This window comes from Bradyrhizobium hereditatis, assembly GCF_020329435.1.
Lineage (GTDB): Bacteria > Pseudomonadota > Alphaproteobacteria > Rhizobiales > Xanthobacteraceae > Bradyrhizobium > Bradyrhizobium hereditatis.
Genome location: NZ_JAGKJK010000019.1, coordinates 1 through 57671 on the forward strand (window position 1 = coordinate 1; position 57671 = coordinate 57671).

Below are 57671 nucleotides of genomic sequence, written 5' to 3' on the forward strand. Positions count from 1 at the left end.
AAGAGCCCAACAAGATGACCTTACGCCGTCAAACGGCGGAGCATCCGTTCGGGACCATAAAGGCCTGGATGGGGGCGACGCACTTCCTGATGCGAAGACAGCACAAGGTTGCGACCGAGATGGCGCTCAATGTGCTCGCCTACAATCTAAAACGTGTAATAGCCATTCTGGGCTGCCGAACACTGCTGGAAGCGATGCAGACGTAAAGGATTTTGCACTGGAGCCAACTCCAGATCCGGTCCCAGACCTCTCGACCTGCCACTCGACAAAAGGGTTATCACACAGCCTGGGCCAATAGCCGCCTTATGCCGACTTATCAGCATACCTCGTGGCAGATGCAAAGTGCAACCTCAGCGCTGCAGAAGCCACAATCAGAGATATCAGTGCCACTGAGGGGATATTGCGCCGAAAAATTTAATACCCCAGGGTAGTAGTTGCTTAATTTTCACAATCCAGCGCCGACTATACAATGAGGCTGGTATGAAGCTTTTGTCCGTCGTGTTTCTTGTTGGCCTGAGCGGGACGGCCCTGGCTCAACAAGAGGCTGTCGAAGTCGGTAAAGCGATGGCCGAGCAGCTCAAGCCTTACAGGGAATGCCTCAAGGCCGAAGTCGCCAAAGCAGCGTCCAAGGAGCAAGCTCAACTTATCGTTCAGGAAGCGTGCGCAGATTTACGCCTCGGCATCAAACCCAAGCTCATAGCAACCATCCACCAGATACTGAATCCTGTCCCCCCGTCTTTCAACCCTGACGCAGCTGCTGATGGTGCATTGAAGATGACGCAAGTAGGGGCCTATTACGACTACACCGGCGAAGTTCGCGCTTTTCACCAGAGGCTTAAAAATCAAGCCGACAAACGCAAGCAAACGCGTCCTTGAGAAATCAGTAGCAATACCAAAGTCGGCTTTGGGTCACAAGCGGCGGTCGAGGATCGTTGATGCGAAGTCCGGACAGCCCCCTCAATACCAGACCAGCTGCAGGCGACGAAGTTGGTCGGCTTGGGGCCAGTTACGGACTTCAACCAATCTGCAAACGCGACTGTATCGTATTCTCTCGTACTAACTCTGCGCCCTTCGGAGGCTGCTGGCCATCTGCTCCGTCCATACCGGGTTGTGAATTCTAAGCGGCGTCAGTACGTCAGCAGGCTGCCTTGCTACACTGGCCATCTGTTGCGCACACCGCCGCGCTTGGTCCCATTTCCCCAACGCACCATAGCAGCACACGAGCACTTCCAGACTGGTCCACCAATTGGGTCGTATTTGCAGCGCGCGCTCCGCGGCTTCGAGGCCCGCTTCCGCGCGTCCGGAGAACAGCCGCGCCAACGCAAGAAGGTTAAACCAAACGAAATTTTGCGGGTCGTAGGGGCTCAGTCGCAGTCCATTTTCAATCGGTGTACTCGCTTCCGATGCGCGTCCGCTGAACAAGAGCGCCATTCCAAGGACCAAATGACCCAACGCAAAGCTGGGGCTGATCGCAATTGCCTTCCGGGCAGCACTGATCGACTGATCGAACAGGCCAGTATACGTGGTGACAATCGCAAGCGAGTAGTGTCCATAAGGGTTTCGCTCGTCCAGCTGAACGGCCTTCAAAGCCGCATCCACGCCCTCACGCAAATCCGCCGGATTATCGTCTGACCAGCCATAGGCGACCAGACCGGCGCTGACTCGAGCAAGCCAAAGGTGCCCCTCGGGAAGCTCAGGGTCCAGCTTGGTGGCATGCCGAAACAGTTCGCGAGCTTTTAGATGATTCTCAGGCGTCACCTGATGGAAGTGCCAAGTCCCCCGCCGCACGATATCCCAGGCCGTGACATTACCAGTGTGGCGCGCCGCCGCTTGCGCGCCCTCTGTTTTCAGCAGTTCAGGCTCGATCGCACCTGCCACGCGCTCTGCGATTTCGTCCTGGATCGCAAATACCTCGGTCAGTTCGAGGTCATAGCGTTCTGCCCAGATGTGTTTGCCAGATGTGGCCTGTACGAGCTGTGCAGAAATCCGGATCTTCTGACCGGATCGACGCACGCTTCCCTCGATCAGATACGCTACGCCGAGTTCTTGCGCGATCTGTTTTGCGTCGAGCGACTTGTTCTTATAGGCAAAGCTTGAATTGCGTGCGATGACGAAAAGCCAGCGAAAGCGTATCAGAGCGGTGATGATATCTTCGGTGATACCATCGGCGAGATACTCCTGCTCTTTCTCGCCACTCAGATTCACGAAGGGCAGAACGGCGACAGAAGGTCGACGTTCGGCAGCCCACGTCTTTGCCTTTGTAATCCCCTCCACCGGCTCCTTTGCCGGAGGTCCGACGAAGCGATAGCCAATCCTCGGAATCGTGGTGATCCAATCTTCGCCTCGTTCGGTCGGCCCCAATTGTTTTCTCAGCGCTGCGATCTGAACCGAGAGATTGCTCTCCTCGACTGCCGCGTCCTCCCAAGCCGCCTGCATCAATTCGCTTTTTGTGAGCACCCGGCCGGGCGAGCCAACCAGCGCCTCAAGCAACCGAAGACCTTTGTTGCTGATAGCTACCGGCCGGCCCTCCCGAAGAAGGAGTCCGCGCTGCCGATCAAGGACAAAGGGTCCGAAGGCGAAGTCAGAGGGCATCATCCGAGATTAGCGGCTTTTGCAAATTTTCGGAACATTTCGGCTTCGAATTCAAGACTTTTGGCCGGCCGATACACGAATTTATGCGCCTCGATCCGCTCACCAAACAGGAGGGTTCAATGACGGTCCTTGAAGATGTCCAGAACAACGTCAATTCGATTGCTGCACCGCGTAAAGCTTCGGTGGTCAAGACCGGCGCTGGCTACCGGGCCGAGCAGGGCAGCGACTACGAGCCCGGAGTAAGCGCGGAAACGGTGGGTTCGACCGCACTCTGGCTGGGGATGATCACACTGCCGGCCGGCAAGCGTACCCTGGCGCACGTGCATGAGCACCATGAGACGGCGCTCTACATGCTTAGCGGCGACGAAATGGAATTGTGGACTGGCGATCAGCTGCAGTATCGCGACACCGTGCGCCCCGGAGATTACATCTTCATACCTCCAAACATGCTGCATGTTGCGGTGAACCGAGGTGTAAACGCCGCCGTATTCATAGGTGCACGGAACGAAGCTACAGCTCAGGAGAGCGTCCTCCTGAGGCCCGAGATGGACCGCAAGGTCCCATAACGATCGGCAATCGCGGGCCTCCGCTGGATCAGACGGCGGGGCATGGCGCAGAGTGAAAAAAGAAGCGGCATCTGGCAAATCTGACCTCGGGCAAAGCACAAGCCAAGTCGGCTTTAGGTCACAAGCGGCGGTCGAGGATCGCTGATGCGAAGTCCTGGACTGCCCTCAATACCAGACCAGCCGCGGGCGACGAAGTTGGTCGGCTTGGGGCCAATGCCGGAAGTCCCCAATGCTCGTGAGACAGTCCCTTGCGGCAGCAACCGAGGTCATGCAGCGAGATCGTTTTTATCGGTGATATCTGACTGCTAAAGAAAGATGTTCCAGATCGCGACGCGTGCATCGCTCAGATGCCCATCGCCATCGAATTCCAAGTCTACGATCCACTGTTTGTATCCAAGGACGTTAGGGGACATGGCTTGACAATTAACGGACTCGCTTCCTTTCTGATTAGTGTTCGGTCGGTTCGTCAACCCGCGAGCTTCAAGCAAGCGCTTCCGCAATTCGATGTCAGTGATTGGTTCGACAGTAGCCTGACATCTTAGCCCTTCCTTACGAAGAAACGCGATGACTGTATCTCCATCTGTCCCGAGGGGTACCATCTTCAACAGTGCATCGCGTGCAGATGCGGAATTGTTCGTGCTTTCCTTCTCCCCATCTCGCATTTCGCCAAGCAGGCGGTTCTCGCGATAGAAGCTATCAACTTTAGCCGTCTCGTACCAAAACCAAAGCCAAAGCGATGCGAACAGCGCGGCTGGAACGGCCGTCGCCACTAAGCAGACGATAAGTGCGATTTTAGCGAGTTTCCGCACAGAACTACCGAGCTCTAAACCAGGCTAAAAGCTATGCAGCGATTTCCTAACATTTCGCCAAGTTGCATGCGGTGAATGTCCGCTCCGGGTCAAAAGGCGAGATCGGTTGCCGACGGGCTGGCTCGCTACCCGACATCGTCCTGCGCATCCTCAGAAGGATCTGCATCGACATCAACACGGTTGCATGCTCGCGAAGAAGTACCCGCTATCATGAACGCCGCCTCGCTGCGCTCCACCCATCCTGTACCCTTAGGGCAAATCACTTCTGATTTTCAGAAATCGTGTCAAGCCCCGGAAACAAAAATATTCCGCTTTCGTTCTCACCCAAATCACCGGCATAATTCCGCTTGTCTCACGGCAGATGAGGGGCGCTTCGCGATCGTCACGAACGTGCGGTGAGATGCGGTGGACGCAGCAGCGTCGGCGCGAGAAGTTGTTCGCAGGGCGGTTATCCGTGAGCGAGCAAACCGCGCAGGACGTACGACGCTGAAGCGTACGGCAAAACCGTGTGGTCCTGGCACCCGTGGCTGGTGTCAAGCTGCCGGTGGCAAATCTGATCCAACCGGGTCGAGGCGCCATCAAGCCGGCAGCGATGGAGGCCAGAGGAATTCGGCTCCAGGGAGAGCGCGGTATAAGCCGTCAAACCATTGCGCAGGGAATGCCGGGATGCTCCGGCTGTACCTGTATGCTCGTGTGCGCATCTCCTTGTGCACATTGCACACGAGACCGCGGGTGCTAGCCGGCACCCGGCATTCCCTGCTCCCTCATTTAGAGGGAAGGAATTTCAGCAAGCCTCGGGCGCATTGTGCCGCGAGAAGGCGAGGTCATGTCTACGAGTCCTGACGCAGGCAAATTCGTTATGCTAGGCAAACGTACAGCGACAGCATCAGATCGCGTGCAGCTCTCACGCCTCGTTCTTCGGCGTGTATTTGCCGAGGACGCATTTGTAGCCCTGCAATCGCCATGCGTGATACGGCCCCTTGGCGAGCCAGTCGGCGATTCCGATTTTCGCGTTGACCGCACAGGCGCCCATTGTGATGCCGGACTGCTCGCTGGTGGTAACGACCTTTTCGAGACAGAGCTGGCTGTTGCAGAGAACGGCGATAAGAGTGACGAGCATGGTGACCTTCGTTGTTGAATACCCGGTTCGCTCACGCCATGCAGGGTTCGTGCCAGCAGGATGCGCGCCCGGCCTTTAAGGAAATCGGCCCGCAAAACTACGCACTGCAAAGCCGCGCCGTTTTCGGCGCGGGACGGTCTAGTCGAACGCTCAAGGGAAACAAATTGCGGTGAAAATAGAATCCGGGTGCCGGCGATTCGCAAAGCGTAGAACTACGGTCTCTTTGACGGATTGGCCTGACTGTCATTATGCAGCAACAGTTATGCATGGCGCTGTTCGGAACGTCATCACGCCTGCAGCCGCAAAGAAGATTCAGATTGTCCGACTGATTTCCTGCTCGACAGCATTTCGGACTCAATCCTGACATCGCGCCATGTTCGCCTCGCGCCTAACGTGTGAAGCAGTTCCGCACGACGAGCCGTATGAGACATTCGTGCAACAACCAGCGTCCTAAATTCCGGAAGGCGAATCGTTGAGCAGCTACGGCCTGCTCGTGGAGATATAATCGCATCGACGAATCCAAAGGGAGTTTTCGATGTCGAAGTTTGCGATTGGCGAGCAAGTCGAAAACGTAGCCAACGATCACGAGTCGGGAACGGTTGTCGCCGTGTTTCCGACGGTCGATGGAAGCTTTAGATATGCCGTCGACACGGAAGGTTACGGCACACTGCAGTTCTTCGCCGAGGAGAAGCTGACTTTCGCCCTTACGAGGGCCCCATGACAGGCCGTGCAACCACGCGAGCGATCTCCGCGGCCGAACTGCCGGAGGGCGACAGCGATGCTGCGCGCATCAGGCATCAGCTTGATGCCTGGGCCAATGCCTCACCTCGCACCCCTAGATTGGTGGCAACACCGACGGAGGAGTTCAGTATTGAACCGCCCGGCAAGGCGGCCCCAGCGGCAAAGAAACGTAGCCGCTCCGCTTCAACGGCGGGGCGCACCAAGGCCACTAGGGCGACTAAGGCCAAGGCAGCGGAAATCAAGGCTGCGGACGTCAACGCAACGGAAGTCGAGGCTACTGAGATCAGTAGCGAGCCGGAAGTGCCCAGTGCCCCGCTAGAGCCGCCGCCGGTTTCCGCCGCGCCTGTAGTGCCTGAGATCGTTTCTCCCGTTCCCGCCCCACCAAGGCGCGAGCGCACCAGCCGGACCTTTGCCATTGCCGCGGCTCTCGCGCTGGCGACGGTGGCGGCTTATTTCTCGGTCGCCGGCATGGCCGAAATATTTCCCGGTGATCCGGTCGCGGTCATGGTGCTCGCCGCGACGATGGAAGCCGGCAAGCTCGTGATCGCTGGTTGGCTGGCCGCGCATTGGCGCCAGACCAGTTGGAAAATGCGCTCGGTCCTAGTCGCCCTCGTCGCCGGCCTTGCGTTGATCAACGCCGCCGGCGTGTTCGGCAAGCTGGTCGAGGCGCATGTCAGCGTAGCGGTCACCGCGCGTTCAGGCGTCACCGAGCGCATTGAAGCGCTGGATGCCCGTGTGGTGGCGCAAACGGCTGTTGTTGCCGACCTGAACGGTCGTATCGCGCAAATCGATCGGGCCGTCGATGAATCGACACGGCGCGGCCGGGTGACGCGGGCCCTCAACATCGTAACGCAAGAGCGCGCGACGCGGGACGGGTTGGACACGCAGCGGCAGGCCGCTACCGCAACGCTGGTTGAATTGCAGGCACAGCGCGCGGCGCTGGCCGGTGAACGCTCCCGCATCGAAGCTTCCACGGGCCCTATTCAATATCTTGCGATGATGGTCGGCGCCGCGCCCGAAGTCGCGGTGCGCTGGCTGATATTGCTGATGGTGCTCTGCTGCGATCCCGCGGCGATCGCGCTTACGGTTGCTGCTGCTGGTTCGCGGGTCAGCGAGCCGAGGTAGCGGCCGATGGCATCTCAGCGGAGCTATTGATGGCCGGATTAACGACGAGATGAGGAGTCTGCCGGCGCATCATCAGCAATGACTCGCGTCTTGCCGAGATCAGGCGTATATTATCCCAATGAGTTGGGATGCGAACGACGTAGCACTGCTCAAACAGCTCTGGGCCGAGGGCCACAGCGCGGGTCAGATCGCAAGCAGGCTCGGTCACAGCCGTAACGCAGTCAGCGCCAAGCTGAAGCGTCTGGGCCATAAGCGAGACCACAAGCCACCAACGGCGAGCCCGAAGATCGTTTCAGTGCCGACGCGACGGCCAAAGCTGGCGGCAGCCTGCGCGCGGTCGGTGGACATGGTGGTGTCCAAGCCCAAGCTGTCGAAGCCCAAGACGTCGAAAGCAAAGACGGTCGCGCAGCCGACCAGGGAATTCACCAAGCGCGAGCTTTACGCCATGCTGGCTGATGCGGTCAGGAACACGGGCTAACCGGCTAGCTGTTTTAGTCGGCTCGCCGAGCGCCGTCATGGCAGGGCTTGTTCCCACGTTCTTCAGGCGGAGAGCCAAGACGTGCATGCCCAGGACAAGCCTGGGCATGACGAGTTCTTAAGATCGAGTGCGGAAGCCCTGGGCAGCGGAATGACCTTCCCGCCATCTGCGGAAGGTGGGGCTTGAACCGGCTACATAGTCCTTGCGAGCTTTGCGGTTTTGGCGGTCTTCGCCGTCTTGGCCTGTTTTGCCTTGCCGCGAACGTCACGCGCAGCCAGCCGGCTGCCCTTCTTGCTCTTCGCTTCGGCGACTTTCTTGCTCTTAACTTCCGCGACTTTCTTGGTCTTTGCCTCCGCCACTTGAGTCTTCGCTCCGCCGCGGCGGGAGACATATTCCTGGCCGTCGATCGGCGCGACGTGAGGCGGATCCCGGTCGAGATAGGGCCGTCCGATCCCAAAATCCTTGCCGCGTTCGTCAATCCACTTCCAGAGCTTTTCAGTGGAGACCCATCGCTGCGCCCGGGTCGCTCCCTTGACGCTCACAATGTCGGCCGCAACCCCGCGGCCATAGCCGCCGCGGAGGCTGCCGCCATGGTAAGACCTATCGGTAGCCGCCTTCAGGCCGCTTGCGATCGATTGACGATAGTCGTCGCGGAACGCGCTGGTGATGCCGGGATGCAGGCCGGCCTGCTCGGCTGCGTGCAGGGTGTGAAAGAGCTTCAGCTTGAACTTCCGGTCCATGCCGCCGATCACATAGTCCATCATCGACATGCCGGCTCTTTCAGCGGCCTTCGGATCCTTCCATGTGAAGTCCTCGTCGACACGCTTGGTGAAGGTCCTGGTGACGGTCACCATCTTGCCTTTGCGCTTGATCGTCACCTTGCGCCGTTCATGCACCTTGATGGCGTCGATCTTGGGCGCCCGTTCGTACAGGGCCCACAGGTATCGATCGATGCAGATCTCCGCGACCAGGCACTCCTCATTGATTTCGAGGATGCCGATCGACGGCGGGGCATTGTCGGGCACCGGATCGGTCGGGGAGACCATCGCCAGCTCGGCGGGCGGCTCCTCGGGCGGCAACACCTGCGAAGGATCGCTCAGCGAAATCTCGAAAAGCGATATCGGCTCATAATTAGAGAGGTGCGCCGTCGTTTCGGCGACTTTTCTCATCACGGATGAATCGGCGGCTTCAGGCACGACAACGTCACCGGGGTCGGCGCTAGCCAGAACGACCCTCTGCGGCGCGTCTGCCTGCGGCGTGTCGGTGGGCGCGGGACTTGTGATGAGAGATGGACCGGGGCGTTCTACGGTTGGCACCGCGGCGGTCCGCTCGACGGCAGCACTGATCTGCTGGATGGGAGCAGAGCCTAGTCCTGCGAGCCAGGCGAGACCACAACTCGCAAGAGCGAGGCCCGCGACAACGTTGATTCGGCGCTGCGCCTTCGTTGCCAATCGCCATGGGTCCATGATCCGGCCTCCCCAAGGCTCCCGCATGAGCCCGATTACAAAGCCAAGCACGCGACGGCTCATTCTTCGGATTGCGAAATCAATGCGCAACGGCCGGCGGCTACGGGGTTGATTCTTTTTTACGGGGTGTTGCTCCGATACAACGCGCAAATGGAACTTATTGTGTCTTTCCGGGACTTATGGCCACACGACAGGACGTCAGCGGCAGAGTAGGGCGGATTAGCGATAGCGTAGCGCTGCGCTGATCCGCCCTACGAGCTGTTACCCCAGCAACACCGCATCCGCGCCGTTCACGGCATCGGCGGAGTCGGTCACCGTCTTCTCCAGCGAGGCTGACTGCACGGTGATGTTCTCGGCAAAGAACCGCGCCACCGTCACATAGCGCTGCGGATCGCCGCTCTCGCCATTGCTCTTGGCAGCGAGCGCTTCGCCGGCCAGCATGCAGCCGCCGAGCGTCGAGCCGAACAGGCGTAAGTAAGGCGTCGCTCCGGCGAGGGCGTCGTTCGGCGCTGATGTCACGCGCTCCAGCAGCCACTTGCTGGCGCGTTCCAGCGAACCGAGCGCGTCGCGGAGCTTGGCGCCCGTCGTGCCGAAGGCCGGATCGTTCGAGGTCTCGACCTGCTTGACGATGCCGTTGAGCTCATCGAGCAGCGCCCAGACCGACGCGCCGCCGCTCGCGGCGAGCTTGCGCGTCACGAGGTCGATCGACTGGATGCCGTTGGTGCCCTCGTAAATCGAGGTGATGCGCGCGTCGCGGTAATGTTGCGCGGCCCCGGTTTCCTCGATGAAGCCCATGCCGCCGTGAACCTGCACGCCGAGATACGTCACCTCGTTGCCGATGTCGGTGGAGAACGCCTTTGCGATCGGCGTCAGCAGTGCGCCGCGGGCGGCGGCATCGGCGCGGACCTTCGGGTCCTTGGCGCGTGCGGCGATGTCGAAAGCCACGGCGGTGGCATAGCAGATCGAGCGTGCGGCGGCCGTCATGCTGCGCATCTGCAACAGCATGCGCTTGACGTCGGGATGCACGATGATCGGATCGAGCCCGTCGCCCTTCTTGCCGACGGCGCGGCCTTGGCGGCGTTCCTGCGCGTAGGCCAGCGCCTGCTGGTACGCGCGGTCGGCGATGCCGACGCCCTCGAGACCGACGCCGAGGCGGGCCTGGTTCATCATCGTGAACATGCACTGCATGCCCTTGTTTTCCTCGCCGATCAGGTAGCCGACGGCGCCGCCGTGATCGCCCATCGTCATGGTGCAGGTGGGGGAGGCGTGCATGCCGAGCTTGTGCTCGACGCCAGAAGGATAGATATCGTTGCGCGCGCCGAGCGAGCCGTCGGCGTTGACGAGGAATTTCGGAATCAGGAACAGCGAAATTCCCTTGGTGCCCGCGGGCGCATCGGGAAGGCGCGCCAGCACGAAATGCACGATGTTGTCGGTCATGTCGTGGTCGCCATAGGTGATGAAGATCTTGCTGCCCTTGATGCGGTAGGTGCCGTCTTCAGCACGCTCGGCGCGGGTGCGCAGCGCACCGACGTCGGAGCCCGCCTGGGGCTCGGTGAGCTGCATCGTGCCGGTCCATTCGCCGGATACCAGCTTTGCCAGATAGATCTTCTTGAGTTCCTCGCTGCCATGGGCATCGAGCGCCTCGATCGCCGACAGCGTGAGCAGCGGGCAGAGGCCAAAGGCGATGTTCGAGGCGCTCCAGATTTCGGTGCAGGCGGCGTTGATGGCGAGCGGCAGGCCCTGGCCACCGAATGCTTCCGGGCCGGACACCGCGTTCCAGCCTGCGGCGGCCCAGCGCTGATAGGCGTCCGGCCAGCCGGGCGCGGTCGTCACCTTATTATCTTCGAGCTTGATGCCGTGTTCGTCGCCCACCCGGTTCAGTGGCGCCAGCACGTCGCCGGCGAACTTGCCGGCTTCCTCCAGCACGGCGGCGGCAATGTCGGCGTCGAAGTCGCCGTAGTGGCCGGCCTTCACGGCCGCCTGCAGGCCTGCGCCGTGGTTGAGCGCGAGCAGGATGTCGGAGATCGGCGCGCGGTAAGTCATGACGAAAATCTCGCTTTTGGGTAATGATCTGCCGCCGTCTTCCCACGAAACCGGGGTTCTCTCAACTCTCCGCCGGGCGGTATTCGTCCCGCCCGGGGCAGCGAGACCGGTCCCAGGGACCTGCGGCTATGACACATTATTAAGGGAGGCCTCGACAGGGGCATTTTGGCGTGAAATTCGTCCCCGCAACCTGTTGAAATGGCGTGGCTCTCTCTATAGACCGGCGTTACCGGAAGACGGATCGGCGCCGGTCGATCCCCGCGTTCCGGCCGGCGCTGTTGGGGCGTAGCCAAGCGGTAAGGCAGCGGATTTTGATTCCGCCATTCGGAGGTTCGATCCCTCCCGCCCCAGCCAGAGCCAACGCTCTGATTTTGTTATGAAAACAGCATTGATCGAGGCAGAATTTCCAGCGCATTTGGAAATTCCGTTGCCTCCCATTTGGAAATTCTGTGCTGGTTTCGTTTTCGGTCGAAGGAAGATGAAAGTCGTCGCGCGTTCAATGTCGCGCAACTTATCAAAATACGAATTGAGCGGATGAACGCCGTCTGCGCGTTGCAAGCTTCCGACCGCTGCCGTTGATGTCGCGTGCGGGATCAACAGTTGCAGAGCCCCGCCGCCTTTTGCAGCGCTCAAGGAAACGCGAAGTCTATCTTTGAGATCGGACGCTAGTCTTCGAAATTGGGGAGGTCTGCATTTCGTCTCGAGGTGATGCTGCTCCATCAGCATTCTGCTGATCGAGCTCCTTCTGCGCCAGGAGATGTGCATGCCGCTTACGGGTCGCAGCCAACGCTCGCATCATCGTTTCCTTTGCATAGCCGCGATAGGCCTGTGCGGTCTTATGGCCCGAGAGCGCACGACCCTGGCCGTCCGTCAGTTCGGCTTCCTCAAGCTCGGTCATGCCACCGTGTCGACAGGCATCAAGCGTGAACAGCTTTGACACGCCGTCGATCTTCTTGCGCATCTGCTGCACCACTTTTTCCATGCCCGGGTAGGACCACACTTTGGCATCGCCCTTGCGTTCACCCTTTTGGATCCGACGCATGATCATCGGGACGCCGAGCTTAGGCAGATGGCTCAAAACGTCCTCCGCTTCGGCGTAAAACTTGACGGTCTCTCCGTCGAGAGTCTCTTCTAGCGGATGCCAGACCAGCGCCTTGTTCTTGTGGTGCTCGATGCGGACAGCGTGTGGCCAGTTTCTGCTGCGATAGTCGGGCCAAGTCAAAAACCCGGCCACCACGTTCTCTGGCCGTTGCAGCCATTCAAAGCAGATCACCGCGACAGCCGCGGGTTCAGGCCGGCCTTCCTTGATGCAGCCCCACGCAAATTTATAGACCTCTTCGCGCGTGACCGCATGCTTCTTGGTTTTGGTGCGGCTCTTGAGGGTGAAATCATCCCAGGGGTTCGGATGCTTCTTGTCGAACAACTCCGGGTGTAGACGACGCATGATCCGCCACACCTTTCGGCAGAGCCCGACGACCTTTTCTCCCTGCCGCAGTCTGATGCCGTTCGGCCCGTTGATGATTTTGTCGTAGATCTTATCGGCGGCTCGTGGCGTAACGTCCATGATCTGCCGTTCGCCAATCCGCCGTCCGTTCTTATCGACGGTGTCGCAGATCATTTGCATGATCCGTTCGTAATCGGGGCGGGACCGTGGTGAGACCTTCTCGGTATACGCCTTCTCCGTCTTGTATTGCCGGAACAGCCAATCGATCGTGCCATAGCGCGCGATCTTTCCCTGCTCACCCGGCTCCCCTCTGCGGTGGTTGTTCCATTCATCGAAGAGCGCATTGAGCGTGGCAGCGCGTCCGCCTTTTCCCTCTTCACCGCATGCGACCTCGTAGCTCGTCCCAAGTGGCTCATTCGCCATCTCGCAGCCGAGATTGCGGTAATAGGTGGGGATCCGGAAATAGAACGCGACCGAACCGCGGGCAAGCCGACGCACCTCCACAAACCGTGGAAGCGGCCGCTCCAACGTCACAAATCCTCGGCGAGGTCGCCCGGCACCATGTCCGGCGCGATAGCTCGGTCCAGATCGTCTCTCAACCACAGCTGACGCCTCCCTTCTTTCACGCGTGGCTGAGGATACTCCTTACCGACTCGTTTGAGAAAGGCTTCTACAGTCGGTTCGCCGCAATATCCGGCTGCGAATGCGGCTGGCATACGGCGCGGCCAAGAGCCTGCAGGAATTGCGGCAGAACGTGACATTGCGATCAGTGAAATCGGCTTCAGTCATATGGTGTACCGATGCATCATGCAGATCTCCGCCGGGGCTTGAAACCGAGACTGCAGGAGATCGCGCAAGAGGGTAGTAGATCGTACTAAAGGGATACATTGAGCGGAGCCGCAGCTGGCAGCGAGGCCAACACTTATGACCTTGCTTTCCCTATCCTTTCCGGTTGTGCCTCACTCTTAATCAGCGGGTCCCAGATTCGAGCCCTGGTGCATCGCGAAATCAAGCATGTATGGCAGGTTGTTAGAGTCCCATTCCGACGACCTGAGTCAGCGGCTGTTACGACAGCTAGCGGCTTTAACCGCGAAACTGCTGCCGCCTAATCAGAATGTTCCGGGATAAGCGCCGCCGTCGATCAGCAGACTCTGGCCAGTGATATAGCCGGCCTGCGCGGAGCACAGGAAAGCACATGCCGCGCCGAATTCGTCCGGGTGGCCGAACCGCTTGGTCGGATTGGTCACACGGATCTCCTCCGTGACCTCTCTGACCTCGCGGGATGAATTCTTCGCCAGCGCCGCCAGGTTGGATTTCAGCCGGTCAGTGTCGAAGGTGCCGGGCAATAGATTGTTGATCGTCACATTGTGCTCGGCGACCGAGCGCGCTAGGCCCGCCACAAAGCCGGTAAGACCAGTGCGGGCGCCGAACTTCGACCATTCCCTGGCGTTCGGACGAATACCGTTTGCTTCGGCGTCGTCGAGACTCCCATGACCGAGACGATCAGGGGCGAGAAGTTTCGTGATGGCGTGCTGGCGCGGATTCCGATGGGACGTTGGGCCACGCCGGAAGAAGTCGTAAAGCCCGTGTGTTTCCTGCTCTCGGATGCCGCTTCTTACATTACCGGGCAGCACATTGCCGTGGACGGCGGGTATCATATTTCTCTCTGATCGACTTATCGCTCGGTAGCGTGCCCCAGAAGGGGAGCGGCTGCGGTCTGAGGTCCCGACAATCCCAATCTTGCCAACCCTTTCCTCTGGGCTGCTACGCGGGGCCTAAAGAGGGCTTGATCAGCGGAGCGGTTGTCGCTATTATTTGAACGGTCAGTCGGATTATTAATGACCCGCGACTCAGAGCGCGGGCGCCGATGTTCTATTGGGAGGGAGCCGCGATGAACGTGATGCCGCGCGCGTCGCAGTGGGGCGAATTGATCCGTTCGGACCGGGTGCACGGCTCGCTCTATACCGATCCGGCCATCTTCGAAGCCGAGCTGCAGAACATCTGGTATCGCACATGGGTTTATGTCGGGCACGAGAGCGAGGTGCCGAAGGCCAACGACTACGTCGTCAAGTCGATTGGCCCGCAATCCGTGATCATGACGCGCGACGAGCAGGGCAGGGTGAACCTCCTGCTCAATCGCTGCTCGCACCGTGGCAACCAGGTCTGTTCCTATGAGCGGGGCAACGCGCGCTCGTTCACCTGTCCGTTCCACTCCTGGACATTCGCCAATGACGGCCGGCTGGTCGGCTATGCCTTTCCCGACGGCTATGAGGGGCAGGACAAATCGCTGCTTGTGCTTGGCCGCGTTACCCGCGTCGAATCCTATCGCGGTTTTGTGTTCGGCTCCTTTGCGGCCGAAGGGCCGACATTAAGGGAGCATCTCGGCGCCGCCGCCGAACCCATCGACCGCCTAGTGCGAACCTCGCCGGAAGGCGAAGTCGAGATCACCGCGGGGTTCCTCAAGCACCGCGTCAAGGCCAATTGGAAATTCATCCTCGAGAACGAGTGTGACGGCTATCACCCGGCCTTCGTGCATTCCTCGATCTTCGGCGTGGCCGACAGCGCGATCGGCAAGCTCTATGGCGGGGCGTCCACGGCGCTGACGCGCGACTATGGCGGCGGCCATACCGAAATCGACCTGCGGCCGGAGTTCCGCAAACGCGACGTGCCGATGAGCTGGTTCGGCACGACGACCGAGCGGCTGCCGGACTACACCGCGCGGATGAACGCCGCCTATGGCGAGCGAGAAGCGCGCGAGATCATGATCGACGGCACGCCGCATGTCATGATCTTTCCCAACCTGTTCATCGCCGAAATCCAGATGTTCGTGATCCAGCCGCTGGCGGTCGATGACAGCGTGCAACATGTCACTGCACTGCAGTTCAAGGGCGCGCCGGATCTCAATCGCAGACTGCGTCAGCAGACCATGGGTTCGGTTGGTCCTGCCGGCTTCCTACTGGCCGATGATTCCGAGATGTACGAGCGCTGTCATCGCGGCGTGCTGGCGCGCAATCCAGAATGGATCTTTCTGGGACGCGGCGAGAAGCGCGAGCGCACCGACGAGCTCGGCTTCAAGGTCGGGCACGTCACCGACGAGGTGCCATCGCGCGGTATCTGGCGCCACTACCGCAAGCTTATGGAGGCGCGGTAATGCTGTCGCGCGAGAGCAGCTCCACCTTACTTGGCGCCGTCACGGCGTTCCTCTACAAGGAGGCGCGTTTGCAGGATGAGCATCAATATGAGGCCTGGGAAGCACTGTGGACCGACGACGGCGTCTACTGGGTGCCGGCCAACGGCGCCGATATCGACCCCGAAAGGGAGATGTCGATCATCTATGACAATCGATCGCGAATCGCGCTGCGCGTCAGGCAGTTGATGACCGGAAAACACTTCACACAAACGCCGCAGTCGCGGCTGCGGCGGCTGGTATCCAATATCGAGCTTCTGGACCAGCAGGCCGGTGGCGACATTGCGGTCGGCAGCAATAGCATGATCTTCGAGTCGAGCCTGCGCGACGACACGATCTGGGCGGCCCGCAACGAGTACCGGCTGCGCCATGTCGATGGCGAATGGCGCATGGCCTACAAGAAGGTCACGCTGGTCAACAACGACAAAGCCATCTACACGCTTTCATTCCTGGTGTGACGGACGCCATGATCGACAAGGGACCGGTTCTGCTCGATATCGCCGACGGCATCGCGCGCCTGCGGCTCAATCGTCCCGATGCCGCCAACGGCATGAGCGTCGAGCTCCTGAGAGCGCTGTGCGACGCGATCATGGCGTGCCACGGCCATCCAGACCTACGGGTGGTGCTGCTGAGCGGCGAGGGCGCGAACTTCTGCGCCGGTGGTGATGTCCGCGCCTTTGCTTCCAGAGGCGAGAAACTACCGGACTACATCCGCCAGGCAACAGCGCATCTGCAGAATGCGGTGACCGGACTGCTGCGGCTCGAGGCTCCCGTGATCGCCTCGGTGCACGGATTCGCCGCTGGCGGTGGCGGCTTCGGCCTGGTCTGCGCCTCAGACGTCGTGGTCGCCGCCGAGTCGGCAAAGTTTCTGGCAGGCGCGACGCGCGTTGCGATGGCGCCGGATGCCGGCGTTTCGGTCACGCTGTCGCGGCTGGTCGGGTTGCGGAAGGCGATGTCGATCCTGCTGACCAATCCGGTGATCTCTGCGGCGGAGGCGCTGCAGATGGGCATCGTTACCAGGGTCGTACCGGATGGAGAACTTGCGAGCGCCTCGCTTGCCCTCGCGCAAGAACTTGCGGCCGGCGCGCCAAAGGCGCTGGCGGCGACCAAGCGGCTGGTCTGGGCCGGCACCGGCACCAGCATCGAGCAGTGCTTGTCGGAGGAGGCGCGCACGGTGGCGGAGCTTTCCGGAATGGCCGATGCGCGCGAAGGCCTCGCTGCCGTGATCGAGCGGCGCGCGCCGAAATTCACAGGGCGCTAAGCCGTGACGGCCGCCAGCCCATTATCCTTTGGACGGCTGGATGGCCGCCGCGCTTTTGTCTCCGGCGGAGCGCACGGCATTGGCGCAGCAATCGCGCGCAGCTTTTCCGCAGCCGGCGCAAGCGTCATGATCGCCGATCTCGATGCAGCGAGCGCAAACGCTGTGGCCAGGGAGGCAGATGCGACGGCGGTGCGCCTCGACGTCAGTGACGCCGGCAAGGTGCGGAAAGCAATCGCCGAGCACGGCCCGTTCGACATCGTCGTCAACAATGCCGGCGTCGACCAGCACGCCTTCTTCACCGATACCGATGCGGAAGACTGGGCGAGGCTGATCGCGGTCAATCTCGTATCGGCGCTGGCCTGTACCCATGCCGCGTTGCCTGCCATGCAGGCGGCCCGTTTCGGGCGCATCATCAACATCACCTCGGAAGCCGCGCGGCTCGGCTCGAAAGGCGGCGCGGTTTATGCTGCTGCCAAAGGCGGCGTGATCGCCTTCACCAAGAGCGTGGCGCGCGAGAATGCGCGCTACGGCATCACGGCTAATGCGATCGCCCCGGGTCCGATACGCACGCCGATGCTGGAACAGGCAGTGGGCGAGGGTGGCGAAAAGCTGCTTCGCGCCATGACGGAGGCGACACTGTTGCGGCGGTTAGGCGAACCGGAGGAAGTCGCGGCCGCCGCGCTGTTCCTCGCGTCCGATCAGGCGTCGTACATCACCGGCGAAACCATCGGCGTGTCCGGCGGCATGGGGCTGGGCGGATGACTGAGGTCAGTAACAAAACCGCGGTCGATCCCGTGGAGCGCGCAATCCGCCGCATCCAGTCCGTCTATGGAAGCTGGAACCGGAACACATCGGTTGCGCAGATGCGCAGCGATTGGGATGCGGCCTTTGCCGGCTGCACGGTACCAGAGTCTTGCCGGCAGGCATCTGCCGACGGCGTCGATGGCGAGTGGATCGTTCCGGCAGATGCGCCGCGCGACAAGGCGATCCTCTACTTTCACGGCGGCGGATTTCGTCTGGGTTCGATCGCCTCGCATCGCGATCTGATCGCGCGGATCGCGGACGCGAGTGGATGTCGCGTCCTCGCGGTCAACTATCGCCTGGCACCGGAGCATCGCTTCCCGGCCGCACTGGAGGATGCGCTCGCAGCTTATACCTGGCTGCGCGAGCAAGATTTCAAGCCCAAGGACATCGTGCTTGCCGGAGATTCCGCCGGAGGCAATCTCGTGCTCACGGCGATGCTCAGCCTGCGCCACCGCGGCGAAGCGCTTCCTGCAGCCGGCGTGCTGATGTCGCCATGGACTGATCTCGCCGCGACTGGCGAGAGTTACTTGAGCCGGGCCACCGCCGATCCAATTCACCAACGTTCAATGATCCTTGCCCTCGCAAAGGGCTATATGGGTGACGGTGGCGATCCGTTCGACCCGCTAGCCTCGCCGCTCTATGCCGATCTCGTGGGCCTGCCGCCGCTCTTGATTCATGCCGGCGATCGCGAGACCGTGCGCGATGACGCCACGATGTTGGCGGAGAAAGCAAAGGCCGCCGGCGTCGATGTCGAGCTGAAAGTCTGGGACGGCATGATCCACGTGTTCCAGATGTTCTCCGAAATCCCGCAGGCGCAGACAGCGATGGCCGCGATCGCGAGTTTCCTGCGCCGGCACCTTCGCCTCGAGGCCGAGAGGGTACGATGAATGTCATGACCGCCGATCCCCGCACCTCGAATGAAGCGGAATTTCAATTCGCCGACCCGCCGAATCTCTCGGAAGAGCTGAGGATGCTGCGCGAGCAGGTCCGCCGCTTTGTCGAAAAAGAAGTGGTGCCGCATGGCGAGCAGTGGGAGCGCGACGGAAAGATCCCGCGCGAAATCTTTCGCCGCATGGGCGCGCTCGGTTTCCTGGGCATGCGCCACGAGACCGTGTATGGCGGCACCGACATGGGGCCGCTCGCCTCGATGGTGTTTGCGGAAGAGCTCGGCCGTTCGAGCTTCGGCGGTTTTACCTCATCGACCCTGGTGCATTCCGACATGTCGGCGGTGCACATCACCTTGCGCGGCACGCCGGCGCAGAAGCAAAAATATCTGCCGGCGATCATCCGGGGCGAGACGGTCTGCTCGATCGCAGTGACCGAACCCCATGCCGGCTCCGACGTCGCCGGCCTGAAGACGCGGGCGCGACGTGATGGTGACTGCTGGGTGATCAACGGTTCAAAGATGTTCATCACCAATGCGGTCTATGGCGACATCCTGATCGTGGCGGCACGTACCGATCCCGCAGCAAAGGGCAGCCGCGGCATTTCGCTGTTCATCGTCGAGCGCAACACGCCCGGCATATCTGTGACAAAACTCGACAAGCATGGCTGGCTCTGCTCCGACACCGCCGAGATCGGCTTTCAGGACGTGCGCATCCCCGCCGAGAATCTGCTCGGCGAGGAGAACCGCGGCTTCTACGGCATCATGGAGACCTTTCAGAACGAGCGCATCTGCATCGGCGGAATCTGTGCCGGCGAATGCGCCAAGGCGATCGAGCTGACGACGAGCTATGTGAAGACCCGGCAGGCTTTTGGAGGTCCGCTGTGGAATCAGCAAGGCGTCCGCCTGAAGCTTGCCTCGCTCGCCGCCAAGGCCGCCGCCGCGCGGGCGCTGGCCTATCATGCTGCTGAACTTGCGGAAGCCGGCAAGCCTTGCGAACGCGAGGTATCGATGGTGAAGGCGTTGTCGCCGGAAGTGCTGCACGAGGTCGTGCATGGCTGCCTGCAACTCCACGGCGGTACCGGCTTCATGCGGGGCACGCCGATCGAGCGCATGGTCCGCGACGCGCGCGTGCTGACGATCGGCGGCGGCGCCACCGAAGTGATGCTCGAGGAAGTGGCGAAGCGGATGTAAGGCCGCAGGAGTGTGGGTCATGGAGAACGGCAAGCCTGCTGAACTGGCACGCATGCTTTACGCAGCGCTTGCTGCGGGCGATCGAGATCAACTCGACCGGCTGCTCCACCCGGAGTTCGTCGGCCGCACGGCCGAGGGAATGCCCTTTGGCATTGGCGGCCGGCACGAGGGCCCAATGGCGATGCGCCGCAACGGTTGGGGTGCGATTGCCCGGCACTTTGAAGCCCGCGCCGAGCCGGAACAGGTTCTTGATCTTGCCGACGGCCGCTTGCTGGTGACCGGCCGCTATCGCGGTCGCGGCAAACGGAACGGCGGACCGCTCGACGCGGCATTTGCGCATCTGATTACGGTGGAAGCGGGCCAGATCCGGGCGCTTGAGCAGTTCACCGATACGGCGCGTTGGTGTGAGGCCGCCGGGCCGCTGCGAACCGTGTCGCTCGGCATTGCCGGTGGCGTCGCTACTCTGCGCCTGAACCGACCCGACCAAGGCAACGCGATTAATCCCTATATGGCTGCCGATCTCCTTGAGGCGGCAACGCTGATCGCCGAAGATTCGACGGTCCGTGCCGTCCTGATCGCGGGTGATGGACCGAATTTTACGGTCGGAGGCGACCTCGCCGTATTCGCCGGCACTGAACGAGAGAAGTTGCCGGACCGGTTGCGCCGGATGATCGACAGCTATCATCTGGCGATAGAGCGGCTGACCGGTCTCGATGCCCCCGTTGTGGCGGCCGTGCGCGGCGGCGCCGGCGGAGGCGGCCTTGGCTTGTTGTATGCCGCTGATATCGTCGTCGCGGCCGATGATGCACGCTTTGCACTTGGCTACGGGGCGTTGGGTCTGACTGCCGACGGCGGCAATACCTGGTTCCTGCCGCGCATGGTCGGCATGCGGCGAGCGCAAGAGCTCTTCCTGCTCAACCGCCGCCTGACCGCACAGGAGGCTCTCCAGCTCGGACTGGTGTCGCGTCTTGTGGCCAGCGATGCGGTCGAAGCGGAGGCTGCCGGGCTTGCGGCGAAGCTCGCGACCGGCCCGACGCTTGCCTACGGAGCCATACGGCGCATGCTGCGTCAGTCCTTTGAGACCAGCCTCTCGGACCAGCTGGATGCTGAAAAGGAATCGATCGTCGCTGCCAGCCGCAGCGACGATGCCGGCGAGGGAATTGCCGCCTTCATGGCGAAACGCCGGCCGGAATTCCAAGGCCGATAGTGAGGGAGCCCCAGTGGGCGTGCATCCTTCGCCGGGGCTCGACCGCCAGCTAGTTCACCGGCTTGAAGCTGAGCGTTGAGAAGTCCGCCCGTATGATCTGCAGCTTCTGGTTCGAGAAGCGGACGCCTGGGCCGAAGCTGATCGGGGCCATAACGCCGGTCTCGACGTTCTTGGTTTTCTCCAGCTCGGAGATGGTGCAGGCCCAGGTCGGCTGCTTGCCGCATCGTTCGATCGCTGAAATCAGCACCTTGGCCGCTGCATATCCGGACATCGTATAGCGGTTGATGCCCTTGAATTCGGCCTCCGACACCAGCGGCTTTGCCTTTTCCAGGAACGCCTTTCCGGCTTCGCCTGCAAACGGCTCGACATAGTCGACGGCATAGATGCCGTCGCCAGCGGGGCCCATCAGCTTCAGCACGGGCTCGACGCGGCCGGGCCAGAAGATGCCTGTCACCGGCTTGACGTTGAGTTTTTCAAGCTCCTTCATCATCGCGATATTCTCCGCGATGATGCCGCCGGCCAGAAACACTTCCGCGCCGGAATCCTTAAGCTGAAGCATGTCGGACGAAAAATCCTGCTGGCCCTTCTTGTAATTGCCGCTGTAGACGACCTTCAGCTTCTTTTCCTTGACGACGCTGTCGAAGCCGTCGCGCACGGTGATGCCGTAGTCGTCGTCCTGCGTGATCAGGCCCCACTTCTTGTTGGGGTTCTTGTCGGCGAGATACTTTACCAAGTGGATGATGCCTTCCTCATAGGACTGGCCGACCACGAACACGTTCTTGCGCGGAGGCTCCCAGAGAAATTTTACCGGCGCAACATCAATCACCGTGGGAATACCCGCCTTCTCCAGCACGGGCATCACGGCGATGGACTGGCCGGAGCCGGAGATGCCGAGCATCGCAAAGGCCTTGTCGACCTCGATGACCTTCTTGACGCCCTGGATGGTGCGCGCGGTGACATAGCCGTCGTCTTCCAGCACGTACTTGATCTTGCGGCCGTTGATGCCGCCGGCGTTGTTGGCCTCCGCGATCGCGATCTTGTGGCCGATCGAGGCGGCAACGCCCAGCAGCGCCGGCGGGCCGGTGAGGGGCTCGACGTCGCCGATCACGATCTCGGTGTCGGTGATGCCTTGCTGTGCGAGCGTCGGTCCGTCGGAAAGCAGGACGCTCGCGAACAGCAGCGAAGCAGACGCCAGATATTTATTCATTTCCCTTCCTCCCTTTGTGTGTTTGTTGTCCTGGTCAGTAACGCAGCGGCCAATGCACCCATGTCCGCCTAAGATCGTGCCAGACGCCGACGAGGCCGCGCGGCTGGAAGCGCAGGAACAGGATGATGGCAAGGCCGTAGAGCATGCTCTTCAGCTCCTGCGCGCCGGTCGAAAACAGCGCATCCATCTGGGCGCTGAACAGGCTGAACACGAGGCGCGTCGCTTCCGGCAGCAGCACGATCAGCACCGTGCCGAGCACCGCGCCGAGTGCCGAACCAAGCCCACCGACGATCAGGATGGCGAGCGCCTCGATCGAGAGCAGGAAGGGGAAGCCTTCCACGCTGACAAAGGAGAGATAGATGCCGTAGAGCGCCCCGGAAATGCCGGTTATGAAGGCGGAGGTGACGAAGGCGAGCAGTTTGTATGCATGCAGATTGATGCCCATGACTCGAGCGGCGGTATCGTTGTCGCGGATCGCGACAAAGGCGCGGCCAACTCGGCTGCGGCGGATGTTGAGCGTGGCAAACAGCGTGGCGATGGCAAAGCCCAGGCAAAGCCAGGTGAAGGCCACGTCGCTGTCGAAGCTGATGCCGAAGAGTTCCGGCCGCTGCACCGCGATGCCGCGGGCGCCGTTGGTGAGCGTGCGCGCTTCCAGGATCACCGTGTTGATGATGAAGGAGAACGCGAGCGTGGTAATGGCGAGATAGAGGCCTTTCAGGCGCAGTGACGGCGCGCCGACGATAAGGCTGGCGAGCGCGGGCACCACGCCGGCGCCGAGGAAGCCGACGAGCGGATGCATCTGATATTTGGATACAAGAATCGCATAGGCATAAGCTCCGGTGACGAGGAAGCCGACATGGCCGAGCGAGATCAACCCGGTATAGCCGGTCAGGATGTTGAGGCCGAGCGCGCCGACCACGGTGATCAGGATGATCGTCACAAAGGAGAGCGCGTAGGCATTCAGCGCATAGGGGGCGCCGATCAGGGCCAGAACCAGCACCACAGACCACAGCCAGACCGGCGGTGAATCGACAAGGGCAACCAACTCGCCATAGGTCTGCTTGTAGTCACCGGTGCGCATCGCCTAAACCCTTTCGATGTCGCGGTCGCCGAAAATGCCGAAGGGGCGGATCATCAGCACCACAATGATCATGAGAAAGCCCGCCACCTCCTTCATTCCGGAGCCGAAATAGCCGCCGGCGAGATTTTCGGTGATGCCGATCAGGAGCCCACCGACGCCGGAGCCCAGTACCGCATCGAGGCCGCCGAGGATGGTGGCCGGAAATGCCTTGAGCCCGAGCTGGAACATTGCCGGCGACAGGTCATAGGAGATGGCGAAGAAGACGCCTGCGATCCCGGCAATGACGGAAGATGCTGCCCAGGCCGCGGCGTGGACGCGCGGCGCGCTGATCCCCATCAGGAGCGCAGTCCGATCGTCGGCCGCAACCGCGCGCATGGCGACGCCAAACTTGCTGTAGCGGAAGAACGCCCAGATCGCCGCGAGCAGCACCAGTAAAGTCGCGATGACAGCAATCTGTCCGGTGCGCACGCCAATGGTGCCGACGCGGACTATGTCGCGGCCGAAGCCGACGTCAAGCCCGTGGGGATAGGCGTCCCAGATGAAGTTGATGGAGGAGCGCAGGATGACCGCGAGCCCGATCGTCACCATCACGGTGGCAAATAGCGGTTCACCCAGCATCGGCCGCATTACGAGGCGCTCGACGACGAGCCCGAGCACGACCGCGGCAATAATCGCGGCGATCGTGACGACAAGGAGGTTGCCGCTGACGGTGGTCGAGATGGTCCAGGCGATATAGGCCACGATCATCGTCATCTCGCCCTGCGCGAAATTGACGAGGCCGGTGGACTTGTAGATCACCGCAAACCCCATCGCGATCAGGCCGTAAATGGCGCCGATAGCGAGGCCCGAGATCACGAGCTGGGTGAAGTATTGCATCAGCCCTCCGCCGGATAGATGATTGCAAGCTCGCGCGCGAACTTCTTCTCGATCATGGCGCGGCGCACCTTTTGAGTGGCCGTCAGCTCGCCGTCATCGTGGTCGAGTTCCTTCTCAAGGATTGCGAAACGTCTGACGTTTTCGACCCGCGCAAAGCGCTTGTTGGTCTCACCTACGATGCGGTCGACCAGCTCGTGCACTTCGGCAAGCTGCGACAGCGACTTGTAGTTGGTGTAGGCGAGCGCCCTGTTACGGGCCCAGCGGCCGACATTGTCGTAGTCGACCTGGATGATGGCGCCGAGATACTTCTTGGCCTCGCCGACCACGATGGCTTCCTTGATGAACTCGGAGTCCTTCAGCGCATTCTCGATCTCCGATGGCGCGATGTTCTTGCCGCCGGCGGTGATGATGATCGCCTTCTTACGGTCGATCACCGCGATCTCGCCGTTCTCCAGCACCTCGACGATGTCGCCGGTGCGCAGCCAGCCGCCGGGCTCGAGCGAGGCGGTCGATGCCTTCTCGTCGAGGAAATAGCCTTTGAATACGCCCGGGTTCTTCAGGAGGATCTCGCCGTCGCTATCCAGCTTCCACTCGGTGTGCGGCATCGGCAGCCCGCAACCGCCGAGGCGGTGATGGCTTTCGGTCTGGATGAAGGCGACGCCACCGCTTTCGGTCAGGCCATATCCCTGCGATACCGGCCGGCCGATGATGTCGAAGAAGCGCAGCGTCTCCGGCGAGATCGACGCGCCCGCACAGAGCCGGTGCCGGGTGCGCGCGAGCCCGAGATGCCGCTGCATGTTGCGGAACATCGCAAGATAGAGCAGGGTATAGGCGAGAGGATCGAACCACTTCTCGCGGCCTTCCTGTCGGCGGTCCGACAGTATGCGGCCCCAGGCGAGGCAGACCTTTGTGAACCACTGGCGCAGCCTGCCGCTTTCGCCGAGCCGGAACAGGAAACCCTGCTGCAGCTTCTCGTAGATGCGGGGCACGCCGACAAAGAAGGTCGGCGCGATCTCGCGGATGTTGAGCGCCACCGTATCGATCGACTCGGCGAAACTGACGGTGCCGCCGAGCACAAGCTGCGTTACCGCCCCGTAGCAGCGCTCGGCGACATGGCAGAGCGGCAGGTAGCTCACTGCCTCGAACGGCTTGTCGGCAATGCCGACGATCTCGGCATAGGTCCATGCCGCGTAGATCAAGTTGCGGTGGGTCAGCATCGCGCCCTTTGGCGGGCCGGTAGTGCCCGAGGTGTAGACGAGGATGCAGACGTCATCGGGAGCGCCTTGCGAGATCAGCCGGTCGAGCGCTGGCTCCGCATCGGGGTTGTCGCGCGCAAAGGCGCGGCCGCGCTCGCAAAGCTTTTCGAACGACATCAGCTGCGACTGGCGATAGTGGCGCAGGCCCTTCATGTCGACGCACACGATGGCTTCCAGCGCGGGCAGGCCGTCATTGTTGGCGAGCGCGTCGAGTACCTTATCGGTCTGCTCCTGGTCGCCTGTGACGACGACGCGCGAGCCGGAATGCCGCACGATGTACTGCAGCTCGACCCACGGATTGGTGGGGTAGATGCCGACCGCGACCGCGCCGATCATCTGAGTCCCGAGATCGGCATAAAACCATTCCGGAGTATTCTCACCGGCAATGGCGACGCGGTCCCCGGGCTTGATCCCGAGAGACATCAGCCCCAGCGCGACTGCACGGGCGGTCTCGTAGTAGTGACGCCAGGAATAGGGATTCCAGATGCCGTATTCTTTCTCCCGCAGCGCTAGTCTGTCACCGTGCATGGCAGCGCGCTGGCGCAGCAGCTGCGGCAGGGTGATGGCGGCGTTCTGCAGGGCCGCCCGCAGAGCGGCGGCCGATGAGTCCGGCTTGCTTCGCGCAGATTCGGCTGATATCGCGGGCTGGGCCGTGCGCATGGTCTCGATGGCTGTCATCAGGCGCTCGCTTTTACTGCCGTTTCGCCACGCTGGCCGCCGAGATAGGCTTCTGCTACAGCAGGATCTCGCCGCACCTCCGCCGGCGTGCCCTCGGCGATTTTTCGGCCGAAGTTCAGCACATGGACGCGATCGGAGATGTCCATCACGATGCGCATCTCATGCTCGATCATCAGTACGGTGATGCCGAGCTCGTCGCGGATATCGAGCACGAAGCGCGCGATATCTTCGGTTTCCTCCTGGTTCATGCCGGAGACCATCTCGTCGAGCAGCAGCAGCTTTGGCTCGCAGGCAAGCGCCCGCGCGAGTTCGACGCGTTTTTGCTGTCCATAGGAGAGCGTGCCGACAATGGCGTCACGGACGTGCTCGATCTCGAGGAACTCGATGATGTGTTCGACGCGCTGCCGCGCCTCGATCTCCTCGCGCCTTGCGCGGCCGAGGAACAGAACAGCATCGAGCACGCCCGAGCGCATGTGAGTATGGCGGCCGGTCAGGATGTTCTCGACCACGGTGCCATGCTTGAACAGCGCGAGGTTCTGGAAGGTACGGCCGATGCCGAGCGCGGCAAATTTCCAGGGCGAGACGGTCGACAGATCAACGCCGTCGAACACCATGCGCCCGCCGCTCGGCCGCAGCACGCCTGATATCATGTTGAACAGCGTGGTCTTGCCGGCGCCGTTGGGGCCGATCACGCTGCAGATCTCGCCGGGCGCTACGGTCAGACTGACGTCGGCGACTGCCTGCAGCCCGCCAAAGCGCTTGCCGAGGTTTTCGGCTGACAGGAGCGCGGTCACGACAGCCACCGCTTGCGCCGCTTGTAATGCTTGACGTCGCGCAGGCTCTTGCGCCCCGACGAGGAGACGCCGAGATAGAATTCCTGCACGTCCTCGTTGGCGGTGAGCTTATTCGCGGTGCCGTCGAGCACAACGCGACCGGTTTCCAGGATATATCCATAGTCGCAGATGTCGAGCGCGCGCTGCGCGTTCTGCTCCACCAGCAGGACCGTCATCTTCATTTCGTCGCGCAGCCGGACGATCACCTCATAGATGCGGTCGATGATGAGCGGCGCGAGCCCAAGGGAGGGCTCATCCAGTGCGAGCAGGACGGGATCGGTCATCAGCGCGCGGCCGATCGCAAGCATCTGCTGCTCGCCGCCGGACATATACCCCGCGATCTGGTCGCGCCGCTCGAACAGGCGGGGGAACAGCGCGAACACCTTGTCGCGAAGCTCGCGTGCTTCGGCCTTGGTCCTGATGTAGCCGCCCATCTGCAGGTTTTCCTCGATGGTCAGCGCCGGAAACACGCGCCGTCCTTCCGGCACTTGCACAATGCCGCGGCGCACCAGTTCGTCGGGCGGCAGGTGATGCACATCCTCGTCGCGGAAGCGGATCGAGCCATTCTCGATCTCGCCCTCTTCGGTATAGAGAATGCCGGACATCGCTTTGAGAAGGGTCGACTTGCCGGCACCGTTGGAGCCGAGCAGCGCGACGATGCCACCTTCGGGCACGGCGATGCTGACGTCGCGGATCGCTTCGATCGCGTTGTCGTAGACGATGCGGATATTGCGGAACTCCAGCAGGATTGCTCCTATGGGTTCTGCATAGGTGAGCGGCACAGCCGCCTGCCCAGGGATCGTCGTAGGCATCGCGCTCAGGCCCGGTTCGGCTGCGGCAACCGCGGCCGGCTCGCGAGGATCGCATCGGTGACGAGTTTTGCCGTCTCGGCGCAAGCCTGCGTGCCGCCATTGCCGTATTGCTTGACCGCGTCGCCCACGCACCACAGGCCCTCGATGCCGGTCTCGCGCGGCAAATCGTAGCCGGCGCAGCTGCGTTGCGCCGGCCAGTCGTCGCGCATCACGCGGATCGACAGGATCTTGGCTTGGCCGAAATTCGCAAACTGCTCGCGCAAGTCTTCGAACGCGAGCGCAACGTCCGCGTCGGAATTGAAATCGCCGAGCGCCGGGACCGGCACGGCGTAGGCGACATAGAGGTGCCAGCCCGGCGGCGCCAACTCGGGGCAGGTCGCGGTGAGGTTGGCCATGTTGCAGAGCCGTCGCGTCTTGCCGAAGGTAATGATGCCGGGATGACCTACCAGCGGCTCGCGGCTTGCGATGTTGATGACGATATTGGCGGCCGGGCGCAGGTCACGCTGCACTTGCTGGACATAGGTGGCGGGAAACGCGGCCTCGCCGCCGAGCGCGAGGGTCGCCTTGGGGCCGGCGTTGCTGATGACGAGATCGGTCTCGATCCGGATCTCTCGCCCGCCGCGCCGGATGGTGACGCCTTCGACGCGATAATTGGTGCTGTGGATCTGCACCGCCGGCGTTTCGAGCCAGATATCGCCATTGCGCCTGATGACTGAGGCCAGCGCATTCCAGACCCCGATAGTACCTTCGGGACAGAAGCCAAAACGCTTGAAGGCGCCCTTGCCGGTAAAATAGGTGAGGAACGCGCGCGCCGGCAGTTCGTTGGCGTTACAGGCGAAGATCGCCGCGCAGAGATTGCGGAAGATCGCATGCACCGTGGCGTTGCTCGTATAAGCCTTGAGCCAGTCCTCGGTCGATTGCCGGCCGTCCGGCAGGTTGCCCGAGCGCGCATCTGCGAATTTCTCCAGGATGCGAGCGGCCTGCTTGGTGAGTTGCCCTAGCAGCAGCGACCAGCCGCCCCGGCCGACATCGACGAGCTTGCCATCGATGAAGAATGAGCTTGCCGGCTCCGGTGCCCGGATGTTGAGCGGTGCGCCAACGGTGTGAAAGGTTTCCTCGAACACCCCGCCGAACTCGATAGCGATCGCGCCGATATTGACCTTGAAGCCGTCGATCTCCTCGGTCGAGGCGCGACCGCCGATCCGATCCTTGTCGTCGACGACAATCGTACGCAACCCGGCATGGACGAGCCGTGCCGCGGCACACAGGCCACCGGCACCGGCCCCGATCACGACAGCATCCGCCCGTGGCTGGGTCACAGCATTCCTCCCCGAGAGCGCGGGCCGCCGGTTGGTCCGGGCGTGTCCGGCTTGTTTGACAGGAAGCGATCATATTATAATCCGACCGGCCGTTCAAATAATTTTTGAATCGTTCTTGTCGCAGACCGGGGAAAATGTCCGGGAGCGTCGGGGGAACGGCGGCTTGTGCCGAGGCGGTATGATAGTGAAGTGCTGATAGGGATTCGGACGCCGATGCTCGGCTGCCGGTCATGAGGGGCTCGCATGGCGCGGACGCGCTCTGAAAACTACGACGACATCCAGCGCGGCATTCTGGACGCGGCCTGCGCGCTGTTTGCGCAGCAGGGATACATGCGCGCCTCGATTGCGGATCTGGCGGATGCTTGCCGGCTCTCGCGTGGCGCGCTTTATCACTACTTCGATTCCAAGGAAGCGATCCTGTTCGCCATCCTGGACGCGCATGTGCGCCGGATGATCGCCGATGTCGAAGAAGCAATGGCACGCCAGTCGACCAATCTCGACCGGTTCCGCGCCGCGATCCGCGCCATCGTCGAGCTCAACGCGCGCTCGACCAACGAGCAGCGCCTGATCCTGAACGATCTGGCGTTCCTTGCCGAAGCCGAGCAAAAGGCCATCAAGACGTTGGAGCGGCAACTGGTCGATACAGTTTCAGACTTGCTGATCCGGCTCGATACCGAAGGCAAGATCGTCAAGCGATCGAAGCGTGTCTACACGATGATGCTGTTCGGCATGCTCAACTTCAGCCACACCTGGTACGATCCCAAGGGCGACATCGCGCCACAGGAATTTGCCGACATGGTGGTGGACCAGTTCCTGTACGGCTTTGCCGCGCCTGTCGCCAACAGAGCGGCCGCCCGCAGGCCACACGCCTGAACTCAAGGGCGCCATGGGCGTGAAAGAGCTCGATCGTCGCCTCAGGCCGCCCGACGGCATGGAAAATAGAGCTTCGGCAATAGGTCTGAGCGATGTAGCGGACCACTGACTCGAATCCCCGGCGCCTTCCACTTGTCCGCGCCGGACTCGCTGCCGCGGCATTCCGACAAGAGGAAATTAAACTGCCGGTTCAATGTAGGTTTAACGACGCGTTTGTCGGAATGGCCCTTGATTCTCCTCCGAAATCATACGTCTCTTAATCAGCGGGTCCCAGGTTCGAGCCCTGGTGCGCCCACCAAGCCTTTCAAGGACTTAGCCGCGTTCACCGTTTGAGAAGCGCCGACTAAAACGGTTTTTCAAACGGTTTTTTTGGCAGCCGGCTGGCCATCTATTCGCGACAATGTGATCGACAGGGTTGGGCCACAACGGGGCTCGAACAGCGGCTTCTTGCTTACCTCTGCCATTACATAAGTGCGAGGTGGGGTCGGCCAGCCCGGCAATAGAGCTAGAGGGCGACCAGCTCAGCGAGCTTGGATGCAACGTCTGCCATCGGCTCTTCTGCGGTGCTCAGGCCGCTTCGCGAGGCGAGCAGAGGGCTAACTTCGCGGAGAGCTTCATACGTCGTCTGGTGCACAACGGGAACGAGACGCTCACCAGCGAGGAGTGCCGAAAGTTCTTTGTCGGCGATGCCTTCTGTTGGGAGGCGCCGCAGCAGCGCAGGGGTCACCAGCACGATCCCAATCCGCGAGTTCGCCAAGCCCTTGTCGATGGCGCGGAGCAACGGCACGCCGAGGCCAACGTCCTTCTCGCTGAACCAGACTTTGACACCACGTGATTCGAGCAGGTCGTGTAGTTCCTTGGCGGCCCCCTGCCGGTCGTCCCACGCATGGCAAAGAAAGACGTCCCGAAGGTCCAGGGACGCTTGCTTCTCGACGTTCTCGCGGACCGGAGTGAGCGCCCGCACCTCGGCAGGCGTGTACGTCACGGACGAGCCCGCTCGCGACCATCTCGCCCTGACGCGGCCGCCGGACCCGCCGCCGCTGCTCCCGCTGGTCCACGACGAGGAGTAGGACGGGGGCGAGTACGACCGGTAGCTGCTGTAGCCGCCGAAGCGACCAGAGCGGCCGCGGCATGCAGGGCAGTTCGCTGCAGCGCTCGCTGAGCGATGGCCTTCTACTGGCGCTGTGCATCTAGCCATTTTCCACCGTTCTCCATAATTCGGTTGATAGGTTCACGACCTAGGTCGCGAGAGCATCAGGCCCTTCAGCCTTCTTCTTGCGAGTGCGCGGTTTGGCGGCCGCAGGCGGCGGCTTCCGAAGTTCTGCCGATTCCGTGCTTAGCAGCAGCTGGCGCGCGTAGGTGCGGGATGCCTCTTCGAGGGCCGACCGGGTTGAGAAGGTCGCCAGATAGGCTGCGTGCAGGAAGGCGATCACAAAAACGGGCAGCAGATCAAGCGGGCCTTGTTGCACCCACCAATACACGGCAGTGCCGACGACGATCAGGATGTTCAGGATCAAGGCCGGCCACTTGAGCGCAAACAGATTGCGCCGGTAGCCATAGGTGATGTTTTCATTGAACAGGATGTCGAACTTCTTCTTGTTGCGCGTGTGCTCGCGCAGCCAATTGCCGGCGCGCGTGTAAAAGCCGTCCGCGGCTTCAGGGGCGGCCGCCTCCTGTTCCGCGGTCGGTGCCGCCTCAGCCAGCTTTTCTGCCAGGAACGCATGCATCCGGGCTTTGGTCGGCGCGTCAAACGTCGGGTCACGGTGCCGCAGCATGGTGATGCTTGGCAGACCGCCCATCCGCGCAATCAGGCGAGGTTCGATCGCCTTGCCCCTGCGCCTAGCGATATCGGCGAATACCATCAGCAGCACGGCTAAGGCGGTGCCGGCGATGGCCTGCACCAACCGGACTTCCTTGCCGGCGATGACGGTCCAAGCGAGTGCAATAGCCGGAGCCGCCGCGATGACGGCCGGGAAGAGACGTGCGTAAAGGGTGTACTTGTCGAACTTGGGCAGGACCTTAGTCATTGTCTTCGGTATCCGGGCTAAACGGAATGACGTCGGCATCCTGCATGCCAGCGCGCCTATCGTACTCGTGGACGAAATTGATCCAGCCGCCATGAGTGGCGTAGACCTTGTAGCCGCGACGCGTGAACGCATTAGCGACCTTCTTCCGGGGGTAAATGTCGGCGTTTTTTCCCACCGAGGCGACGGCGTGTCCCTGATTCTCGGCGGGATAACGGCCAAGCCAGCGGTTGAGCACTGTCGGCGTCACGTTGCGGCGGCTGCCGTGGTGCGGGATCTGCACCAGCGTCGGCTGGATCAGTAGGCTGATCTGCTCGGCGTAGTCGGCCGCTTCGGCAAGGCCTTCGGGACCGACGTCCGCGGTCAAGAGCACCCGCTTGTTGCCAAAGGAGGCCCACTGCACCACCGAAGTCTCGTTGGAGGCTGACGTTGCCGGCGGATTATCGTCGAGTGTCTCGAAATCCAGGCGCTCCAACACCTTCTGAGCGACGTCCGATGCCACTTTCACCAAAGAGCCGAAGATGCCTTTGGACGCGCTGGCGTAAGAGGGCGGGGTCTTGTCCAGATCGGGAATCAGCTTGATGTAGCGCTCGCGGCTCGGCGCGAGCACCGTGAACGGGCCAATCTTCGCACCCTGCAGCGGAGTCCTGATAGTGATGCCGCGCTTCGCCGCGATTTTTTCCATCTCGACGAGATACGGATGCATCTCACGCATCTTCTTGATCAGCCCCTCGCGCGTGTAGGCACCGTGGAAGCTGTCAATAACGTCATCAACATAGTCCCAGGGTCTATTCATCCACAGGTCAAAGAACGTGAAATCTTCGCATTCGAGCACCTTGATGAGGCCCGTAGCGTGGTCGTTGTCGGCGTGTGACAACACCACATTGGCGATCTTCGCCTTTGCGGCGTAGTGCTTCTTGATATGGGCAATGATTTCGTCGCCGGTGTCGGTGAAGCCGCCATCAATCAGGTTAAGGGAGAAATTCCCGTCTTTGGTGTCGCCGTATTTGACGATGATGGCGTCGCCGTTGCTGTTTCCAGCGCGGAGGAAATCAATCTCATAAGGCATTGCAGACTCCTACGTTCGGCCACCCTACGGAGTGGTCGTTGTTCCGATTCCTAAGACGAGAAAAACTCGGGCGAGTATCCCGGTGGGATCCCTGACCGCTTCCCCCGCAATTACTTTTTGTTCGGACGCTGGGTCAGGGCCGAGCCCGCCGCCGTCTTCGCGGTTTTGCTGTTCCTAGGGTTCCGGAGGATCCGGGAAGCGGCGCTGGCCGCCTTTTTGCTGGTGACTTCCTGATTCGACCCGCGCTTTGCCATTGTGTTTCCTCATGTTTTGCGCCCGTCTCTATTGACGAGAAACCTGCTGATGAGGATACTAACTACACTAGAATAGTTTCAATGTCCATATAGTTTTGATCTGTATCGGACGCGTGGGAGTGAACTTGATGGCAGAAGGCGCGGCGGAATTAAGATGGGGGGTGGAACGGCGGCTCGAATTCATAGAGTTCCGGTTGTTCTGGGAGGGCGGAGTCAATCGCTCGGACATCATTGAGATGTTCGACGTCTCTGTTCCGCAGGCCTCGAAGGATCTGACGTTGTACCAGGAGCGCGCGCCTCAAAACGCGATCTACGACAAAAGCGCGAAGCGATACATCGCGAGCCCGCAATTCGCGCCGATTTTCCTCAAGCCGGATCCAGACAATTATCTGTCGCGCCTGCGCGCAATCGCTGAGGGGCTTATAGAACCTCGCCAATCCTGGATCGCCAATCCACCGCAGATGGATATTGCTCTGACTCCGCGACGAGAGGTCGATCCTATCGTGCTGCGAGCAGTCATCGATGCGATACGTGAGAACCGCTCCATTGAAATTTACTACCAGTCAATGAACCCTGTACGCGCCAATGCGATATGGCGCCGAATGACGCCGCATGCATTTGGCTATGACGGATTTCGTTGGCACGCGCGGGCATTTTGCCACCTCGACAAGAAGTTCAAGGATTTCCTGTTGCCGCGCATACTTGAAGCGAGGGATCCTAGCGAACCCGGTGGTTCCGCTACTGTCGACCACTTATGGCGAGATGCCTTCGCTGTGGAAATTGGACCGCATCCGGCGCTGACGACCAGCCAACAAGCTGTCGTTGCGAAGGATTACGGAATGAGAAATGGGCGCGCGACATTAGAGGTGCGATACGCAATGCTATTTTACGTCTTGAAGCGACTTGGATTGCTAGGCGACGCAGGCAAGTCAAGTCCCAAGACACAGCATATCGTTGTGCTCAACCGCGAAGCGACGGAAGCTGCACTAGAGCGGGCTGAACTTCAACTTTGATGGGCTGGAGCTCTGCAGGATAGTGGCAGAGACAGCGGTCGGGCTCTTACTCTGAGCCGCCTCGGCTTAAATCAGCACTGCGTTCCGTGACTCCGCATTTGCGGTTCGTTCCATCGGCTTTAGGATGGAATGTCGCAGCAAAACTACGGGTTGATCAGGCCCGTTTCCAGCCGATGGTATAAGTTGGAAGTACGTCCCTAAGTTGCTAGAGAGCAAGATGGGCTAGGGGTCAACGGAATGGATTTTGAAAAAACAAGCGTCGACGACGTATTGAAACCCACTATTCAAGTTCCGATTCTGGCAACCCCTACCTGGGTCGCGACTAATATCGGAAACATCCAGCCTTCCGACATCCGGCACATTTCGGAAAAGTGCCGTAAGCTCATTGCCGATTGGCCCCAGGGGAAGCTCGACCACGCTGGGTTCGTCGAGCAGGTGCACCGCGCGTTGGGTATTCCGAGCGGAATTCGCCTTCTCAATACGGCTCAGAGAAAGAGAAAACTATTTGAGCCGATTTTTGAAAGAGCCATCGAGGTCTTGCGTCAGGCTGGCCGCCTCAGAGAGTTCAAGGCGCGGGCTTCGCGGCCAGCCGTTAAGAACGACGAAGTTACTGCCTTCATCGCTGAGATACTAATCGCAAAGGAGCAAGTGGAGCTGCTCAAGGATTTTACCTTGGCCGCAGTGCTGCGGGGTCGATTGAGCGCTGATGCAATTACGTGGAACGACGATACCGAGGTCTGGCTTGATCTGATGAGGTTCGCGCGTGAATATCAGAGGAAGTGGCCGGCAAAGTCTGTTTGTGAGACAGGTGAAGGCGATGACGCGCTTGAAACCGGTGTCGACACGGCGCAGCAAGCTGACACGGCGGAAATATGCACCATCGAGGACGTCGAATTCTCCTGGTTTCAAGAGCTAGCATGGTTCGCAAGCTTAACGGGCGCGGAGAAGCCCGATCTTGTGTTCGCGACTGACCTTGTAGAGCGGGCAAACGCGCTTCTGGCACGCGCAAAACAACACAGCGACCTCAACGTTAGCGCAGCGCTTAAGGTTGAACTTTCGTTCAAGGCCCTTCTCGCGGTGGTTCCGGACGCCGACGTTGCGGAAGGCTCCTTTGACAAGGCGCAGCTGAGCTCATGGTTTGGGCTGGCGAACGAGCGCAGGTTCTCTGACGAGCAAGCAACTGAAATCGCCTCGATCGCGGCCAAGCTCGGCGCGCTGGCGGACGAATGGAAGCAACAGCGGGCGGTCTATGATGCAGCTGTACGCGAGTACCTGGCTGCTGCCGTAACGCGGCGTGCCGAACTAGATGGTCCGATGCGCAGTGGTCAAAGCCGCTTGGTCGAAATTGCAAATGGCAGCGCGGCGCTCACCGAACAGCTCGGTGCGATTGTGGTTCCTCAAGGCGAGCCGGTTTCACCTTTCTCGACTGAAGTGGAGACGGTTCCTGTCGAGGCTCCAGAAGATGAACGGTCGGAGGCTCAGCCGCTCAAGTCGGAGCCAGACGAGCCTTCGACGATGGAAGACGTCGAAGAGCAGCCTGGTATGGCAGCCCTGGTGGACCCGATAGAGCCCCCGCTGTCTGATGCGACCCCTGAACTAGTCCTGCAAGGTTGGAACGCCCTCAATGAGCTCAGTGCGCGAGGACGTCACGCGCTGGCAAGCCAACTAGCCGAAGCGCTAAAGGAATTGTATCCGAGCTCCGTCGAGGATGCCGATCTGGATGTCTACAAGCTTCTTGCGCTCACGACTGCGGCGCAAGAAGTTGTCGACGTGCCACCAGAACCGGTAATGAGCTGCTGCATGGCCCTTGCGGCTCACACGCTGGACATCCACTGGCACGCTGGTTCAAGGGAGCGGGCTACGCTCCTGTATCTACTGTCGGGCTTGCTTTTTCCGGCGTTGTTTATGCCAGCGTCAACGGCACGAAACGCCGTCAAGCGACATATTCGAGGAAAGTTTGGGTCTGCCGCGCCGCTGCACAGGCTCGTAGAGCACTTGTCGGAAGCAGATCGATTTAGCGCAATGTTGGTCCCCGAGAGCCTGTCCAAGGCTGACCAGCAAGAGTTCTGGAGAAAACGCCTGGCGACGCTACAAGAAACAGCCGCCGACTGGAGGAATAATGAAGAGATCTATCACGGCTTCGGCAATTTCAGGCCGGCTGAAATTGCGTGGACCGCTATCATGGACACGAACCGAGGCTTCATCGGGAAAGTTATGCGGGCCTTCGCGGGGACGGGCGAGCGGGCCGCTGAACAGCTTAGGCTCGCAATCGGAATTCTTCGCCAGAACAACATTGACGATCTTATCGAACAGAGCGGAGCGCCTAAGCTTGCTCACCGGCTTGAGGGGCGCGCCCGAAGCAACCTTCTACACAATCTATCTGCATCTACTGCCTTTCTGGAAAGGTGCCTGCGACATCTGCAAAGGGCGCCGGCCAAATCGGGTGGAAGTGTTAGCTCCGGAGTGGATGGTTTCACCGGGATGCTTCGGGAGCACCTGCTTCAGGCTCAGAGCTTTCTGAAGCTGCACAATGCCGAGACGAACGTCGAGCGGGCCGCCTTGCGCGTTGCTCGGAGTGCGATCGATCGACTCGTGCGGATGTTCGATGAGTACAATCCGCCAGCATTGGACGTGCCGCTGGACAGGTGGCTTGGACGGGAACTGCTCCTGATTCCAAGCCTTCGTTTCTCAGGCGGCTGGGATCCCGATCCGAATGACAAGCAGGCGCTGATAGAGGGCGCTATCAGGTTAGCGGAGCACGAGCCGGAGCCGTTGCTCGAGCAGTTCGATCGAGCCTTTCAGGAACATATGGTTGCGGGGGCTCATATTCCGACAGGACGAATCATCAATGAGCTCGAGACGCTCGGTATGTCCAAGGCCGAACTGACCCTCAAGCATACGCGACGCGATGAGGATGTGCGTGATCTGCGCGGAGAGTTGGGCGGGCTGCAAGCAACGGCCCGGGATCACATCAATATGGCCATCGCGCTCAATGTCATCAATGACGTGGAAAAAAGAGCGCTTGAAACCCGAGTTCGCGGAATTCGAGTGGATCGATTGCCAATTATGGACATGAAATCCGACGACATTCTCGAGCAACAAAAGGGGCGCGGCAGCATCGCGGCGGACTTTCCCGCCGCCAGGGACACTCTTGTGGGGGTGGAGCAGCAATTAGACGAGAAGTTCGAAACCGTACGCGCCCAACTCAAAGAGAGTGTCGAGAAGTTGGCGTCCGAGGGGCTTGCAAAGCCGGTCGCCGTCGACAGGATCAACAAGCTTCTCGAAGCCAAGGACATCATTACCGCAAACGAATATCTGCGGCTGCTGCGCGATGGGGAGGATCTTCCCAGAGAGTCGCGCGCAAATGCTCCTCTATTCGACTACATGAATGGCTTCCTGCCAAACCTAGAGCGCGAGTTTAGCTCAAACCGGCAGAAGATCATCGATACCGCCTTGGCGGTCTTGAAGCGGGAAGCCGATCCAATTCCGGGCCTATTCGAACTTGGCTCTATGACGGCTGCCCAACGTGAAGACGCGACCCGAATGCTCGAAGCGTGGCGCGACATTCGTACGTCAAACGATATCGCATCTGCAATCGAGCGATTGTTCGTGGGCGGCTTGAGCTTCGATGTCAAACAAGTAGACGACCTGAAGGGGGCAGGTAGATCATTCCGCTACTACCTTTCCTCCTCTCGCCTATTAGTGCCAGATGGGTTCCTTGTTCCCCTATTTGGATCTGAAGCTGACGGCAATTATCTCGTCGAAGTGCTCAGGGGGCAGCTCAAGACGATCGAGCTGTTCCAGCACATGCAGGGCGACGCCGCCAAGCAGCGCGCCACATTCCATCTTTATACGAGCATTCTTGGTTATGCCGATCGAGTGGAGCTCGCGCATCGTGCGCATAATCATGGTTACCAGAGCATCGCTGTCGACGACGCATTGATTGCCTATCTCGCCTTCATTCAAGGCGACAGGTTGGCGGCATTTTTCAATGTTTCCAGCGCGTTCATTCGCTACAATCCGTACAACGAAATCACGCCACTGCCTCCCGAGATGTTCTACGGACGTGCCGAACAAAGACGTGAGATACTTGCGCGCCGAGGAGGAAGTCTGGTGTTCGGCGGCCGGCGTTTGGGCAAGTCGTCACTATTGCGCGACGTCGAACGGAAAGAGCACAAGCCACACGAAGATGTCTTCGTGAAGTGCATCGATATCAATGATATCGGACAGACGAATGAATATGCTTCGCGATTTTGGCAAAGGCTGGCTTCCGAGCTTCGTGAGGCCGGGGTCAGCGTTCAGCCTGGCAGTATTTCGGATGATGACGTTGTCGACGATATTCGGAAGTTCTTGTCCGGAAAGAGCTCGCGACAAATCATTCTAATGCTCGATGAGACCGATGTTTTTCTTCTGGCGGAAGAAGAAAACAAATACCGCAATGTCGTGCGGCTAAGACAGCTTCTCGAAGGGACGGAAGGTCGCTTCAAAGTGGTTATGGCCGGTCTTCATAATGTCCAACGGACCGCGACCACCCCCAATCAAAGCCTCGGTCATTTGGGAACGCCGATATGTATCGGACCGTTCGTGGACAAGGATAGAAACGAAGGTCTTAGGCTCGTAACCGAACCGTTGGCGGCATTAGGTTTTGAGTTTCAATCCTCTACTCTGCCGCTTCGAATTCTTTCGCAGACGAATTACTATCCGGCATTGGTCCAGCTCTATTGCCGCGAATTGCTGAATCACCTGTTGAAGACCAACAAGCAAGATCGCGGAGGTCCCCCTTTCGTGATCGTTAGCGAGGATTTGGAAGCCGCCTATAAGAATCAGACGCTTAGCGAAGAGATAAACAAGCGCTTCCGGCTGAGCCTGGATCTCGACGACAGGTACAAGCTGATTACGCTGGTAATAACGAATGCTGCGATAGAGCAGACCGGGTTCGGTGCCGTCGCTCCTCCCATGAAGCCGGATGAGGTTGGACGGCTTTGTTTAGGATGGGCTCCAAAGCTTTTTGAGAATCGGACGCCCGGAGCGTTTCTGGCGCTTCTTGAAGAGCTCGTCGGGCTCGGCGTACTGTCACAGCAGGGTAGGGAAGGTTTCGTGCTGAGATCGCCCAACCTGGTCACAATGCTTGGTTCCAAGGATTCGATCAGCGAAGAATTGTTGCAGTTTGAGAGTCGAGAGCCGCTTAGCCGCGATCGGAGTACGCAGCGGCGCATGCTCGATGCTACCCGCGGAGTGCCGTCGCCTCTGACACCGGCCCAGGAGTACCGCCTCATGGAGGCGGACTCTTCTCGTATCTCGATTGTTCTTGCGAGTCCGGCAACCGGACTAGACAATATGGAGCGAGCACTCCGGTCGATCCGGCCCGATAACTCGGTCGAAGTCATGCGTGTGCGAAACGTCGACGAGTTGCTGCGGAAGGCCGCAGGCCGGGGGCGTTCTTCACTCGCCGAAACTCGAGTCGCTCTCGTTCCGAACACACTTGCTTGGGACATGTCGTGGGTTCGGCGCGCAAACGCTTCTGCTGACGAACTTCGCGAACGAAACGTGAGGATTGTCTTTGTCGGTGCCGCGTCTCAGGCGCGGATTTTGGCCGAGCAACCCAACCTGAGCGACGAAGTCGGTCTCGAATCGGTGGAGCTTTGGTCCGAGAGCACGTTCCGCTCATATCTGTTGGAACGAGAACGGCGCGATTGCGATATTCCAGGGCTTCGCACTCAGGTGCTTGAGGCGGCCGGCTATTCCGGCGAGGGAGTGTACCGCCTGGTGAACTCGCTCCAGGAGCGGGGCGAAAATATCGATATCGCGGCAGCTGATGTTAAGAAGGAGCTCGGTCGCCGGCCGGGACTCCTAAGCAACTTTGGCGTCTCGCCAGATCTAGAGCCGATTTTCGTTTCAATAGCGGGGTGGTCGCCGATCAACGAAGGCGATCTAAAAGTAATTGTTGACGAAGAATTCGCGGGACAAGCACCCATGTCCCTCGATGGCTTAGTTCGTTACGGCGCTTGGATGGGATCGCTCTTCCAAGTAGGGTCGAAAATTTTCGTCAATCCGCTCGTTAGGGACCATCTGAGCTACCATGCAGACTGAGCTGGGGCGAATATGGTGGGCCCTTCCAGGCCCACATAGTTTCATTTCAGACGTGGTGGATGCTCTTGAACAGGGGCGATCCATCATTTTGGCGTTGCCCTCTACGGCCCCAACGGGCTTGCACGGGCATCTAATTGCAAATGTCGATCTGCGCGGGACCTTAGAGTGGAAGACGGTAGATCTTTCTGGCGCGGGTAGAGTAGCCCAGATATTGGCCAACGAACTCATCCCGTTGGCACGACGGCCACCCAGGGCATTCGCCAATGACATTGTCGTTGATCCCGGACTTCAAGCTACAGTCGTCCAATTAACCGGCATTGAACAGGGGGGGAGGTTCAAGGAGTTTGTAGCATTCCTCGCGGAGTTTCTTAGTTGTATTCGCAAGTCATCTCGGTCGAAGCGTGCGACGCCACGGTTGCTGTTCGATTTGCCCCGGGCTCTCTTGCGAAACCCCCAGATCGGATCGGACCTTGACACGATCCGTCTCTTCGAATGGGCCGGCCGGGTGCGGCCGTCTGATATGCAGCTCTACGTTTCTACCCGAATGCAAGGGCGGAGTGGCTTAGGGCCAACTAACCTATTCGAACGAATTGTTGTCGAGTTTGCTGGCTGGGATTCAAATTTAGCTGACGAACTGTCCAAATGGCCCTCCGCCGATTTGCTGCATCCTCTCCCCGGATTGCAAGAGCTTGCCGGGAGCAGGGATATCCGAGGGCTTTCTTGGCAGGCGGGTACCCAAGACATGTTTGGGGCACGTAGTCTCTCTCACATTCTTCATCATGTCGCGACTGACGATCATGACGAGATTACTAAGCGTCTTTGGCGTGCCCACGTCTCGGAGGTGTTTCCCTGGCTTGAGGAAATACGGGTGCATCTCATAGACTGTTTTCGTAGCGCTATTAGACTGCCTCACGAACTCGAGAGTGGCGAAGTCATACGGGATGCAAATCTTCTCGAAATCGGGCAACTCTATTGGAATTTGCGATACGTAGCTCAACTTCCGGAAGAGCAATTGGATCTAGTGAAGCTATGCAGATTTGCGCGTAACGATTTGGCTCATCGCCGGCCGGTCGAGACGCCGCGACTACATTCGCTGGAGCGTGAGTGGAGAGCTGCTCTTGCTCGCTCGACTCCGGTGTGAGACAGCTCAGACTTACGGGATCGTTCGGTCTGAAACTTGAAACCACGACCTTTGGGCAGGAAGAGCCGGACCTTCACGCGTTCTTTGGCGCGGTTCGCAGACGACGGCAGTGTTCGGCGCCTCCGTTGCAATGGCCGGCCTTCCGGGCCAGGTACACGACTTAGGACTGACGCTTACCCAGACCAATGCGACCGAGGCTCGGCCCAAATTGAAAGCTCTCGCGACCGAAGGAGAGGTCGATCAGGTACGACTATCAGGCTTTGTGAAGGACATTGCAGCCGGCAAGTTCAAGGATCAGGTTCCTGGACCGCTCGCGCGGTCCTTATGGGTTCGGCAGAACACTGTCGAAATCAACACCGTAGACGAAATCGCACGCAGCCTTTAGGTCAACGGGTTCGCGCGAGGACCGAGGTTAAGACATGCAGCGAATGGGCGATACGCTCCAACTCAGCGCAAGCGATCTGGTCGGCCATCTGAATTGCCGTTACCTGACCGAGCTTGACCTCAAGGTTGCGTATGGCGAGCTCGCGAAGCCAAAGATCTGGGATCCCGTCCTCGAAACGCTTGCGGAACGCGGCGCGCTACATGAGCAAGGCTTCATCGAGCATCTGAAGGCCGCCGGAGCCGCTGTAACAGTGATCGATGGTGTTGGCATTGACGCCGCGGCTGTCACAGCAACAACGGAAGCTATGCGGCGTGGCGATACTGTCATTATCCAAGGCGCGCTGCAATCGGGCCAATGGAGTGGGCGTGCCGACGTCCTGCGTCGCGTCGAGACGCCAAGCCGCTTCGGCGCATGGTCTTATGAAGTCACCGATACCAAGCTCGCGCGAGAAACGAAGGGCAATACCGTTCTCCAAATCTCATTCTACTCCGACTTGGTATCGTCCATGCAAGGCAGCGCACCCGCATCGGCCTTTGTCGTGACGCCAGGAACGCAATACGAGCCAGAACCATACCGAATAGCTGACTACGCGGCCTACTACCGGCATGTTAGGGGCAGCCTCGAGCGCGCGATCGCGTCACCTACGGAGGGTGCCTATCCCGAGCCGATCGAGCATTGCGACATTTGCCGATGGAGAAACCACTGCGACGAGCGCCGCAGGGCCGATGATCATCTGTCGCTCGTCGCAGGCATCAGCAAGTCGCAAGCTGGCGAGCTCGAGAGGCGCGGCGTTCACACCATGGCCGCGCTGGCCGCCGTTCCTCTGCCATTACTGTGGCGGCCCGATCGCGGTGCCGCGCAAAGCTACGAAAAAATACGTGAACAGGCACGAATTCAGGTCGATGGTCGGGCACAAGCAGCGGTTATTTACGAAGTCCTGCCGCAGATTGCCGGATTTGGATTGTCGCGACTGCCGGAGCCCTCGGCAGGCGACATCTTCTTTGATTTCGAGGGGGATCCCTTCGTCGGCGAGGGCGGCCTGGAATTCCTGTTTGGGTACCTCTACGCGGATGACCAGGGTACGTTGCGCTACACTGGTGATTGGGCATCTACGCGCCAAGAAGAGAGGGCGGCCTTCGAACGCTTCATGGACTTTGTGACTGTGCGTCTCCAAACTCATCCTGACCTTCATATCTATCATTTCGCCCCCTACGAGCCGGCCGCCATCAAGCGTTTGATGGGCCGTTACGCAACACGCGAGAACGACGTCGACAGTCTCCTGCGTGCCGAGCGCTTCGTAGATCTTTATGCGGTCGTACGGCATGCGATCCGAGCGAGCGTGGAGAGCTATTCAATCAAGAAGCTTGAGCCCCTGTACGGGTTCGAGCGCGCGGTACCCCTGGAGGACGTGCGTGTCGTGATGGCACGAACTCAAGCGCGGCTTGAACTCGCCGATGCCAATAACATTGCCGAGCCCGACAAGGCTGCAATTTGCGGATACAACCGTGACGATTGCGCTTCAACGCGGGGGTTGCGCGACTGGCTGGAAACCCTCCGCGGCGAACTCATCCAGAGCGGCGCGTCGATCGATCGGCCAGCGATCCCTGAGGCGGAAATCAGTCCGGAACTCGATGCGTGGCAAAAGAAGATTGCTGCCCTTGCCATGCGACTGACCCACGGAGTGCCTGATGACGCCAGCGAGCGTACCCCGGAGCAGCAGGCGCGCTGCCTACTTGCTTCAATGCTTGATTATCACGGCCGGGAAGGCAAAGCGGTCTGGTGGGAATATTTTCGGCTCCGGGACTTGTCGGCCGAAGATCTTTTATACGAGCGCGACGGCTTATCCGGCCTCGAATTCATCAAGACCGTTGGCGGTACCACCAAGAGGCCCGTGCATCGGTACAAGTTCGCCCTGCAGGATACCGACGTTCGTCCGGGCGATGCGCTTCACAGCTTGGGCGGGGAGAAATTCGGAGACGTCGAGGATATTGCCCTGGATCAGCGTATGATCGACATCAAAGAAGCACGGCGATGCGGTTGACCAACATCCGGAGGCCGTCTTCGCGCACAGCTTTGTCGGAACCAAGGTGCTTGCCGAATCGCTCATGCGCATCGGCGAATACGTTGCTGATCATGGCGTGGTGGGCAAGGGTGATTATCGCGCGGCTCGGGATCTGTTGATGAGAGTCGCGCCACGGCTTCACGGCCAGGAGTTCGAGCAAACGGGTGAGTCCCCGACGGATACCGCGCTGCGCGTCGCGCTTCATCTCGACGAAAGTGTCTTTCCTGTCCAGGGCCCGCCGGGCGCCGGTAAGACCCACACGGGCGCGCGCATGATCTGTGCCCTAGCAAGGGTAGGTCAGACTGTAGGCGTAACGGCAAACAGCCACACCGTTATAGGTAAACTGCTCGACGAAGCCGTCGGTGCCGCTGGCAAGGATGGGTATGCTGTTCGCTGCATGCAGAAGGTCACGGACAAGGAGTCAGACCGACCGGGCGTAAAGATCACCACAAGTAATCCGGCATTCCTCAGCGCGCTGCAGCGCGATTTCCACCTTGGTGGAGCGACTGCCTGGTTCTGGGCGCGACCCGACGCAAAAGGTGCCGTCGACGTTTTGTTCATCGATGAGGCGGCGCAAATGTCACTCGCCAATGTGCTTGCCGTCTCGCAAGCTGCAAACAGCCTGGTCCTGCTCGGCGATCCGCGTCAACTCGAGCAGCCGATTCAAGAAAGCCATCCAGACGGCGTTGCCGTTTCAGCGCTTGACCATCTGCTTGGCACTCACGCGACGGTGCCGCTGGAGCACGGCCTCTTTCTGCCGGTGACATGGCGGCTTCATCCTTCGATCTGCTCATTCCATTCGGAACTGTTCTACGAGGGGAGGTTGCGATCACTGCCTGAGTTGAGGAAGCAGGAGATCCGATCAAACGGTCGGCTCAAAGGTGCTGGCCTGCGCTATTCGGCTGTCGAGCATACTGGCAACCAAAGTTCGTCACCCGAGGAAGTCGAGCGAGTATGCGCGCTCGTCGATGAAATCCTGCAGTTGGGTACGAGCTGGGTTGATCGGGATGACATTGAAGCGCCAGTCACGCTCAAGGACATCTTGATTATCGCTCCTTACAACGCCCAGGTGTTCGCTTTGCAGGAGCGTTTGCCCAGCGCCTGCATCGGTACAGTCGACAAGTTTCAGGGACAGGAAGCTCCTATCGTCATTTACTCAATGACGACCTCCAGCCATGCTGATGCGCCGCGCGGCATGGAATTCTTGTACAGCGCGAACCGGCTAAACGTAGCGATATCCCGCGCCAAATGCATGTGCATTGTCGTCGCCTCGCCAGCCTTGTTTGAGGCGGAATGCCGGACTCCTCGCCAGATGCAACTCGCCAACGCATTCTGTCGGTACCTCGAGATAGCAAGCCCGATATGATGCGTTGCCGAGTTGGAAAAAGCGCGCAGGGCCGCGGCTCAAACCATGGAGCACCGACCACGCCGCCAGCATACGTCCAAATGGCACCCCTGATTTCAAATTTCTTCCGTCATGGGATCACTATCTTAGGTCCTTTAGCATCGAGTCCCGCTTCCCGCCTTGCGGTCAGTCGTCGTTCCCGTTTTGTTCAGTGGAAGGTGACATGCCAGTCCGCCTGAGCTGCGGATTCCGCTGGTGTAGGGCTCGCGCTTCGGGATGAATGCGAAAACGACGGGCGCATGTCGGAACTGCGCTGCCTCGTTCGTCTTGTTTCAAAGTCGCCCCGAGACAGGAGTTTCTGCGTATGGCCCCGCGCGCCAATTGGAAGGGTTTTCTTCGACTGTCGCTCGTCACCTGTCCGGTCGCGCTATATCCGGCCACATCCGAGAGCGAAAAAATCTCGTTCAACCAGCTCAATCGTCAAACGGGGCATCGCATCAAATACCTGAAGGTTGATGCCGATACCGGCGAGGAGGTGCCGAACGAGGACATTGTCAAGGGCTACATGCTCGACAAGGAAACCTTCATCGAGGTCTCAAGGGAGGAGCTCGAGGAGATCGCGCTGGAGTCCACGCGTACCATTGAGATCGATGAGTTCGTTGAGAAGTCCGAGATCGATCCGCGGTATCTGATCCGACCGTACTATCTGCGTCCCGATGGCAAGGTCGGCCACGACGCCTTCGCCGTGATCCGCGAGACCATCCGTGAAATTAACAAGGTCGCGATTGGCCGCGTCGTGCTGACTAACCGCGAGCATATCATCGCGCTCGAGCCGCTCGACAAGGGGCTGGTCGGGACGCTGCTGCGCTACCCGTACGAAGTTCGCTCCGAGAACGAATATTTCGATGAGATCCAGGACGTCAAAGTCACCAAGGACATGCTCGATCTCGCCAGACACATCGTGAACCAGAAGTCGGGGCGGTTCGAGCCGGGCAAGTTCGAAGACCAGTACGAAACCGCTCTCATCGATCTTATCAATCAGAAGCGTGCGGGTAAGCCGATCACGCCGAAGGAGCGGCCGCGGGGCGAGAACGTTGTCGATCTGATGGAAGCGCTGCGACGGAGCGTTGGCGGCGCAGCGGGGGAGACCAGGACCCAACAGAAATCGCCCAAGAAGCCGCGGAAGGCATCGACTGGCCAGAAGGAGATGCTCATGCCGATCGCCGGCAAGAAGCAGGCTAAGGAAACAGCGGCCAAGAAGCCGGCGTCGAGCAAGTCGCAGCGCAAGTCGGCATAACATCAAGCCACGAATGTTCGCACTCAGCTTTCTCGGAACATCGGCGAGCGTTCCATCAGCAGATCGCAATCACCCCGGCATTCTGATCGAGGCCGGTAGCCATCGCATTCTGGTGGATTGCGGAGAGGGGACGCAGCGCCAGTTGCTGCGCAGCGGCGCCGGCTTCCGACGGCTCGATCGTATCCTGCTGACCCACGGCCACCTGGATCATGTGCTCGGTATTCCCGGTCTCTTTTCGACCCTGCGGCTTCTGCGAACCGATAACCTGATGACGATCCATGCGAGCCCGGGTACCCTCGACGTCGTCGTCCGGATGCTCGCGGGCCTGTGGGGCGAAGGGCGGGCGCCCTTTCCGCTAGAACTCGTTCCGCTGGCGGCCGGCCAGGTCCTCGACGCCGGCGACTTCACGATCGGCTGCTTTCCGGTGCGCCACCGCGACACCGACAGCTTTGGCTTCTCCTTCGAAAGCCGGGTCCGCCGTCATCTTCGGACGGACCGTCTTGTAGCCCTGGGAGTGCCAGACGGTCCGGTGCGCAAGGAATTGGCCGAAGGAAAGCCCGTGACACTCCCGGACGGCAGGATAATCGATCCCGAAGACGTTCTCGGGCCGCCGGAGGGACGCAAGAAGCTAGTGATCGTGGGTGATGCCGAAAGCACCGAGGGGTTGGACGAAGAGATTCGAGACGCCGACGTTTTGGTGATTGAGGCTACGTTTCTGGCCCGCGACGCGTCCACAGCTCGCGACTATGGACATCTCACGGCGGCCGAAGCTGCCACCCTGGCAGCCGCGAGCGACGTCAAGCTGCTTGTCCTGACCCACATTTCCGGCCGATACAACGATCAGGAAATACTAGCGGAGGCGATGCAGACGTTTCCGAATATCCGGGTTGCAATCGATTTGGATCGCATCGTGATCTAACCAGCCGGAGAGCAGGCATGGCGAGGAAGCTGAAGACTTACCAAACCTCGTTGGGCTTCTATGATCTGGCAATCGCAGCGCCGTCGATGAAGGCTGCTCTGGAAGCCTGGGGCGCGGACAGCAATCTTTTCCATCAGGGCGCGGCGAAGGAAAGCGACGATCCTGACGTCATTGCGGCAACGTTGGCGGCACCGGGCATTGTTCTGAAGCGTCCCGTTGGCTCTAGCGGGGCCTATAAAGAGAACGCCGCGCTGCCTACCGATCTCGCCAGAGACGACAGCTCGAAGAGGGCAGGCCGCAGGCCGCCGAGCCGCAAGCCGCAAGAACATCCGAAGCGAACCACCGACCAAGCGGCCGACCGGAAGGCCGCACTCGCTTTCGAGAAGGAGCAAGAGCGTCGGAACCGCGAACGCGCGAAGGAAGAGGCTGCCCAGATCAGGGAGCGCGAGCGTCGGCAGCGTGCTGTCGATAAAGCGCAAAGCGCCTTGGATGAGGCCCGCCGGAAGCACGAAAAGAATGCCGCAGACATTCAAGCTCAGATCGAGGCGCTTGAGGAGAGATCGCAGACCGAAGTAGCCCGTTGGGAGAAGGAGAAAGCCAGGTTGGACGCCGCCCTGAGACGAGCGCGAGAGTAACGCTGATGACATTCCGAATTTCAATCCGAAAGGCAGTCATTCCCTGACGCTGAATTCATCCAACATAAGCGGCAATTGATCTTCGTCTGGTTCGGGATCGGTAAATCCTGAAACGGAGATTCCGAGCAACCGTATTGCTTTTTTGGGTGGCAACAGTTGCTTCAACAGGTCTAAAGCCAGGCCCGAAAGATCGCTCTCGCTGTCGATGATGGCGACCGACCTGCTACGGGTGATCAATTCGAAATCGGAAAACTTTACCTTTAGCGTCGCGGTCCGGCCGCGCGCGCCCGTCGTCTCGCAGTGGCGCCAAACCTTCTCCATCAGCGGGTGCAATTCCGCCGCCAGAGCTTCGTAGTCCGCCAGATCCTGGGAGAACGTGTTTTCGGCGCCGATCGACTTTCGGATCCGGTTGGCGCGGACCGGTCGATTGTCGACGCCGCGCGAGATCCAGTAGTAGTGGGCCCGGCCTTCCCGAAATTGGCGGTCATGAACTCGAGTGTCTGGTTACGCATATCCAGGCCCGTGAAGATGCCGAGGCCATTCATCTTCGCAGTCGTCGCCGGGCCAATCCCATGGAATTTGCCGACCGGAAGATCCTGAACGAAGCTCGGCCCCATCCTCGGCGTGATGACGAACTGTCCATTCGGTTTGCGTTGGTCGGAGGCAAGCTTCGCCAGGAACTTGTTGTATGAGATGCCAGCGGAGGCGGTCAGACCCGTCTCGCTCAGGATTTTGGCTCTGATCAAAGTCGCGATCTCTGTTGCGATTGGTATGCCTTGGATGTTCTCCGTAACGTCCAGGTATGCCTCATCAAGAGACAGTGGCTCGATAATCTCCGTATGCTCGGCGAAGATCGTCCGGATCTGTCGAGAGACCTCCTTGTAGACCTCGAAGCGCGGCTTCACAAAGATCAGGTCCGGGCATTGGCGCTTGGCAGTTACCGACGGCATCGCCGACCGAACCCCGAACTTGCGCGCCTCATAGCTCGCAGCCGCAACGACGCCGCGCTCCCTGGACCCGCCAACGGCGACTGGTTTGCCGCGCAAGTCCGGATTGTCCCGCTGCTCGACCGATGCGTAGAAGGCATCCATGTCAATATGGATGATCTTTCGCTCTCGCGCTTCGGCGGTCTTCTGATCCTGATCCGACGATCTCATGCGCCAATGATACTAGGAATCGGCTGCCTTGGGTGTCTCCCTTGCCGGAGAACGATTTGCGGCAGCGCCGTTCCCTAGGGCTCGGGCGGGCATTCAGGACAGGTGTCGCCTATCGAGTCCAAGACCTCGACGATCGCGACGGCGGCCGCCTCCGGCGAAAGGCCCGGTGGCCGATCCTGCCGGGCTAATTCGAACGCTCGGTTCCGGGCGTGCGGATCCGCGCGGTCCTGCATCCAGCCGTGGTACTCGCATTCGCGGACTGCGCCTGCCTCCTGCAGCACCGCTATCGCCCATCCGCGTAACGTGCGAGTCGATGTTCGCTTCTCCTTGGTCATCAGCATGGAGATCGCTCCTGCCTGCGCGAGGGGCGAATCCTTGTGGCCCTCAATTCGTTCCGGCTGTTAACACAAGGCAGGGATTCCAAATCGTCGGGGCAGGCGCTTTTCCACGTGTTCCGCCGCTCTGTGCAAAGCTGGCTAGGCTGCGATCTTGTCTTCCTTGTCTTCGCCGCGCATGACGATCTTCAGCGTGTCATCGGGCAATGGGCGCTGCAACGCCTTTGCCTCATCCCAGGGAGCGCGCATCCAAACGTCGCGCTCCTCCTCGGTGGTCAGGATCACCGGCATGGCCTTCGAATGAATTGGCTCGACGACCGCGTTGGGTGACGCCGTCAGGAAGCCGTAGACGAGGTGGAGGCCAGGGATCGGTTTCGATTTGGTGCCGCGGTCGCCCCTGAACTCGGTCCAGATGCCCGCGAAACAGAACAGCGGCCGGCTTTCCTCAAGCGCAAACCAGACGACGTCCTTCTTCTTTGTCTCCGGATTTGGCTCGGGGGCGTACTCGGCGAAGCTATTCGCCGGCACGAGGCAGCGGTTCTCTGGCTTCAGCCAGCCGCGCCAATGAGGTGAGGACGTATTGCGGATATTGGTGACCGGCGGTCCGCCGGTCTTGGGCGGGGGTGGCATGCCCCAGCGCATCAGTACCAACTCGCGCTCGCTGCCGGCGTTTCGCACGACGGGCGCCGGATAATCCGGAAACACGCCGGGCATGGCCGGCAGGTTGCCAACATATCGATTGATGACGCGGAAGAGCTGCCGGATTGCTTCCTGGTTGGTGGTGATCGAATACAGATTACACATTATCCATCGCCTACAATCAGTCAGGTCTGGCACATTACCAAACCTCCTTTTGGTTTGCGCGTCGCGACTAGTCCCGAGCGGCGCATCGCACGTTGGGAGCACGAGGCCGTGCTGGAGAGGGTTCAGCGGCGGCTCGACCAAGAGCCCAACAAGATGACCTTACGCCGTCAAACGGCGGAGCATCCGTTCGGGACCATAAAGGCCTGGATGGGGGCGACGCACTTCCTGATGCGAAGACAGCACAAGGTTGCGACCGAGATGGCGCTCAATGTGCTCGCCTACAATCTAAAACGTGTAATAGCCATTCTGGGCTGCCGAACACTGCTGGAAGCGATGCAGACGTAAAGGATTTTGCACTGGAGCCAACTCTTGGCTTGGGATTGCGAACGGCCCTGTTACACCTGACTAGCTCGCGTTCCGGGTACGATAATTCCGCCCCGCGTATTTTCTTACCGGAGGGACACTTCGGCTGGCCAGCTCTGTCGTTCATATGTTGCTTCCTCACTCCAACGGCACTTAGGTTCTCCAGCCTATACGTGCATTCAGGCGGCCTGCCGAATTCTGTCCTGTTCCTCATCTAGAGCGTCTGGCTTCAGTTGAAGACCGCTCGTCGCACGTCGGCTTGCCCCGCGGCCGAGCCAATCTCGCAGCGCGGCATCTTCCGTGAGACTTGCCGAGAGCGGAAAACACAGCGGTGCTGATAGTTTGGCTGCTAAGGTGACGCCCCGCATTCCTCTGCTGGTCGAAGCGATCGATAACATGTGGCTGCACCGCGACCTTTGTTGTTTCCAAATATGACCTTCTGCCAAAAGGGTGGGATCATCGCCGGCGGCGCTGGACGCGATCGTGGAGGGTGACGCGGATGGCGCTGAGCGTGAGATCGTCGCCGACATCAGCGAGGCCCGCACATTATCTTGGCGGCCCTGCAGATTTCAACGGGACAATCGAGGCGCCCGTCCGGCTAATCGCTCGGACCTGGGATTGCCTGGAGTATGCTGCTGAGAATGGATTGTTTGGAATTGTACTCCAGCATTCTGATTTCGACGCCGAAGTGCCAGGCGTCACACCTTGGTCATGCCGGCAAATCACGCTATTCGGCCTTGACCCATCTTGCAGCAATCCTTGAGTAAATATCCGAGGCTTCGCGAATGCGTTGAACGGAGCAATACTCATCTGTCTGATGAGCCCTCGCGGCTTCGCCTGGGCCCAAGATGATGGTCGGAGGGTTGCCCAGCGCGGGCGTTAAGGCGGACGCGTCGGTGAAATAGGGAGCCGTTCGGGGTTCGGAGCCGGCATCTTCCCCCGTGACCTCGCGTACGATTCCATACACGTCTTTTATCCACGAGGAATTGGGATCGGTCCAAACAGCACCGACGTCCACAATCGCTTCCAGCAAAATGTCGTCTCCCAACTCCGCCTTCAGGTGTTCCTCAATGCGCGAATGATCGAGCCCTGGAATGCTGCGGATGTCGATGCCGATTTCAGCGAAATCGGGCACAGAATTCACGTTAAGGCCGGCACGAACAGTGCCTACGCTAAGGGTCGGAGATCCCAAATATGGATGCGGTGCCACGTTGAACTGGAAAGTCTCCAATGCCGTGAGTACTCGCGCGGCCTTGAAGGCGGCATTGACGCCGAGATGGGGCATTGATCCATGAGCGGTGACGCCCTTGAGCGTCAAACGGAGCCAGAGGGCACCCTTGTGTCCGACCATCGCCGCATTTGAGGTGGGCTCCGCCACAACGAGCGCGCCGGCACGCCCAAGAAGGTCGGCGCGCGCGAGATGAAATGCGCCCTCACAGCCAATTTCCTCCCCCGCAGTAATGACGAGAACCACGCCGCCGGTGCCTTCGAGCTGCCCGGCCATGTCGGCAATAGCTGCGACAAAGGCGGCTACTCCGCATTTCATATCCGTCGAGCCGCGGCCGTACATCTTGCCGTCGATGATCTCGCCCGCAAACGGATCGACGCTCCATGGCGCGTTTCCAAGTGGAACGGTGTCGACGTGACCGGTGAAGCATAGGGGAGGCTTGCTGCCGGTGCCTTTTATCCTTGCGACCAGATTGGCGCGACCCGAAGCGAATCTTTGCAGGGCTGTCTCCAGTCCGGCGCCGGCGAGAAGTTTTTCCAAATATTGAATGCAACTCAGCTCATTGCCGGGCGGGTTGACAGTATTGAAGGCAATGAGTTCGCGCGAAAGTTCTATGGGATCAATCGGCATGAGGTTACTCGCTCCGCTTTCTCCTCGATTCTATCTGCTGACGCATCTGCAGACCACCAATTCCGTCGATTCAAAAGACCCCGCCTCGTCAAGCGAGATCGGCCTTAAGGACTGGTGTGGTACGCCTCATTGGTTGGAGATGGTCAGCGCATGACGAACGGGTTAGCCGGAACATCCGTTGCCGTCGAGATCCAAACGCTCTTTGTTTCCAGGTACTCGCGGACTGCGTCGATACCGCTCTCGCGTCCGACCCCCGAATGCTTCATACCACCGAACGGCATCATGTAGCTGATGGCGCGATAGGTATTCACCCATACGGTCCCGGCGCGCAGCAGCTTCGGCACGCGGATGGCGCGCGCGAGGTCGCGGGTCCAGATGCCGGCTGCGAGACCATAGATGGTGTCATTGGCGATGCGAATGGCGTCTTCCTCAGTGTCGAAGCCGATGATCGACAATACCGGGCCGAACACTTCCTCGCGCGCGATCCGCATGTTGTTGTCGACATCGGTAAAGACGGTCGGCTCGATGAACTGGCCGCCGATGATGCCGGCGCCCGACGCCGGCTTACCGCCGAGCAGGCATCGCGCGCCTTCCGACTTCGCAACGTCGATGTAATCGAGAATCTTCTTGTATTGTGCGGGCGTCGTCACCGGACCGATGTTGGTGTCGGATTTCATGGGGTCGCCGATCTTGGCCGAGCGCGCCAGCTCCAGCAGGCGCTCCACGAACTTGTCTTTGATCGAGTTCTGCACGAGCAGGCGCGATCCGGCGATGCAAGTCTGCCCGGTCGCGGCGAAAATGCCGGAGACGGCGCCGGCCGCGGCGGCCTTCAGATCGGCATCCTCGAAGACGATGTTCGGCGACTTGCCGCCAAGCTCCAGCGATACGCGCTTCAGGCTGCGCGCGGCGGTCTCGTAGACCTTCGCGCCGGTCGTGTCCGAACCGGTGAAGGTGATCTTGGCGATGCCGGAATGCGAAATCAGCTCGCTGCCGATCTCGGGCCCGAAGCCCGTGACGACATTGAAAATGCCGTCGGGAATACCGGCTTCCTTGGTCAGCGCCGCAAATTCCAGCGTGCTGGCGGAAGTGAACTCCGACGGCTTGACGATGACGGCGCAGCCGGCCGCCAGCGCCGCAGCGCATTTCCAGGCGACGAACAGCAGCGGGGAGTTCCACGCCGTCAGCGCGGCTACGACTCCGACGGGCTCATGGGTGGTGTAGGCGAAGGTCTCGGCCTTGTCGATCGGCACCAGGCCGCCTTCCAGCTTGTCGATGAGGCCGCCGAAATACCACCACCATTCCGGGTGGTAGCGAAGCTGGCCCAGCATCTCCGCCATCAGCTTGCCGTTGTCGCGCACCTCGATCTCGGCGAGGCGCTCCGCATTTGCAGCGACGAGATCGCCGAGCTTGCGCATCACCTTGCCGCGGGCCGACGCCGTCATCTTCGACCACGGACCGCGCCACATCGCCTCGTTGGCGGCTTTCACCGCCTTGTCGGCGTCGGCCTTCGTTCCCCGCGGAATTTTCGCCCAAGGCTTGCCCTGATAGGGGTCGATCGAGTCGAACCAGTCGCCGTTGGCGGGGTCAACATATTCGCCATTGATGTAGAGCTGATACGTCTTCACGGGTTTCCTCCGGTCGATGCGCTCCACGGCATGCAGCCGCCAGGTCGCAACTGTTGTTGCAGGAAGTCTATGGCGACAACGATCTCCCGCCTATTGCGGTTCGATTCCCGCCGCCTTGATGATGCGTCCCCACTTGACGATTTCCGCCTTCAGGAACGCCTCCAGCGCCTCTGGAGTCGCGCGCTCTTCCTCGACCGGCGCCATGCTGAGTTCGGCAAAGCGGCTGACCAGCGCCGGATCCCTCAACGCGGTCTTGAGAGAGGCGACCAGCGTATCGATCACCGGCTTTGGCGTGCCGCGCGGCGCGTAGAGGCCATACCACGTGGTGACGTCGAAGGCGGGCAGACCGGCCTCGGCGGAGGTCGGCACGTCGGGCAGTGTCGGTACGCGCTTCTTGCTGGTGATCGCATAGCCCTTGATGGTCTTGGCCTGGATATGCGGGGTCGGCCCGGTGGCGGGATCGCAATAGACGTCGATATGGCCGGCGATGACGTCATTCAGCGCGGGGCCGCCGCCCTTGTAGTACACCGGCGTCAGCTTGGTGTCGGTGGCGCTCATGAACATCAATCCGCAGAGTTGCGAAGCGGAGCCGAGCCCGACATTGCCGAATGTCAGCTTGTCGCCCTCGCTGCGAATGCGGGCGACCAGTTCCGTCAAATCCTTTGCCGGGAAATTCGGCCGTGCCACCAGGATCATCGGCACGTCGGTGACGAGGCCGATCATCGAGAAATCGCCGACCGGATCGAACGGCAATTTGGCATAGAGCGCCGGAGCCGTCGCTTGGCCGACATGCATCAACAGCAGCGTGTAACCGTCCGGTGGCGCCTTGGCGACGCGATTGGTGCCGAGCGTGCCGCCGGCGCCGACCGCGTTCTCGACGACGAACGACTGCTTCAGCGTCGCGCTCATCGCGCTGGCAAGAATGCGCGCGATCACGTCGCCGGGGCCGCCGGCGGAAAAGGGCACAATCAGCGTGATGGGTCGGGTGGGATAATCCTGCGCGAACGCCGTGGCGTTCGGAGCACACAGCAGCAGAAGCAACACCAACGCTCGTAACGCAAACATGACTGAACACTCCTCCCATGCGCTTCCTATTCGTCGGAAAGCGCGTTCTCCTTGGCCGTCGTCCGCTGGATCATATCGAGCGCAGCCGCCGCCGCGGCCTTGACGTGATCGATGCAGCAGCGTTCTGCGAGTTCTTCATCCCCGCTCTGGATCGCGCGCCAGATCGCGGTCACCTCGCGCAGGCTCTTGTTGATCCGCTTCGGCTGCGACATCGAGGTGATGCGCAGCAGCGTGATCCGGTCATGCAGCGGCTTGAGCATCCGTTCGACGAAACTGTTGCGACAGCCGCCGATTAGTGCGCCATAGAAATCCGTCTTGGCTTCGAGGCATCCGGCGAGGTCCTGCGCGGCCGCCGCCGCCTTGAGCCGGCTCAATGCGTCGCCAATCCGGTGCACCACATCGGGATCGCGCAGCCGCGCGCATTCGCGGCCGGCAAATCCTTCCAGAACCGCTCGGGCGTCGTAGAGCTGCTTGGCTTCCTCGAGGCTGATCGTGCTAACCACCGGGCCACGGTGCGGAACGGTGTTGACGAGCCCGTCGGCTTCCAGCAGCCGCAACGCCTCGCGGATCGAGGGGCGACTGACCCCCATCATTTCGCAAAGCTCGCGTTCGACCAGCCGCTGACCCGGCTTCAGCGTGCCTGACATGATGGCCTCGCGCAGCTTCTGGGCAACCATCGCCCGGACGGTGGGAACGTCCTCGATACGAAGCGTAGACTGCAGTTCAGCGCGTCGGTCCATTTGCGAGGTGCCTTCGTTCTATCCCGGGTTCACCAGCGATTTACCGGCAGAATCAGCATTTCCGCAATTTGAAGATGGGGCCGCTTGCCCGACAAACCGGTTTTGCTCATGCAATCGACCAGCCTCCGTCGATCGGCAAGGTCACCCCCGTGATATCCCGGGCGGCAGGGCTGCACAGGAAGGCGACCAGAGCGCCGACCCCCTCCATGCTGACGAACCGGCGGGATGGCTGACGTTCGGCCAGATAGCTTTCGGTGGCCTCTTCGACGGTCTTGCCGGCCTGCGCGGCGACGCCCGCGATCTTGTTCTGGATGGCGGGCGTCGGCAGCGTGCCGGGGGCAACCGCGTTACAGGTAATGCCCGTGCGCGCCGTTTCCAGCGCGACCGCGCGGGTGATGCCGACGATCGCCGTCTTGGTGGTCACGTAGTCAATCCGGTCCGCGACGGCGCGGGCCGAGTAGATCGAGGCGATATTGATGATGCGGCCCCAGCCGCGCTGCTTCATGGCGGGAAGCGCCAGCCGGATCAGATGAAAGGGCGCGGACAGATTCACGGCCAGCGCGCGGTCCCATTCATCGGCGGGAAAATTCTCCACGGCGGCGAAATGCCGAACCACGGCGTTATTGACGAGAATATCGATCCCACCACAGCGGCCGAGCAGATCAGCCATCATGGTTTCGATGGCGGCACGCTGCGAGAGGTCGGCGTCGGCGACGATGACGGAGGTACCAAAGCGCGCCTTGAGGTGATCGGCTGCCTCTTTTGGTGCCTCGAGGTCGTGCAGGACAACATTGGCCCCCGCGCCGGCAAGGCTTTCCGCCACCGCCAGTCCAAGGCCGGCGGTCGCTCCGGTGACGAGGGCCCACTTGTCCTTCATGTGCGGCGCCTACTTCCTGTCGAGCTCGGCGAACACTTCCTTGGCGTTGCGGAACGCATCCACGCCGGCCGGCACGCCGCAATAGATCGCCACCTGCATGAACACCTCGCGGATTTCCTCGCGCGTGGCGCCATTGGCCAGAGCGCCACGGACATGCGTCTTCAATTCGTGCGGCCGGTTGAGCGCGCAAAGCATCGCCAGGTTGAGGAAGCTGCGGGTCTTCCGGATCAGGCCGTCGCGGCCCCAGACGTAGCCCCAGCAATACTCCGTCGTCAGGTCCTGCATCGGACGGTTGAACTCGTCGGCGCTCGCCAATGCCTTGTCGACGAATTCGCTGCCGAGCACGCTCTTGCGGATTTCGAGGCCGCGGTCGTAGGTCGCCTTGTCCATGTCGTTCTCCGTCTCTTGTTGGCGATTTCAGCTCTTAGGCCAGAACGGCTGCGCTAGCGCGAGCTGCGGCGGGAACACCGTCACCGGGATGCCCGACTGCCATTGCACGATAGTCATGCCGGCGCCGACCCGGCGGCCTTTCTCGTCGAATTTGATTTCGCCGAGCGGATAATATTTCGAGGGACCGGCATCCATACTGCGCAGCGCGTCGGCGACCGCGACGCGGTCGGCTTTGCCGGCCTTCTCTAAGGCATCCTTGATCACCCACATGTCGCCATAGGTGGAGATTGCGTTCTGCGTCATCCACGGCTCCTTGTAGCGAGCCTTCAGCTCCGCGATCAGGGCTTCATGTCCTTTCGCGCCCCAGC

General features: G+C 60.5%; 46 protein-coding genes, 1 tRNA gene and 4 pseudogenes (1 of these 51 running past the window's edge). 25 read left to right on the top strand and 26 right to left on the bottom strand.

The features are described from left to right. Both J6524_RS31235 and J6524_RS31240 read left to right on the top strand, forming a co-directional pair. Positions 1–206 (top strand): transposase (locus J6524_RS31235; RefSeq protein ID WP_225677739.1); only part of this gene is annotated, 206 nt, incomplete at its 5' end. A gap of 274 nt (positions 207–480) precedes the next feature. Then, complete coding sequence (locus tag J6524_RS31240) at positions 481–876, top strand: hypothetical protein (protein WP_225677740.1); 396 nt, start codon at positions 481–483, stop codon at positions 874–876. A 180-nt stretch (positions 877–1056) separates the two neighbouring features. Here the strand turns inward: J6524_RS31240 and J6524_RS31245 are convergent, their stop codons facing one another. Beyond that, positions 1057–2595: a winged helix-turn-helix domain-containing tetratricopeptide repeat protein gene (locus J6524_RS31245; RefSeq protein WP_225677741.1), complete on the bottom strand. Its 1539-nt coding sequence runs from the start codon at positions 2593–2595 to the stop codon at positions 1057–1059. 116 nt (positions 2596–2711) lie between these two features. On the opposite strand from J6524_RS31245, the gene J6524_RS31250 reads away from it, so the two are divergent. After that, a complete protein-coding gene (locus tag J6524_RS31250) occupies positions 2712–3158 on the top strand; it encodes a cupin domain-containing protein (protein ID WP_225677742.1) in 447 nt (148 codons plus the stop codon). Positions 3159–4871: 1713 nt separating this feature from the next. On the opposite strand, the gene J6524_RS31255 is transcribed toward J6524_RS31250, so the two are convergent. Next, positions 4872–5087, bottom strand: a complete 216-nt coding sequence (locus J6524_RS31255) for a hypothetical protein (protein WP_225677743.1) — start codon at positions 5085–5087, stop codon at positions 4872–4874. Positions 5088–5622: 535 nt separating this feature from the next. Here J6524_RS31255 and J6524_RS31260 point away from each other — a divergent pair. From J6524_RS31260 to J6524_RS31270, 3 genes are all read left to right on the top strand, one after another. Next, positions 5623–5808, top strand: coding sequence for a hypothetical protein (locus J6524_RS31260; protein WP_225677744.1), 186 nt, complete (start codon positions 5623–5625; stop codon positions 5806–5808). Continuing rightward, entirely contained in the window at positions 5805–6953 is a 1149-nt protein-coding gene (locus J6524_RS31265; protein WP_225677745.1) for a hypothetical protein, read from the top strand. The genes J6524_RS31260 and J6524_RS31265 overlap by 4 nt, the downstream gene beginning before the upstream one ends. A gap of 118 nt (positions 6954–7071) precedes the next feature. Next, positions 7072–7431: a GcrA family cell cycle regulator gene (locus tag J6524_RS31270; protein ID WP_225677746.1), complete on the top strand. Its 360-nt coding sequence runs from the start codon at positions 7072–7074 to the stop codon at positions 7429–7431. A gap of 191 nt (positions 7432–7622) precedes the next feature. Here J6524_RS31270 and J6524_RS31275 read toward each other — a convergent pair whose 3' ends face one another. Next, a complete protein-coding gene (locus tag J6524_RS31275) occupies positions 7623–8897 on the bottom strand; it encodes a peptidase M15 (protein ID WP_225677747.1) in 1275 nt (424 codons plus the stop codon). Positions 8898–9158: 261 nt separating this feature from the next. Then, a complete protein-coding gene (locus tag J6524_RS31280; RefSeq protein WP_225677748.1) occupies positions 9159–10940 on the bottom strand; it encodes an acyl-CoA dehydrogenase family protein in 1782 nt (593 codons plus the stop codon). 279 nt (positions 10941–11219) lie between these two features. Here J6524_RS31280 and J6524_RS31285 point away from each other — a divergent pair. Continuing rightward, positions 11220–11294: transfer RNA gene (locus J6524_RS31285), tRNA-Gln, on the top strand. Between the two features lie 292 nt (positions 11295–11586). Here J6524_RS31285 and J6524_RS31290 read toward each other — a convergent pair. Both J6524_RS31290 and J6524_RS31295 read right to left on the bottom strand, forming a co-directional pair. Beyond that, on the bottom strand, positions 11587–12912 hold the full coding sequence (locus J6524_RS31290) for a hypothetical protein (RefSeq protein ID WP_225677749.1): 1326 nt from the start codon (positions 12910–12912) through the stop codon (positions 11587–11589). A 581-nt stretch (positions 12913–13493) separates the two neighbouring features. Further along, positions 13494–13811, bottom strand: a pseudogene (locus J6524_RS31295) (SDR family oxidoreductase); the annotation flags it as partial. Between the two features lie 51 nt (positions 13812–13862). Between J6524_RS31295 and J6524_RS31300 the strand changes: the two are divergent. From J6524_RS31300 to J6524_RS31335, 8 genes and pseudogenes are all read left to right on the top strand, one after another. After that, positions 13863–14054, top strand: a pseudogene (locus J6524_RS31300) (SDR family NAD(P)-dependent oxidoreductase); the annotation flags it as partial. Between the two features lie 221 nt (positions 14055–14275). Continuing rightward, positions 14276–15535, top strand: a complete 1260-nt coding sequence (locus J6524_RS31305) for an aromatic ring-hydroxylating oxygenase subunit alpha (RefSeq protein WP_225677750.1) — start codon at positions 14276–14278, stop codon at positions 15533–15535. Continuing rightward, a complete protein-coding gene (locus J6524_RS31310; RefSeq protein ID WP_225677751.1) occupies positions 15535–16029 on the top strand; it encodes an aromatic-ring-hydroxylating dioxygenase subunit beta in 495 nt (164 codons plus the stop codon). The genes J6524_RS31305 and J6524_RS31310 overlap by 1 nt, the downstream gene beginning before the upstream one ends. Positions 16030–16037: 8 nt before the next feature. Further along, positions 16038–16832 (top strand): enoyl-CoA hydratase/isomerase family protein, encoded by a 795-nt coding sequence (locus J6524_RS31315; RefSeq protein WP_225677752.1) that lies wholly within the window; start codon positions 16038–16040, stop codon positions 16830–16832. Between the two features lie 3 nt (positions 16833–16835). Further along, positions 16836–17594, top strand: a complete 759-nt coding sequence (locus tag J6524_RS31320) for an SDR family NAD(P)-dependent oxidoreductase (RefSeq protein WP_225677753.1) — start codon at positions 16836–16838, stop codon at positions 17592–17594. Then, on the top strand, positions 17591–18523 hold the full coding sequence (locus tag J6524_RS31325) for an alpha/beta hydrolase (RefSeq protein WP_225677754.1): 933 nt from the start codon (positions 17591–17593) through the stop codon (positions 18521–18523). Before J6524_RS31320 ends, J6524_RS31325 begins: the two co-directional genes overlap by 4 nt. Beyond that, on the top strand, positions 18520–19713 hold the full coding sequence (locus J6524_RS31330) for an acyl-CoA dehydrogenase family protein (protein WP_225677755.1): 1194 nt from the start codon (positions 18520–18522) through the stop codon (positions 19711–19713). Before J6524_RS31325 ends, J6524_RS31330 begins: the two co-directional genes overlap by 4 nt. Before the next feature lie 19 nt (positions 19714–19732). After that, on the top strand, positions 19733–20920 hold the full coding sequence (locus J6524_RS31335) for an enoyl-CoA hydratase-related protein (protein ID WP_225677756.1): 1188 nt from the start codon (positions 19733–19735) through the stop codon (positions 20918–20920). A 49-nt stretch (positions 20921–20969) separates the two neighbouring features. Here the strand turns inward: J6524_RS31335 and J6524_RS31340 are convergent, their stop codons facing one another. The 7 genes from J6524_RS31340 to J6524_RS31370 are packed head-to-tail and all read right to left on the bottom strand — an operon-like array spanning position 20970 to position 28982. Next, positions 20970–22127 (bottom strand): ABC transporter substrate-binding protein, encoded by a 1158-nt coding sequence (locus J6524_RS31340; RefSeq protein ID WP_225677757.1) that lies wholly within the window; start codon positions 22125–22127, stop codon positions 20970–20972. A gap of 34 nt (positions 22128–22161) precedes the next feature. Beyond that, complete coding sequence (locus J6524_RS31345; protein ID WP_225677758.1) at positions 22162–23208, bottom strand: branched-chain amino acid ABC transporter permease; 1047 nt, start codon at positions 23206–23208, stop codon at positions 22162–22164. Between the two features lie 3 nt (positions 23209–23211). Then, positions 23212–24084: a branched-chain amino acid ABC transporter permease gene (locus J6524_RS31350; RefSeq protein WP_225677759.1), complete on the bottom strand. Its 873-nt coding sequence runs from the start codon at positions 24082–24084 to the stop codon at positions 23212–23214. Continuing rightward, positions 24084–26018 (bottom strand): AMP-dependent synthetase/ligase, encoded by a 1935-nt coding sequence (locus J6524_RS31355; protein WP_225677760.1) that lies wholly within the window; start codon positions 26016–26018, stop codon positions 24084–24086. The genes J6524_RS31350 and J6524_RS31355 overlap by 1 nt, the downstream gene beginning before the upstream one ends. Next, complete coding sequence (locus tag J6524_RS31360; RefSeq protein ID WP_225677861.1) at positions 26018–26812, bottom strand: ABC transporter ATP-binding protein; 795 nt, start codon at positions 26810–26812, stop codon at positions 26018–26020. The genes J6524_RS31355 and J6524_RS31360 overlap by 1 nt, the downstream gene beginning before the upstream one ends. After that, entirely contained in the window at positions 26809–27663 is an 855-nt protein-coding gene (locus tag J6524_RS31365) for an ABC transporter ATP-binding protein (protein WP_225677761.1), read from the bottom strand. Before J6524_RS31365 ends, J6524_RS31360 begins: the two co-directional genes overlap by 4 nt. A 5-nt stretch (positions 27664–27668) precedes the next feature. Next, on the bottom strand, positions 27669–28982 hold the full coding sequence (locus J6524_RS31370; protein WP_225677762.1) for a phytoene desaturase family protein: 1314 nt from the start codon (positions 28980–28982) through the stop codon (positions 27669–27671). A 243-nt stretch (positions 28983–29225) separates the two neighbouring features. Here J6524_RS31370 and J6524_RS31375 point away from each other — a divergent pair, with 243 nt between their 5' ends. Further along, entirely contained in the window at positions 29226–29855 is a 630-nt protein-coding gene (locus J6524_RS31375; protein ID WP_225677763.1) for a TetR/AcrR family transcriptional regulator, read from the top strand. A gap of 505 nt (positions 29856–30360) precedes the next feature. On the opposite strand, the gene J6524_RS31380 is transcribed toward J6524_RS31375, so the two are convergent. From J6524_RS31380 to J6524_RS31390, 3 genes are all read right to left on the bottom strand, one after another. Next, positions 30361–30840: a toll/interleukin-1 receptor domain-containing protein gene (locus J6524_RS31380; protein WP_312002513.1), complete on the bottom strand. Its 480-nt coding sequence runs from the start codon at positions 30838–30840 to the stop codon at positions 30361–30363. A gap of 253 nt (positions 30841–31093) precedes the next feature. Continuing rightward, a complete protein-coding gene (locus J6524_RS31385; protein ID WP_225677765.1) occupies positions 31094–31921 on the bottom strand; it encodes a hypothetical protein in 828 nt (275 codons plus the stop codon). Then, on the bottom strand, positions 31875–32948 hold the full coding sequence (locus tag J6524_RS31390; protein WP_225677766.1) for a ComEC/Rec2 family competence protein: 1074 nt from the start codon (positions 32946–32948) through the stop codon (positions 31875–31877). Before J6524_RS31390 ends, J6524_RS31385 begins: the two co-directional genes overlap by 47 nt. Positions 32949–33330: 382 nt before the next feature. On the opposite strand from J6524_RS31390, the gene J6524_RS31395 reads away from it, so the two are divergent. The 8 genes from J6524_RS31395 (at position 33331) to J6524_RS31430 (ending at position 48089) form a co-directional block, all read left to right on the top strand. Then, a complete protein-coding gene (locus J6524_RS31395; protein ID WP_225677767.1) occupies positions 33331–34215 on the top strand; it encodes a BrxR family helix-turn-helix transcriptional regulator in 885 nt (294 codons plus the stop codon). Positions 34216–34452: 237 nt separating this feature from the next. Then, entirely contained in the window at positions 34453–40305 is a 5853-nt protein-coding gene (locus tag J6524_RS31400; protein WP_225677768.1) for a hypothetical protein, read from the top strand. 1271 nt (positions 40306–41576) lie between these two features. Then, complete coding sequence (locus J6524_RS31405; RefSeq protein WP_225677769.1) at positions 41577–41831, top strand: hypothetical protein; 255 nt, start codon at positions 41577–41579, stop codon at positions 41829–41831. A 43-nt stretch (positions 41832–41874) separates the two neighbouring features. Continuing rightward, positions 41875–43872, top strand: coding sequence for a TM0106 family RecB-like putative nuclease (locus tag J6524_RS31410; RefSeq protein WP_225677770.1), 1998 nt, complete (start codon positions 41875–41877; stop codon positions 43870–43872). A 64-nt stretch (positions 43873–43936) separates the two neighbouring features. Further along, positions 43937–45259 (top strand): DEAD/DEAH box helicase, encoded by a 1323-nt coding sequence (locus J6524_RS31415; protein WP_225677771.1) that lies wholly within the window; start codon positions 43937–43939, stop codon positions 45257–45259. Positions 45260–45602: 343 nt separating this feature from the next. Next, complete coding sequence (ku, locus tag J6524_RS31420; protein WP_225677772.1) at positions 45603–46535, top strand: non-homologous end joining protein Ku; 933 nt, start codon at positions 45603–45605, stop codon at positions 46533–46535. A 13-nt stretch (positions 46536–46548) separates the two neighbouring features. Beyond that, complete coding sequence (locus tag J6524_RS31425; RefSeq protein ID WP_225677773.1) at positions 46549–47454, top strand: ribonuclease Z; 906 nt, start codon at positions 46549–46551, stop codon at positions 47452–47454. Between the two features lie 17 nt (positions 47455–47471). Next, on the top strand, positions 47472–48089 hold the full coding sequence (locus J6524_RS31430; RefSeq protein ID WP_225677774.1) for a cell envelope biogenesis protein TolA: 618 nt from the start codon (positions 47472–47474) through the stop codon (positions 48087–48089). 36 nt (positions 48090–48125) lie between these two features. Here J6524_RS31430 and dinB read toward each other — a convergent pair. From dinB to J6524_RS31445, 3 genes and pseudogenes are all read right to left on the bottom strand, one after another. Beyond that, positions 48126–49246: pseudogene (gene dinB / locus J6524_RS31435) on the bottom strand (DNA polymerase IV). Positions 49247–49320: 74 nt separating this feature from the next. Further along, the gene (locus J6524_RS31440) at positions 49321–49587 is read right to left on the bottom strand and encodes a hypothetical protein (RefSeq protein WP_225677775.1); all 267 of its coding nucleotides are present in this window, start codon (positions 49585–49587) and stop codon (positions 49321–49323) included. 135 nt (positions 49588–49722) lie between these two features. Beyond that, complete coding sequence (locus tag J6524_RS31445) at positions 49723–50385, bottom strand: SOS response-associated peptidase (RefSeq protein WP_225677776.1); 663 nt, start codon at positions 50383–50385, stop codon at positions 49723–49725. Positions 50386–50454: 69 nt separating this feature from the next. Between J6524_RS31445 and J6524_RS31450 the strand changes: the two are divergent. Further along, a pseudogene (locus J6524_RS31450) lies at positions 50455–50730 on the top strand (transposase); the annotation flags it as partial. Between the two features lie 745 nt (positions 50731–51475). Here J6524_RS31450 and J6524_RS31455 read toward each other — a convergent pair. From J6524_RS31455 to J6524_RS31485, 7 genes are all read right to left on the bottom strand, one after another. Next, the gene (locus J6524_RS31455) at positions 51476–52606 is read right to left on the bottom strand and encodes a M20 family metallopeptidase (protein ID WP_225677777.1); all 1131 of its coding nucleotides are present in this window, start codon (positions 52604–52606) and stop codon (positions 51476–51478) included. Positions 52607–52749: 143 nt separating this feature from the next. Next, the gene (locus J6524_RS31460) at positions 52750–54231 is read right to left on the bottom strand and encodes an aldehyde dehydrogenase (RefSeq protein ID WP_225677778.1); all 1482 of its coding nucleotides are present in this window, start codon (positions 54229–54231) and stop codon (positions 52750–52752) included. Positions 54232–54321: 90 nt separating this feature from the next. After that, entirely contained in the window at positions 54322–55296 is a 975-nt protein-coding gene (locus J6524_RS31465) for a tripartite tricarboxylate transporter substrate-binding protein (RefSeq protein ID WP_225677779.1), read from the bottom strand. Positions 55297–55322: 26 nt separating this feature from the next. Beyond that, the gene (locus tag J6524_RS31470; RefSeq protein WP_225677780.1) at positions 55323–56036 is read right to left on the bottom strand and encodes a GntR family transcriptional regulator; all 714 of its coding nucleotides are present in this window, start codon (positions 56034–56036) and stop codon (positions 55323–55325) included. A 106-nt stretch (positions 56037–56142) separates the two neighbouring features. After that, on the bottom strand, positions 56143–56913 hold the full coding sequence (locus J6524_RS31475) for an SDR family oxidoreductase (RefSeq protein ID WP_225677781.1): 771 nt from the start codon (positions 56911–56913) through the stop codon (positions 56143–56145). 9 nt (positions 56914–56922) lie between these two features. Next, complete coding sequence (locus tag J6524_RS31480) at positions 56923–57303, bottom strand: carboxymuconolactone decarboxylase family protein (protein ID WP_225677782.1); 381 nt, start codon at positions 57301–57303, stop codon at positions 56923–56925. Positions 57304–57330: 27 nt separating this feature from the next. After that, positions 57331–57671: the 3' portion of an ABC transporter substrate-binding protein gene (locus J6524_RS31485; RefSeq protein WP_225677783.1), read on the bottom strand. The gene runs 895 nt beyond the window's last position; the window shows 341 of its 1236 coding nt (coding positions 896–1236); its start codon lies off the right edge, out of view; its stop codon occupies positions 57331–57333.

Coding starts and splice junctions, on each gene's coding strand:
- J6524_RS31330 (WP_225677755.1), top strand. CDS start 18,520: ATGAATGTCATGACCGCCGATCCCCGCACCTCGAATGAAGCGGAATTT.
- J6524_RS31465 (WP_225677779.1), bottom strand. CDS start 55,296: ATGTTTGCGTTACGAGCGTTGGTGTTGCTTCTGCTGCTGTGTGCTCCG.
- J6524_RS31260 (WP_225677744.1), top strand. CDS start 5,623: ATGTCGAAGTTTGCGATTGGCGAGCAAGTCGAAAACGTAGCCAACGAT.
- J6524_RS31355 (WP_225677760.1), bottom strand. CDS start 26,018: ATGACAGCCATCGAGACCATGCGCACGGCCCAGCCCGCGATATCAGCC.
- J6524_RS31480 (WP_225677782.1), bottom strand. CDS start 57,303: ATGGACAAGGCGACCTACGACCGCGGCCTCGAAATCCGCAAGAGCGTG.
- ku (WP_225677772.1), top strand. CDS start 45,603: ATGGCCCCGCGCGCCAATTGGAAGGGTTTTCTTCGACTGTCGCTCGTC.
- J6524_RS31340 (WP_225677757.1), bottom strand. CDS start 22,127: ATGAATAAATATCTGGCGTCTGCTTCGCTGCTGTTCGCGAGCGTCCTG.
- J6524_RS31455 (WP_225677777.1), bottom strand. CDS start 52,606: ATGCCGATTGATCCCATAGAACTTTCGCGCGAACTCATTGCCTTCAAT.
- J6524_RS31275 (WP_225677747.1), bottom strand. CDS start 8,897: ATGGACCCATGGCGATTGGCAACGAAGGCGCAGCGCCGAATCAACGTT.
- J6524_RS31240 (WP_225677740.1), top strand. CDS start 481: ATGAAGCTTTTGTCCGTCGTGTTTCTTGTTGGCCTGAGCGGGACGGCC.
- J6524_RS31430 (WP_225677774.1), top strand. CDS start 47,472: ATGGCGAGGAAGCTGAAGACTTACCAAACCTCGTTGGGCTTCTATGAT.
- J6524_RS31375 (WP_225677763.1), top strand. CDS start 29,226: ATGGCGCGGACGCGCTCTGAAAACTACGACGACATCCAGCGCGGCATT.
- J6524_RS31265 (WP_225677745.1), top strand. CDS start 5,805: ATGACAGGCCGTGCAACCACGCGAGCGATCTCCGCGGCCGAACTGCCG.
- J6524_RS31395 (WP_225677767.1), top strand. CDS start 33,331: ATGGCAGAAGGCGCGGCGGAATTAAGATGGGGGGTGGAACGGCGGCTC.
- J6524_RS31390 (WP_225677766.1), bottom strand. CDS start 32,948: ATGCCTTATGAGATTGATTTCCTCCGCGCTGGAAACAGCAACGGCGAC.
- J6524_RS31315 (WP_225677752.1), top strand. CDS start 16,038: ATGATCGACAAGGGACCGGTTCTGCTCGATATCGCCGACGGCATCGCG.
- J6524_RS31440 (WP_225677775.1), bottom strand. CDS start 49,587: ATGCTGATGACCAAGGAGAAGCGAACATCGACTCGCACGTTACGCGGA.
- J6524_RS31415 (WP_225677771.1), top strand. CDS start 43,937: ATGCGCATCGGCGAATACGTTGCTGATCATGGCGTGGTGGGCAAGGGT.
- J6524_RS31270 (WP_225677746.1), top strand. CDS start 7,072: ATGAGTTGGGATGCGAACGACGTAGCACTGCTCAAACAGCTCTGGGCC.
- J6524_RS31325 (WP_225677754.1), top strand. CDS start 17,591: ATGACTGAGGTCAGTAACAAAACCGCGGTCGATCCCGTGGAGCGCGCA.
- J6524_RS31405 (WP_225677769.1), top strand. CDS start 41,577: ATGGCCGGCCTTCCGGGCCAGGTACACGACTTAGGACTGACGCTTACC.
- J6524_RS31350 (WP_225677759.1), bottom strand. CDS start 24,084: ATGCAATACTTCACCCAGCTCGTGATCTCGGGCCTCGCTATCGGCGCC.
- J6524_RS31245 (WP_225677741.1), bottom strand. CDS start 2,595: ATGATGCCCTCTGACTTCGCCTTCGGACCCTTTGTCCTTGATCGGCAG.
- J6524_RS31470 (WP_225677780.1), bottom strand. CDS start 56,036: ATGGACCGACGCGCTGAACTGCAGTCTACGCTTCGTATCGAGGACGTT.
- J6524_RS31280 (WP_225677748.1), bottom strand. CDS start 10,940: ATGACTTACCGCGCGCCGATCTCCGACATCCTGCTCGCGCTCAACCAC.
- J6524_RS31310 (WP_225677751.1), top strand. CDS start 15,535: ATGCTGTCGCGCGAGAGCAGCTCCACCTTACTTGGCGCCGTCACGGCG.
- J6524_RS31255 (WP_225677743.1), bottom strand. CDS start 5,087: ATGCTCGTCACTCTTATCGCCGTTCTCTGCAACAGCCAGCTCTGTCTC.
- J6524_RS31475 (WP_225677781.1), bottom strand. CDS start 56,913: ATGAAGGACAAGTGGGCCCTCGTCACCGGAGCGACCGCCGGCCTTGGA.
- J6524_RS31345 (WP_225677758.1), bottom strand. CDS start 23,208: ATGCGCACCGGTGACTACAAGCAGACCTATGGCGAGTTGGTTGCCCTT.
- J6524_RS31445 (WP_225677776.1), bottom strand. CDS start 50,385: ATGTGTAATCTGTATTCGATCACCACCAACCAGGAAGCAATCCGGCAG.
- J6524_RS31400 (WP_225677768.1), top strand. CDS start 34,453: ATGGATTTTGAAAAAACAAGCGTCGACGACGTATTGAAACCCACTATT.
- J6524_RS31365 (WP_225677761.1), bottom strand. CDS start 27,663: ATGCCTACGACGATCCCTGGGCAGGCGGCTGTGCCGCTCACCTATGCA.
- J6524_RS31305 (WP_225677750.1), top strand. CDS start 14,276: ATGAACGTGATGCCGCGCGCGTCGCAGTGGGGCGAATTGATCCGTTCG.
- J6524_RS31425 (WP_225677773.1), top strand. CDS start 46,549: ATGTTCGCACTCAGCTTTCTCGGAACATCGGCGAGCGTTCCATCAGCA.
- J6524_RS31410 (WP_225677770.1), top strand. CDS start 41,875: ATGGGCGATACGCTCCAACTCAGCGCAAGCGATCTGGTCGGCCATCTG.
- J6524_RS31335 (WP_225677756.1), top strand. CDS start 19,733: ATGGAGAACGGCAAGCCTGCTGAACTGGCACGCATGCTTTACGCAGCG.
- J6524_RS31250 (WP_225677742.1), top strand. CDS start 2,712: ATGACGGTCCTTGAAGATGTCCAGAACAACGTCAATTCGATTGCTGCA.
- J6524_RS31385 (WP_225677765.1), bottom strand. CDS start 31,921: ATGCCGACGTCATTCCGTTTAGCCCGGATACCGAAGACAATGACTAAG.